This window comes from Pseudomonas sp. UBA6276 (assembly GCF_002438365.1).
In the GTDB taxonomy this organism is placed as follows: Bacteria; Pseudomonadota; Gammaproteobacteria; order Pseudomonadales; family Pseudomonadaceae; genus Aquipseudomonas; species Aquipseudomonas coleopterorum.
In genome coordinates, this window is sequence record NZ_DJUS01000035.1 from 1 (window position 1) to 43,838 (window position 43,838).

The 43,838-nt window shown below is 58.2% G+C and carries 28 protein-coding genes, 1 tRNA gene and 3 pseudogenes; 17 read left to right on the plus strand and 15 right to left on the minus strand.

Annotation, left to right across the window (positions count from 1 at the left end):
- Nucleotides 1-1,631 (minus strand): annotated as a pseudogene (locus B2V21_RS04050) (retention module-containing protein); the annotation flags it as partial.
- An 876-nt stretch (nucleotides 1,632-2,507) separates the two neighbouring features.
- On the opposite strand from B2V21_RS04050, the gene B2V21_RS04055 reads away from it, so the two are divergent.
- From B2V21_RS04055 to B2V21_RS04085, 7 genes are all read left to right on the plus strand, one after another.
- Entirely contained in the window at nucleotides 2,508-4,661 is a 2,154-nt protein-coding gene (locus B2V21_RS04055; RefSeq protein WP_090361848.1) for a type I secretion system permease/ATPase, read from the plus strand.
- Nucleotides 4,651-6,027 carry an HlyD family type I secretion periplasmic adaptor subunit gene (locus B2V21_RS04060; RefSeq protein WP_049858989.1) on the plus strand — a complete coding sequence of 459 codons (1,377 nt, stop codon included), beginning with the start codon at nucleotides 4,651-4,653 and terminating at the stop codon, nucleotides 6,025-6,027. The genes B2V21_RS04055 and B2V21_RS04060 overlap by 11 nt, the downstream gene beginning before the upstream one ends.
- Before the next feature lie 212 nt (nucleotides 6,028-6,239).
- The gene (locus tag B2V21_RS04065) at nucleotides 6,240-6,692 is read left to right on the plus strand and encodes a MarR family winged helix-turn-helix transcriptional regulator (protein WP_090362490.1); all 453 of its coding nucleotides are present in this window, start codon (nucleotides 6,240-6,242) and stop codon (nucleotides 6,690-6,692) included.
- Nucleotides 6,689-8,779 carry an FUSC family protein gene (locus B2V21_RS04070; protein ID WP_286916089.1) on the plus strand — a complete coding sequence of 697 codons (2,091 nt, stop codon included), beginning with the start codon at nucleotides 6,689-6,691 and terminating at the stop codon, nucleotides 8,777-8,779. The genes B2V21_RS04065 and B2V21_RS04070 overlap by 4 nt, the downstream gene beginning before the upstream one ends.
- Entirely contained in the window at nucleotides 8,776-8,985 is a 210-nt protein-coding gene (locus tag B2V21_RS04075; protein ID WP_049858991.1) for a DUF1656 domain-containing protein, read from the plus strand. The genes B2V21_RS04070 and B2V21_RS04075 overlap by 4 nt, the downstream gene beginning before the upstream one ends.
- Nucleotides 8,982-9,872, plus strand: coding sequence for an HlyD family secretion protein (locus B2V21_RS04080; RefSeq protein WP_122743817.1), 891 nt, complete (start codon nucleotides 8,982-8,984; stop codon nucleotides 9,870-9,872). Before B2V21_RS04075 ends, B2V21_RS04080 begins: the two co-directional genes overlap by 4 nt.
- A complete protein-coding gene (locus B2V21_RS04085) occupies nucleotides 9,869-11,308 on the plus strand; it encodes an efflux transporter outer membrane subunit (protein ID WP_286916090.1) in 1,440 nt (479 codons plus the stop codon). Before B2V21_RS04080 ends, B2V21_RS04085 begins: the two co-directional genes overlap by 4 nt.
- Nucleotides 11,309-11,311: 3 nt before the next feature.
- Here B2V21_RS04085 and B2V21_RS04090 read toward each other — a convergent pair whose 3' ends face one another.
- The 3 genes from B2V21_RS04090 to B2V21_RS04100 form a co-directional block, all read right to left on the minus strand.
- The gene (locus B2V21_RS04090; protein ID WP_049858994.1) at nucleotides 11,312-12,307 is read right to left on the minus strand and encodes a zinc-binding alcohol dehydrogenase family protein; all 996 of its coding nucleotides are present in this window, start codon (nucleotides 12,305-12,307) and stop codon (nucleotides 11,312-11,314) included.
- Between the two features lie 80 nt (nucleotides 12,308-12,387).
- Complete coding sequence (locus B2V21_RS04095; protein ID WP_049858995.1) at nucleotides 12,388-13,275, minus strand: bestrophin family protein; 888 nt, start codon at nucleotides 13,273-13,275, stop codon at nucleotides 12,388-12,390.
- Between the two features lie 111 nt (nucleotides 13,276-13,386).
- Nucleotides 13,387-14,016 (minus strand): LysE family translocator, encoded by a 630-nt coding sequence (locus B2V21_RS04100; RefSeq protein WP_286916091.1) that lies wholly within the window; start codon nucleotides 14,014-14,016, stop codon nucleotides 13,387-13,389.
- A gap of 450 nt (nucleotides 14,017-14,466) precedes the next feature.
- Here B2V21_RS04100 and B2V21_RS04105 point away from each other — a divergent pair, with 450 nt between their 5' ends.
- From B2V21_RS04105 to B2V21_RS04115, 3 genes are read left to right on the plus strand one after another with little or no spacing between them, the layout of a single operon-like run.
- Nucleotides 14,467-16,176, plus strand: coding sequence for a ShlB/FhaC/HecB family hemolysin secretion/activation protein (locus B2V21_RS04105; RefSeq protein WP_286916092.1), 1,710 nt, complete (start codon nucleotides 14,467-14,469; stop codon nucleotides 16,174-16,176).
- A gap of 25 nt (nucleotides 16,177-16,201) precedes the next feature.
- Nucleotides 16,202-26,062, plus strand: coding sequence for a DUF637 domain-containing protein (locus tag B2V21_RS04110; RefSeq protein WP_286916093.1), 9,861 nt, complete (start codon nucleotides 16,202-16,204; stop codon nucleotides 26,060-26,062).
- The gene (locus B2V21_RS04115; protein WP_286916094.1) at nucleotides 26,059-26,505 is read left to right on the plus strand and encodes a hypothetical protein; all 447 of its coding nucleotides are present in this window, start codon (nucleotides 26,059-26,061) and stop codon (nucleotides 26,503-26,505) included. Before B2V21_RS04110 ends, B2V21_RS04115 begins: the two co-directional genes overlap by 4 nt.
- Here B2V21_RS04115 and B2V21_RS04120 read toward each other — a convergent pair.
- The gene (locus B2V21_RS04120) at nucleotides 26,454-27,053 is read right to left on the minus strand and encodes an RNA 2'-phosphotransferase (protein ID WP_090361867.1); all 600 of its coding nucleotides are present in this window, start codon (nucleotides 27,051-27,053) and stop codon (nucleotides 26,454-26,456) included. The genes B2V21_RS04115 and B2V21_RS04120 overlap by 52 nt on opposite strands.
- A 48-nt stretch (nucleotides 27,054-27,101) precedes the next feature.
- A complete protein-coding gene (locus B2V21_RS04125) occupies nucleotides 27,102-27,503 on the minus strand; it encodes a helix-turn-helix domain-containing protein (RefSeq protein ID WP_208598873.1) in 402 nt (133 codons plus the stop codon).
- Between the two features lie 230 nt (nucleotides 27,504-27,733).
- Between B2V21_RS04125 and B2V21_RS04130 the strand changes: the two genes are divergently transcribed.
- On the plus strand, nucleotides 27,734-28,222 hold the full coding sequence (locus B2V21_RS04130) for a CHC2 zinc finger domain-containing protein (RefSeq protein ID WP_279626333.1): 489 nt from the start codon (nucleotides 27,734-27,736) through the stop codon (nucleotides 28,220-28,222).
- A gap of 397 nt (nucleotides 28,223-28,619) precedes the next feature.
- Here B2V21_RS04130 and B2V21_RS21545 read toward each other — a convergent pair whose 3' ends face one another.
- The 6 genes and pseudogenes from B2V21_RS21545 to B2V21_RS04155 form a co-directional block, all read right to left on the minus strand.
- The gene (locus B2V21_RS21545) at nucleotides 28,620-29,492 is read right to left on the minus strand and encodes a methyl-accepting chemotaxis protein (protein ID WP_414708351.1); all 873 of its coding nucleotides are present in this window, start codon (nucleotides 29,490-29,492) and stop codon (nucleotides 28,620-28,622) included.
- Nucleotides 29,475-30,593, minus strand: a pseudogene (locus tag B2V21_RS21550) (methyl-accepting chemotaxis protein); the annotation flags it as partial. The gene B2V21_RS21545 and the pseudogene B2V21_RS21550, both read right to left, overlap by 18 nt.
- A 654-nt stretch (nucleotides 30,594-31,247) precedes the next feature.
- Complete coding sequence (locus B2V21_RS04140; RefSeq protein ID WP_286916095.1) at nucleotides 31,248-31,877, minus strand: hypothetical protein; 630 nt, start codon at nucleotides 31,875-31,877, stop codon at nucleotides 31,248-31,250.
- On the minus strand, nucleotides 31,877-33,901 hold the full coding sequence (locus B2V21_RS04145) for a DEAD/DEAH box helicase (RefSeq protein ID WP_286916096.1): 2,025 nt from the start codon (nucleotides 33,899-33,901) through the stop codon (nucleotides 31,877-31,879). Before B2V21_RS04145 ends, B2V21_RS04140 begins: the two co-directional genes overlap by 1 nt.
- A 283-nt stretch (nucleotides 33,902-34,184) precedes the next feature.
- Entirely contained in the window at nucleotides 34,185-34,364 is a 180-nt protein-coding gene (locus B2V21_RS04150) for a hypothetical protein (protein ID WP_286916097.1), read from the minus strand.
- Nucleotides 34,361-34,660 (minus strand): helix-turn-helix transcriptional regulator, encoded by a 300-nt coding sequence (locus B2V21_RS04155; protein WP_122688000.1) that lies wholly within the window; start codon nucleotides 34,658-34,660, stop codon nucleotides 34,361-34,363. Before B2V21_RS04155 ends, B2V21_RS04150 begins: the two co-directional genes overlap by 4 nt.
- A 109-nt stretch (nucleotides 34,661-34,769) precedes the next feature.
- Between B2V21_RS04155 and B2V21_RS04160 the strand changes: the two genes are divergently transcribed.
- From B2V21_RS04160 to B2V21_RS04170, 3 genes are all read left to right on the plus strand, one after another.
- Nucleotides 34,770-35,342 carry a hypothetical protein gene (locus B2V21_RS04160; protein WP_286916098.1) on the plus strand — a complete coding sequence of 191 codons (573 nt, stop codon included), beginning with the start codon at nucleotides 34,770-34,772 and terminating at the stop codon, nucleotides 35,340-35,342.
- A gap of 339 nt (nucleotides 35,343-35,681) precedes the next feature.
- Nucleotides 35,682-36,620, plus strand: a complete 939-nt coding sequence (locus tag B2V21_RS04165) for a hypothetical protein (protein WP_286916100.1) — start codon at nucleotides 35,682-35,684, stop codon at nucleotides 36,618-36,620.
- A gap of 132 nt (nucleotides 36,621-36,752) precedes the next feature.
- Nucleotides 36,753-37,715 carry a hypothetical protein gene (locus B2V21_RS04170; RefSeq protein ID WP_286916101.1) on the plus strand — a complete coding sequence of 321 codons (963 nt, stop codon included), beginning with the start codon at nucleotides 36,753-36,755 and terminating at the stop codon, nucleotides 37,713-37,715.
- 239 nt (nucleotides 37,716-37,954) lie between these two features.
- Here B2V21_RS04170 and B2V21_RS04175 read toward each other — a convergent pair whose 3' ends face one another.
- The 3 genes from B2V21_RS04175 to B2V21_RS04185 form a co-directional block, all read right to left on the minus strand.
- The gene (locus B2V21_RS04175) at nucleotides 37,955-38,773 is read right to left on the minus strand and encodes a RusA family crossover junction endodeoxyribonuclease (protein ID WP_286916102.1); all 819 of its coding nucleotides are present in this window, start codon (nucleotides 38,771-38,773) and stop codon (nucleotides 37,955-37,957) included.
- Between the two features lie 288 nt (nucleotides 38,774-39,061).
- Entirely contained in the window at nucleotides 39,062-40,144 is a 1,083-nt protein-coding gene (locus B2V21_RS04180; protein WP_286916103.1) for a site-specific integrase, read from the minus strand.
- Between the two features lie 104 nt (nucleotides 40,145-40,248).
- Nucleotides 40,249-40,325, minus strand: a tRNA-Arg gene (locus B2V21_RS04185).
- 309 nt (nucleotides 40,326-40,634) lie between these two features.
- Here B2V21_RS04185 and B2V21_RS04190 point away from each other — a divergent pair.
- The 3 genes and pseudogenes from B2V21_RS04190 to B2V21_RS04200 form a co-directional block, all read left to right on the plus strand.
- Entirely contained in the window at nucleotides 40,635-42,101 is a 1,467-nt protein-coding gene (locus B2V21_RS04190) for an aldehyde dehydrogenase family protein (RefSeq protein WP_286916104.1), read from the plus strand.
- A gap of 13 nt (nucleotides 42,102-42,114) precedes the next feature.
- Nucleotides 42,115-43,242 (plus strand): NAD(P)-dependent alcohol dehydrogenase, encoded by a 1,128-nt coding sequence (locus tag B2V21_RS04195; RefSeq protein WP_088433793.1) that lies wholly within the window; start codon nucleotides 42,115-42,117, stop codon nucleotides 43,240-43,242.
- A gap of 106 nt (nucleotides 43,243-43,348) precedes the next feature.
- Nucleotides 43,349-43,838: pseudogene (locus B2V21_RS04200) on the plus strand (sigma-54-dependent Fis family transcriptional regulator); the annotation flags it as partial.

Sequence of the window (43,838 nt, forward strand, 5' to 3'; positions counted from 1 at the left end):
AGTGGGCAGGGTGTAGGAAACGGTACCGCTGGTTTCCCCGACCGCGATGGTGATGGTTTGGTTGTTCGACAAAGTCACGACAACCGGGGAACCGGTGACAGGCGCGCCTACCGTAGCGGTGTAAACGATAGTGCCATTCTCGACAGCGCCGCCCGCTGGAACGGTAGCGGTCAGTACGACGTTGGTGACATCAACGCTATCGCCAACCGGCGTCACAACCGGTGTGGTGTTCGGCGTCAGCTGCTCGTAGTTGCCGCNNCGGTGATCGCGGTGCTGACGGTGGCGGCGCCGTTGTAGACGTCATTGCCCAGAGGGAAGGAAACCGAGCCGCTGGTTTCGCCTACACCGATGGTGATGGTTTGGTTGTTCGACAGGGTCACAACCACTGGCGAACCCGTGACAGGTGCGCCAATGGTAGCGGTGTAGACGATGGTGCCGTTTTCGACGGCGCCGCCGGCCGGCGTGGTCGCGGTGAGCACGACGGTCGTCGTGTCGATCGAGTCGACGATGTTGACCACCGCAGGCGTTGTGCTTGGCACCAGGCTTTCGAAATTGCCACCGGTAGCGCCGGTGATGGTGGTGTTGAGGGTAGTCGGGTTGTTGTAGACGTCGTTGGCCGGTGCGGCCACGTCGATCGACCCCGACGACTGACCAGCCGCGATGGTAATGGTGGAGCCGTTTGACAGGGTCACGGTTACCGGCGTCTGCGCCGGATTGGTGAGCACGGCGGTGTAAGTGATCGTCGTGCCTTCGGTGACGGGGTTGTTGCCCACGGTCAGGGTCACGGTGGTGACGTCGATTGTGTCGTCGACACGGGTGACGGCCGGGGTCGGATCGGTGGTGACCGCCAGGTCGCCACCGCCGGTGGTGCCGGTGACGGTTACGGAGATCTGCGACGGATCGATGTAAGGCGTGTTGGTGTCCGGCACGGTGACGTTGACGGCGCCTGTGGTCTGGCCGGCGGGAATGAGCACCGATTGGCCATTGGACAGGTTGACGGTCAGGTCGGCAGAAGGTGCCTGGGTCACGGTGGCGGTGTAGGTGATCACGCCGCCGGCTTCGGTGATGGCGGTCGTTGCCGTCACGGTCAGTGTGGCCGTGCGCTGGACGGCCGGGTCGTTACCGGTGTCGGCGTTGATCGGGTTGGTATCGCCTTCGATCTCGCGCGTATTTTGCGCTGCACCCGCGTTCGGACCTTCGGTGGGGTAGCCCACGGTGGGATCGACTTCGCCTGCGGTTTCGCTGAGCAGTACGAAGCTGTGGCTACCGCCGCCTTCACCGCCTGTGTCGTTCGCGCCCGGGCCTGCGGCCGTGGCTTCCAGATCCTGGGTAGGGTCGGCGCCGGCCGCGATGGCCTGCTGCAACTCTTCTACCGAAGGGGCCGCCTGAGCCGTGGCAGCGCTCAGATCGGCGATTGAGTCGGGCGTGTTGGCACTCCATTGAGTGTCGCGTCCCAGGTCGATGGTGCGGCCATCGGCCAGCGCCAACGTGACCGCACCGGCTTCACCCGTAACGACCTGCTCCCCGGCGAACAGCCGATCCCCTTCGATAAGCACTCGGCGAATCCCCTCGGGGGACACTGCGAATACTTGGCCAACAATGCTTTTGACGATGGCAACAACACTGCTCATGTGGGTGACTCTCCGGGGTGACGATTCGTTTGGTACGGTGCCTGAACATCGTCAGTGAAGGCGACGGGCATTCGGTACGTATTGTATGTTGTAATATTGACGTCAAACTATTGTCTTAAATCCGCTAAAATGAACTTTATGACAATGTATTGACCTATTTGGCGCCATCCTAAACAATCCATTGTGTAATGTCACATTGATATTTCTTAGGTATGCAAAACGCTTCAACAGCGTGAGTTCATTGACGTCAAGACGACAACGACTGACATTTTTCGCCGGTTGATGTGACAAAAAAAGTCGCTTCTGGAATATCCAGGAGATGTCGTCAGGAAGGCTCGCCATGGATGCGTCGCAAGAAAGCCGGATGTAGCACAAAGCCTGCCAGGCGCGGGCTGCACAGTACGTGGAGCGTGGATGAACGGTAAATGGCCTGGGGCTTGGCGTGCGAGTCGCCGGTGCGAAAATGGCGAGTTCAGGCTTACCGTTATATGTCAGTCACACAACATGGGTGGATGGACAAACATCACAACGGAAAGTTCGAAATTGTTGGTGTGCAAGTTATAAAGGCTAACTCCTTGTGTTGATTGAAGAAATTTTTTCACCGGGGCACGGGTGCCAAATCGCCACTGACTGTTGATTGGCGAAACGATTGCTCACCCCGGTCGGATTGAATCAGCGATGAAACACCCCCCATGGCTATCGAGGTTGCCCGACTCGCCGTGCATCCGTTTGCCAAACGAGCTCATGCGAAGCCAGCGACCAGCGTGTACGCTGGCATCCCTTGTGCAAATGCAACCCAAACCGCTGCCAGACCAGGCGGGATGAACTGATCCTGATAGGGTCGAGGTGTTCAATGAGCGATAAGAGAGTGTCAGCGTGGATTCGGAATTAAGTTCGGTACTACTCAGCCAGGACCCACGCAGCCAGCACGATGATCCGTTGCTCGACGGCCTGCTGACCCTGTGCTCGCTGCATCACAAGCCCGCCAGCCGGGCCATGCTGACCACCGGCCTGCCGTTGCCCTCGCAGCGTCTGACCGCTGACCTGCTGCCGCGCGCCGCTGCACGCGCCGGGCTGCAAGGCCGTGTGCTGCAACGCAAGCTGGACCAGATTCCGTCCATAGCGCTGCCGGCCATGCTGATGCTCAAGGACGCGCGCTGCGCCGTGCTGTTGGGCTGGGAAGGCGATACCGCGCGGTTGCTGCTCAGCGAAAGCGATGGCGGTGAAGTGCGCGTGGCGCGCGAAACGCTGGTCCAGGATTTCACCGGCCGGGTGTTTTTCGCCCAGCCGCAGCACAAGTTCGACGTCACCAATGGCTCGCTGATCCCGCGTGCCCATTCCTGGTTCCGCGACACCCTCAAGCGCTCGCGCTGGCTGTATGCCGACGCCATCGCCGCCAGCCTGGTGATCAATATCATCGCCCTGGCCGCGCCCCTGTTCGTGATGAACGTCTATGACCGCGTCGTGCCCAACCAGGCCACCGCGACCCTGTGGGTGCTGGCGGTGGGCATCTGCGGTGCCTACCTGTTCGACCTGCTGCTCAAGGGGCTGCGCAGCCTGTGCCTGGACCTGGCCGGCAAGAAGACCGACCTGATCATCTCGGCCACGCTGTTCGAGCGCATCGTCGGCATGTCGATGAAAAACCGTCCGGCGCGCGTGGGCAGCTACGCCCAGAACATCCATGAATTCCAGGGCATGCGCGACTTCCTCACGTCGCTGACCCTGACCAGCCTGATCGACCTGCCGTTCACCATCCTCATCCTGCTGGTCATCGCCTTGCTGGGTGGGCATCTGGTCTGGATTCCGATCATCGCGTTCCCGCTGGCGCTGGGCATCGGGCATTTTCTGCAAAAGCCCCTGACCAAGACCCTGGAGCGCACCATGGCGCTGGCCGCCGAGCGCCAGTCGAGCTTGATCGAGACCCTGGGTGGCCTCGATGCGGTCAAGGTCAACAACGCCGAAAGCGAGCGCCAGTACCAGTGGGAACAAACCATTGGTACGCTCAGCCGCCTGGAATTGCGGGTCAAGACCCTGTCCAGCCTGGCCATGAACATCACCTTGCTGATTCAGCAACTGGCCGGTGTGGCGATCATCATCTTCGGTGTCTACCAGATCATCGAAGGCAACCTGAGCATGGGCGGCCTGGTGGCCTGCTACATGTTGAGTGGCCGCGCGCTGGCGCCGCTGGCGCAACTGTCCGGTCTGCTGACCCGTTACCAGCAGGCCAAGGTCACCATGGTGTCGGTCGATCAGATGATGGAGCTGCCTCAGGAGCGCAACTTCGACGAGCGCCCGATGAGCCGTCAGGTGCTGCAGGGGGCCATGGAGTTTCGCAACGTCGACTTCACCTACCCGAACCAGCAGAACCAGGCGCTGCACGGCATCAACCTGACCGTGCGCCCCGGCGAGAAGATCGGCATCATTGGCCGCAGTGGCTCGGGCAAGAGCTCGCTGGCCAAGCTGCTGGTAGGGCTGTACCAGCCTGACGCCGGCTCGCTGCTGGTCGATGGCGTGGACATTCGCCAGATCGATGTCAGCGAGCTGCGCCATAACATCGGCTACGTACCGCAGGACATCCAGCTGCTGGCCGGTACCTTGCGTGACAACCTGGTGTCGGGCGCCCGCTACGTCGATGACGAAATGGTCCTGCAGGCCGCCGAACTGGCCGGTGTGCACGAGTTCGCCCGCCTGCATCCGCAGGGCTATGAACTACAGGTCGGCGAGCGCGGGCAGAATCTCTCCGGCGGTCAGCGGCAGAACGTGGCGCTGGCGCGGGCGCTGCTGCTCAACCCGCCGATTCTCTTGCTGGACGAACCCACCAGCGCCATGGACAACACTGGCGAGGAGCGCCTGAAAGCGCGCCTGCAAGCCGTCATCGAGAACAAGACCGTGATTCTGGTTACCCACCGTGCGTCGTTGCTGAGCCTGGTCGACCGCCTGCTGGTGATCGACCGCGGGCAGATTCTGGCGGATGGGCCGAAGGCTGCCGTCATGGAAGCGTTGAAGAAGGGGCAGATCAGTGTTGCTTAAATCCTCCTCCGGCGGCTTCAAGAACTCCCTGGTGCGCTACTTCAAGGGCTCCGATTCGCTGGATGGCCAGCCCTTGCCCGAGGTCGAAAAGGCGCTGATCGACGATGCGCCGCGCATCGTGCGCCTGACCATCTGGGGCGTGATCGCGTTCTTCGTGTTTCTGCTCGCCTGGGCGCACTTTGCGGTGATCGACGAGGTGACCAAGGGCGACGGCAAGGCGATTCCTTCTTCACGCATCCAGAAAATCCAGAACCTGGAGGGCGGTATCGTCGCCCAGATCTACGTCAAGGAAGGGCAGATCGTCGAGGCGGGCGCCCCGCTGATTCGCCTGGACGACACGCGCTTCGCTTCCAACGTCGGCGAAACCGAAGCCGACCGTGTGGCCATGGAGCTGCGCGTGGAGCGTCTGAGTGCCGAGGTGGAAAACCGGCCGCTGAACATCACTGCCCAGGCGCGCAAGTCAGTGCCCAGCCAGGCGGCCAACGAAGAGTCGCTGTACATGAGCCGTCGCCAGCAGTTGGCCGATGAAGTCGGCGGCCTGCAGCAGCAGTTGGTGCAGCGTCAGCAGGAGCTGCGTGAGTTCACCTCCAAGGCCGAGCAGTACCGCAACAGCCTGAACCTGCTGCGCCAGGAGATCAGCATGTCGGAACCGCTGGTGGCCAGGGGCGCAATATCGCCCGTCGAAGTGCTGCGTCTGCGCCGTTCGGAAGTGGAAACCCGCGGCATGCTCGACGGCACCACGCTGGCGGTGCCGCGTGCGCAGGCGGCGATTGGCGAGGTACAGCGCAAGATCGACGAGACCCGCGGCAAGTTCCGCAGTGAAGCGCTGACCCAGTTGAACGAGGCGCGCACCGATCTGGCCAAGACCCAGGCCACGGCCAAGGGACTGGAAGATCGGGTGAGCCGTACCATGGTGACCTCGCCAGTGCGCGGGATCGTCAAGCAGGTGCTGGTCAACACGGTCGGTGGGGTGATCCAGCCGGGTAGCGACATGGCCGAGATCGTGCCTTTGGATGACAGCCTGCTGGTGGAGGCGCGGATTCGTCCGCAGGACATCGCGTTCCTGCATCCGGGGCAGAAGGCGATGATCAAGTTCACGGCCTATGACTACACCATCTACGGCGGTCTGGAAGGCACCCTGGAACAGATCGGCGCCGACACGGTGCAGGATGAAGAGAAGAAGAACACCTTCTATCTGATCAAGCTGCGGACCAACAAGAGTCATCTGGGCTCCGATGAAAAACCGTTGCTGATCATTCCCGGGATGGTGGCTTCGGTGGACATCATCACCGGCAAGAAGAGCGTGCTGAGCTACCTGCTCAAGCCGATCATCAAGTCCCGTGCCGAGGCATTGCACGAGCGGTAAGGATTCACTCGTTAGCGGCCGCTCACGTTCCACTGTAGGAGCGGTCTGCGGCCGCGAAGGGTTTGTGGGGTGTGTCTGACACCCTGCGGCGTGTTCTTCGCGGCCGATGACCGCTCCTACCAAGGATTACATTCGGTCGGGCATTCTTGACGAAATGTTTCCGTTCCGCGAATATAGATAGTTAGCAAACTATGAATATTCGCACCTTCCCGATGAATATCGACAAGCTCCAGCTGAACATCAGCAGCGGCATGGTGGTTGCCTCGCGCCACTGGCGGCGAATCTGTCAGGCCACCCTGGCTAACTATGGTGTGTCCGAAGCCTGCGCCGTGCCTTTGTTACTGATCGTGCGCCTGGGCGACGGTGTCCGCCAAGTCACGGTGGCGCAGGCCGCTGGCCTGGAAAGCCCCTCACTGGTTCGCCTGCTCGACCAACTGTGCACGGCCGGCTACGTGGTTCGCACCGAAGACCCCACCGACCGCCGCGCCAAGGCCTTGAGCCTGACGCCCAGTGGCCGCGACCTGGCCGAGTCCATCGAAGGCGAGTTGGTGCGCTTGCGCCGTGAAGTGCTCAAGGACATCGCCCCAGCGGACCTGGAAGCGGCACTGCGCGTGGTGCGTGCCTTCGAGGAAGCGGGACAGGGCACGCCCGGTGGTTATCCATGAAAGGTTTCTTCAGCGATGTGCCACCGGCCCGGGATTGGTTCTACGGCGTGCGAACCTTCGCCGCCTCGATGATTGCCCTGTACATCGCCATGATCCTGCAGATGCCGCGCCCGTATTGGGCGATGGCGACCGTCTACATCGTTTCCAGCCCTTTCGTCGGGCCCACCAGTTCCAAAGCGGTGTACCGTGCGGTGGGGACGTTCACCGGCGCTGCGGCGGCGGTGCTGTTCGTGCCGCTGTTCGTGCAGACGCCGTTTCTGCTGGCCACGGTGATTGCCCTGTGGACCGGCACGCTGTTGTACCTGTCGTTGCACCTGCGCACTGCCAACAGCTACGCCTTCATGCTGTCGGGTTACACCTTGCCGTTGATCGCCCTGCCGGTGGTGGACAATCCCACGGCGGTGTTCGACATCGCCAGCTCGCGCTTTCAGGAGATCTGCCTGGGCATCGTCTGCGCCGCCGTGGTGGGCGCGATGTTCTGGCCGCGCCGGCTCACGCCAGTGTTCGTCGGTGCCGCTGGCAAGTGGTTCGACGATGCCGCCGGCTACAGCGATCACTTCTTGGCGCGGGACGTCAAAGGCGAGGACGTCGGCCCATTGCGCTCGGCTATGGTCGGTACGTTCAACTCGCTGGAAATGATGATCGGCCAGCTTCCCCACGAAGGGGCGCGGCCGCAGCTGGTGCGCAATGCCAGGGAGCTGCGCGGGCGCATGATCCATCTGCTGCCGGTTATCGATGCGCTGGATGACGCGCTGTTCGCCATCGAGCGCCGTACCCCCGAATTGGTAGAGCGCCTGGCGCCGGTCATGGCATCGGCCCGGCAATGGCTCAAGGACAGCGTGGACGACCCCGATCAGGCCCGCTGGCAGGCCCTGCGCGACGAGCTGCACGCCCTGCGGCCAACCCCTGAGCAATTGGATGACCGCCGCGAGCTGATGTTTTCCAATGCGGTGTACCGGTTGGGCGAATGGATCGACCTGTGGCAGGACCTGCGCAGCCTGGAACTGGCGATCAAGACCGACAGCCGCCTGCCGTGGCGAGCAGTCTACCGGCACTGGCGGCTGGGACGACTCAAGCCGTTTCTGGACCGCGGGCTGATGCTGTATTCGGTGTTCTCCACGGTCACCGCGATCATCGTCGCATCGGTGTTGTGGATTCTGCTGGGCTGGACCGACGGCGCCAGTGCAGTGATCCTGGCCGCCGTGGCTTGCAGTTTCTTCGCCGCCATGGACGACCCCGCACCGCAGATCTACCGGTTCTTCTTCTGGACCGTGATGTCCGTGGTGTTCGCCAGCCTCTACCTGTTCCTGGTGCTGCCCAACCTGCATGACTTTCCGATGCTGGTGCTGGCCTTCTCGGTGCCCTTCATCGTCGTCGGTACCTTGACCGTGCAGCCGCGGTTTTTCCTTGGCACCCTGCTGACCATCGTCAACACCTCGTCCTTCATCAGCATTCAGGGCGCCTACGACGCGGACTTCATGAATTTCGCCAACAGCAACCTGGCCGGTCCAGTGGGGCTGTTGTTCGCCTTCGTCTGGACCCTGGTGGTGCGGCCCTTCGGCGTGGAGCTGGCGGCCAAGCGCCTGACCCGGTTCAGCTGGCGTGATGTGGTGCACATCACCCGTCCGGCAAGCCTGGCCGAACAGCGCGCGATGGGCGTGCAGATGCTCGACCGGCTGATGCAGCACCTGCCGCGCCTGACCATGACCGGCCAGGACACCAGCGCGGCACTGCGCGATGTCCGCGTGGCGCTGAACCTGCTCGACATGCAGGCCTACAGCCCGCGTGTGCCGGCTGCCGTACAGCCGTTGTTGCATCAGGTGATCGAAGAGGTGGGCGGGTATTTCCAGGCCTGTCGCAAAGCCGGTGAACGCCTGCCCGCCCCGATGGGTCTGCTCATGACCATGGACCGCGCGCGCCGTGGCTTGACGGTGCAGGCCATGGGCGAGACCGAAGAGGCGCGCGAGCATCTGCTGCATGCCTTGAGCGGCCTGCGCCTGGCATTGCTGCCGGGTGCCGAAGTGGTCACCGAGGCAGGCGAGGCCGCCGAACAACTGCCGCATGGCATCGATGGAGCACCGCTGTGATTGGTGAACTGGATATCAGCGGGATCTTCCTGCCCACCGTGCTGGTGATGATGGTGTTCACCTACGGCCTGTTTCTGTTGCTGCATGGCGTGCTCAACCGCCTGCATTTCTACCGCCTGGTCTGGCACCGGGCTCTTTTCAACGTCGCTCTCTACGCTGTGCTGCTCGGCGCGGTGGACGCTCTCTGTCGAAGCCTGATGCTATGAAAAAACCGATCCTTACCTTTGGCCGCCTGGTCTTGACCCTGCTGTTCGTGTGCCTGGCGGCGTTCATCGTCTGGCGCATGGTCATGTACTACATGTATGCGCCCTGGACCCGTGACGGTCATGTGCGCGCCGACATCATCCAGATCGCGCCGGATGTGTCCGGCCTGATCGAACACGTCAACGTGCACGACAACCAGCCGATCAAGGCCGGGGACGTGCTGTTCACCATCGATCAGGATCGCTTCCGCCTGGCCCTGCGTCAGGCCCAGGCGAGCATGGCCGAGCGCAAGGAAACCCTGGCCCAGGCCGAGCGTGAACTGCGGCGCAACCGTGGCCTGGGCAACCTGGTCGCCCGCGAGCAGCTCGAAGAGAGCCAGTCGCGGCAATTGCGTGCCCTAGCTGCGTTGTCCGAAGCCCAGGTCGCCGTGGATGCCGCGCAACTGAACCTCGATCGCTCGGTGATCCGCAGCCCGGTGGACGGCTTCATCAACGACCGCGCGCCACGCCCGCGCGAGTTCGTCACCGCAGGCCGCGCCGTGCTGGCCGTGGTGGATGGCACCTCGTTTCATATCGATGGCTATTTCGAGGAAACCAAACTGGGCGTGATTCACGTCGGCCAGGCCGTGGACATTCGCATGATGGGCGACAACACCCGTCTGCAGGGCCGGGTGCAGAGCATCTCGGCCGGCATCGAAGACCGCGATCGCAGCAGTGGCAGCAACCTGCTGCCCAACGTCAACCCGGCCTTCAGCTGGGTGCGCCTGGCGCAGCGCATTCCCGTGCGCATCGCGTTTGAAAACCTGCCCGAGGGCTATCGCCTGATCGCCGGCCGCACGGCCACGGTGTCGATCATCGAAGACGGTGTGGTGGCGGGAGCGGCGCAATGAGCCAGGTCCTGCGTCTTTCCGCCCTCGCGGCGGCGCTGCTGTTGTCGGCCTGCCAGATGGTCGGACCCGACTACCATACCCCTAAGGCGGCGGCGCTCAACCGAGCCGATTTACAGGGCTCGCTGGCCGAAGGCGACAGCAATGTGGTGTCGGCGCCGGTCCCGCAGGACTGGTGGAAGCTGTACCACGACCCTCGCCTGGATGCGCTGGTGCGCCAAGCCATGGCGTCCAACACCGACCTGCGCGTGGCGGCGGCGAACATTGCCCGCTCCCGTGCGCAGATCGAGCAGGCCCAGGCCGAAGGCGGCTTCGACTTCAATGCCAAGGCCGAGGCGCAGCGTGTGCAAGAGTCGGGCGAAGCGTTCCTGCTGACCGAAAAGCTGCCGGTGGATAACCTGGGCAGCGCGTCCATCAATCTGTCCTATCAGTTCGACCTGTGGGGGACGCTCAAGCGCGGCATCGAGGCGGCACGCGCCAACGCCGACGCCACCCAGGCCGCGGCGGATACGGCGCGCATTACCGTGGTAGCCGATGTGGTACGCGCCTATACCCAGGTCTGCGCGGCCAACGAAGAATACGAGATCGCCCGGCATTCGCTCGAATTGCAGCAGGAAGGCGTGCAACTGACCCAGCGTCTGCGCGATGCCGGCCGTGGCGACGAAACCCAGGTCACGCGCTCCGAAACCCAATACAAGTCCCTGGGCGCGGAGCTGCCGCGCTATCAGGCATCGCGTCAGGCGGGCCTGTACAAATTATCGATGCTGCTGGCTACACCCGTCGCACAGCTGCCTGCCGACGTGGCCAGCTGCGCCGAGCTGCCGCGTATCAATCAGCTGATGCCGGTGGGCGATGGCGCCGCGCTGCTCAAGCGTCGTCCCGACATCCGCCAGGCCGAACGCCGCTTGGCGGCGGCCACCGCCAACATTGGCGTGGCCACCGGTCAGCTGTACCCGGACATCAGCATCGGCGCCACGGTGGGCACGGTGGGTATTCTCGATGACCTCGGGCATCCGGCAACCAATCGCTGGGGCATCGGCCCGCTGATCAACTGGAACGTGCCCACCAACGGCGCGCGGGCGCGGATTCGCGAGACCGAAGCTTCGACCCAGGCTGCGCTGGCCAATTTCGATGGGGTGGTGCTCAACGCCATTCGCGAGACCCAGACGGGCCTGGCGCAATACGCCGCCTTGCTGCAGCGCCGTGATGCCCTGGCCGACGCCGAGCGATCGGCGCAGCAGGCGGCGGATCAGACCCATCAGTTTTTCCGGGCCGGCCGCGCGTCGTTCCTGGCGGACTTGCAGGCAACGCGCACCTACACCGATGTGCGTGGCCAACTGGCGGCGGCGAACACTCAGGTGGCCATGGAACAGATCAACCTGTTCCTGGCCTTGGGCGGCGGTTGGGAAAGCGCCCGGCAGGTGCCGGGCGCACGTTGAGGCTTAGAAGCCTTCCAGAACGATCTTGCCCTTGGCCGTGCCGCTTTCGATCAGCTCGTGGGCGCGGATCAGATTGGCGGCGTTGATCACCCCATAGTGCTCGCCCAGGGTGGTGCGCAACACGCCGCTGTCGATCAGTTCGGCCACGCGCTCGAGCAGCTCGTGCTGCTTGATCATGTCCGGAGTCTGGAACAGCGAGCGCGTGAACATCAGCTCCCAGTGCAGCGACAGCGCCTTGCGCTTCATCGGCATCACGTCGAGGGTCTTCGGGTCGTCGATCAAGGCCAGCTGGCCCTGAGGGCGTAAGGCTTCGATCAGTTGCTCGAAGTGCTTGTCGGTGTGGGTCAGGCTGGCCACGTGGTCGACCTGGCCAACCCCGATGGCTTCCAGCTGCGCCACCAGCGGCTGGCTGTGATCGATCACATGGTGAGCGCCCAGGTCGGTCACCCATTGACGTGTTTCATCCCGCGACGCCGTGCCGATCACGGTCAGCTTGGTCAGCTTGCGCGCCAATTGCGTGAGGATCGAGCCAACGCCACCTGCCGCACCGATGATCAGCAGGCTCTGGCCTTCGCCACCGCCCTCGGGCACGCCCAGACGGTCGAACAGCAATTCCCAGGCAGTGATCGAGGTCAGCGGCAGGGCGGCGGCGTGGGCGTTGTCCAGGCTTTGCGGCTTGTGCCCGACGATCCGCTCATCCACCAGGTGCAGTTCGCTGTTGCTGCCCGGACGGTCGATGGCCCCGGCGTAGAACACGCTGTCACCGACCTTGAACAGGCTGACCTGATCGCCCACCTGCTGGACGATGCCGACCGCATCCCAACCCAGCACGCGCGGTTCGGTCACGGCAGCGCCGCTGCGCACCTTGGTGTCGACCGGGTTGACCGAAATGGCCTGGACCTGCACCAGCAGATCACGTGGGCCCGGTGTGGGCGCGGGCAGTTGCAGGTCGGTGAGCACGGAGGCTGCGCCGTTCTGGGTATAAGCGATGGCTTTCATCAGGGGATTTCCAGGTGAGGTCTGTAGGATCGATACGCCCTTGGCAAAGGGCGCTCGGTGGTCACGAAGATAGCGGAAGGTCAGGCGGAACGCATTTCCTGCGTGTCACGCTGCATCGACTGCAGGTTGCGCTCGATGTTCTCGCACAGCGAATCCATCTGGATCTGGTGTTCGCTGACCTTGAACGGGCTCTGCAAGTCGGTGCCGATGCGCTCGATGGCCAGCAGCATGAAACCGACCACGGTAGACGCCAGCGGTGTGAACCATTCCAGCGACTCTACCAGGCCGATCGGTACGATCAGGCAGAACACGGTGATGAACAGGCGAGGAAAGTAGACGTAGGGAAAAGGCAGTGGCGTGTTGGCGATGCGCTCCATGCCGCCCTGGCAGTTGGAGATGTCCACCAGCGTCGATTCCAGGCGCGCCAGGCGGATGCTGTCCAGGCGTCCGGCCTTGTATTCACGCGCCAGCAGGGCAGCGGAGCCGGTGATGAGGTCGTTGGAAAAGTTGTTGGTGCTGTTGCGCCGTTCGAATTCCTCGGCGCTGATGAACGCTGCCACTTCCGGTGGGCAGGGTATGTGCCGTACGTGCGCCGCCAGGCAGTTCACGTAGGCCACGTGGCGCCGCAACAGGGTGGCCTTGACCGGGTTCACGTCATCACCGACGTCGTCGATCAGGGTGAGCACCTGACGCGCGTAGCTGCGCGATGCGTTGACCAGCAGGCCCCACAATGTCCGAGCTTCCCACCAACGGTTGTACGCACTGCTGTTGCGGAAGCTGATCAATACGATCAGCGCCGAGCCCAGCAGGGTCAACGGCATGATCGGCAGGCTCAGCTTGGTGTTGAGGAACAGCATGAAGTCGACGGTGACCGCGATATCCCACAGCAGCAGCCAGAACAGAGACCAGCCGACATAGCCCATGGTCTTGATGATCAGACGGTATTTCTTGGCGATGGCTTCTTTCATAAGCGGACCTCAGGCGATGGGCGTGCCTAGGTCGGACGTCGACTTCGCAACAAGGTTCGTTGCAGCCAAACGAATGCCCGTTACCAGTTGCTACCGGCCGATACTGGCACTTCAGGCATGCCCGCGGCGGGCGAACAGCAGGCCAACGCCTGCCAGCCCCAGCAAGCCACCGCAGGCGCGATTGAAGCGACGTTTGGCCTGCGCTGTGTTCAGCCAGCGCTTGAGGTTCACGCCCAGGTACGCATACAGACCCACCGCGATCCACTCCAGTACCAGAAACAGCGCACCGAGTACGGCGAACTGGGCACCCACCGGTTGCTGCGGGTCGACGAACTGCGGCAGGAACGCGGTAAAGATGAGGATCGCCTTGGGATTGCCCGCCGCGATCAGGAACTCGCGGCGCAGCATCAACCACAGGCTCGAACGGCTGGCCGTGGCGTCATCTGCCATGTCGGCGGGCTCACCGGTCCACAGGCTCCACGCCAGCCAGAGCAGGTACAGCGCCCCCACCGTCTTGATGACCAGGAACAACCACTCGGAAGCGAACGAGACCGCGGCCAGGCCCATGGCTGCCAGCGCGATCATCCCACTGAAGGCCACCAGACGTCCGAAGCCTGCCAGGCAGGCGGCCTTGTAGCCGTGGTGGGCGGCATTGTTGATGGACAACAGGTTGTTGGGGCCTGGGGCCATGTTCAAGGCGAAGCAGGCGGGGATGAAGAGCAGGAGGGTGGTGAGGTCCATGGTGCTGTGTCTCTTGCGCAAAAAGGGCCGGGGTACTCGAACGTTGCTTTCGGAATGTAGAGAAACGCGGTGCCCACGGCAACGCCGATCTGCGCGAAGTGCTTTCACCGCCTTGAGGATTGGCCGGGTAATGATTCATGCCGCGATACATCAGCATCATTGGAGTTCTTATTGTCATGCGATCGGACTTTCTGTATGGACTGCGCTGTAATTTTAATGGTTCGCTTCCATAATAAGAGTGTGCAGTCCATGAGTGTTAGCGGATTGTTTGGTAGGAAAAATCTTAAGTAATTTTAGTTGGGATAAGTCGAGCTCGAAGAGCATATGAAACTGTAATTTATCAAGTAAATCATAGGCTTATGTATTCAAGCTTGACGTTAATATACGGCATCCCTATCATCGCGCCCCTTTCGAGTTGATACAAAGCCATTTTGGCATCAGGGATTGAATATGTGGTCAAGGGCAGGACGCCGTGCAAGTCCGTATTTCGCGGTGTTGCTTTGTTGTGCAACTAAGGTCTTCGCGGCGCCCACTACACCGGGCGAGCAGGACTTCATTCGTGACCGTCAGGACCGCCTGCTGCAAGAGCAGCGGCAGCGCTTGGAGGACCTCAAGAACCTGCCTGGTGAACAACTCAGCGCTCCTGCGCCTCCAGCCGTGGAGGACACTCGCTGCTTCGCCATCCAGCGTATCGACATCCAGGGCGCCGATGCCCTGGGTCCTGCCCAAAAGGCCGAACTCGTGCAGCCATACCTGGGCCAGTGCCTGGGTGTTGCGCAACTCAACGAGTTGCTCGGGGTCGTCACCGATCGCTATCTGCAACTGGGCCTGGTCACCAGTCGTGCCTACCTGCCGCAACAGGACCTGTCGACCGGCATCCTCACGCTTCAAGTGGTTGAAGGCCGCCTGGAAGGCATTCGACCTGCTGATGACAGCGGGTTATCGCCACGGGAAGTGAACATGGCTTTTCCGGGCCATGTAGGCGAGCTGCTCGATTTGCGCGAAGTCGAGCAACTGGTCGACCAGCTCAATCGCCTGCCGTCCAACGGTGCGCAAATGGAGCTGGCGCCTGGCGAGGCGGTGGGGGGCAGTACCGTGCTGGTCAGGAACGCTGCACAAAAGCCTTGGCGTGCTTCGCTGTCGCGCAACAACGATGGCCAGCGCAGCACCGGTCAGCAGCAGTGGGGGGCGGGTCTGGATTGGGACAGCCCCTTGGGGCTCGCCGACCAGTTGGTGCTGCGCGGCAGCCACGATGCGGTCAGCGACCACCATCGCAGCTCCAAAAGCACCACGGCGTACTACAGCGTGCCGTGGGGCTGGTGGAACTTCAATTATTCCTACAGCCAGAGCGAATACGGCTCGCAGGCTTATGGCAACGGCTTCGCCTTCAAGCAAAACGGTGACAGCCAGAATCATCAGTTTCGCGCAGAGCGCGTGATACATCGCGACTCGGTCAGCAAAACATCGATCAACGGCGGCCTGGCCTATCTGCGCAGCAACAACTACTTGAACGGCAACCGCCTGGAAGTCAGCAGCAACCGCATCAGCGAGGCCCAGTTCGGCATCAACCACGGCCGCCGTATCGGCAATGCGTTCGTCAACCTCGATCTGGGCATGCAGCAAGGCATAGGCGCTTTCGATGCGCAAAGTCGCCAGGTCGAACAGCACGGCGACCCCAACGACCGCTATCGCAAATACACCGCCACCGTGAGCTACCTGCAGGGCTTCAACCTGTGGGGCGAAACGTTCAGCTTCACCAGCCTGGCCACCGGTCAGCGCAGTGAAGATGTGCTGTTCAGCCCCCAACGCATGAGCTTGAGCGGACAGTCGTCGATGCGCGGCATCAAGGACCAGAACCTGTCCGGCGACAGCGGCGGCTATTGGCGCAATGACCTGCGCTGGACGCGTCCGGTCAACCTCGCCTGGTTGCGACCGGTCCTTTATGAATACGGCATCGGCCTGGGCTATGACCAGGGCGTGATCAGGGGCGATCGCTACAACGGCGACCAGCATGGTCGTGTGTCCAGCAATTCGGTCGAGTTGTTCGCCCGAGGCCAGCATTTCGCGACGTCGGTGACTTTCGCCCATTCGCTGGAACGCCCCGACGCGCTGAACGATCGCGAAACCCCGATCTACTTTCGCCTCGACCTCTTTCTCTGATTTCACGTTTCAGTAGGTAATCGACATGGACGTTCGCCAGTTCGCTTTTCTGGCCCGACAAACTTCGGCCCGGATTCAGCCCCGTGAGCAATTCTGCGGCTTGCCCAAGCGCGCGCTGGCGTTGCTGCTGGCCAACGTCATGTTCTGGCAACCGCTGTGGGCGCAAGCCGAAGGCATCGTGGTCAGTGGTTCGGGGACCAACCTGCAACAGGCCGGCAACGGTGTGCCGATCGTCAACATTGCGACACCCAATGCGACCGGTCTGTCCCATAACCAGTACAAGGATTACAACGTCGGCAGCCAGGGCGTGATCCTCAACAACGCCACCGGCCGCACCCAGAACACTCAACTGGGCGGCATCATCGTTGGCAATCCGAACCTGGCAGGCTCCGCCGCCAACGTCATTCTCAACGAAGTCACCGGCGGCAATCCCAGCCAGCTGCGTGGCTATACCGAAGTCGCCGGACAATCGGCCAAGGTCATAGTCGCCAACCCCTATGGCATGACCTGCAACGGCTGCGGTTTCATCAACACCCCGCAGGTGACCTTGACTACCGGCAAGCCGATCGTCGAGAACGGCCGGGTGCAGCGCTATCAGGTCGATGGCGGCGCGATCTCCATCGACGGCCAGGGCCTGAACGCCAGCAATGTCGATGGTTTCGAAATCATCACCCGCTCGGCCCAGATCAATGCACAGATCAACGCGCGCAATCTCGCCATCGTGGCGGGTCGCAACGATGTCGACGCCGCAACTCTGCAGGCCACCGCCCGTGCCGACGACGGCTCGGCCAAGCCGCAACTGGCCATCGACAGTTCCGCGCTGGGCGGCATGTACGCCGGTGCGATCAAGCTGGTGGGCACCGAAGCCGGCGTCGGGGTGAAGCTGGCCGGTCATCTGGCGGCCAGCGCCGGCGACATCCAGCTCGACGCCAACGGTCACCTGAGCCTGGCCCAAGCGGCGGCCAGCGGTGCCGTAAACGTCACGGCGCAAAGCCTGGACGCCCAAGGCCCCGTCTACGCAGGCAGCCAGTTGCGGGCGCAGACCCGTGGCAACCTGACCATAAGCAACAACCTGGCCGCCCGCGACAGCATCACCCTGAGCAGCGGCGGGCAGTTGACCAACAGCGGCATCATCGAAGCCGGGGTCAATGCGGACAACAGCCGCAATGCCCACGGTGACGTACACCTCGAGGCGCAAGCGTTCAGCAACCGCAACAGCGTGATCGCCAGCCGTAACCTGAAAGTCGTCAACGCAGGTGCCATCGATAACCGCAACGGCTCCCTGAGCGGCGCCAACCTTGAGGCCCGCGCGGACCATCTGGACAACCGCAGCGGCCAGATCAGGGTGACAGAGAGCGCCACTGTCACCGCCAAAGATCTCGACAACCGTCAGGGCCGCATCACCAGCCAGAACCAGCTGAGCGTCAACGCCGTGACCGGCGACAACCGCACCGGCATCCTGCAAGGCGACCGCAGCCTGCAACTGGTCGTCGACCACCTGGACAACCAGCAAGGCCTGCTCAGCGGCCGTGGCACGGTTGATATCACCTCCAGCGGCCTGTTCGACAACCGCGCCGGAACCGTGATCGGCGACTCCCTGCTGCGGGTGCAGGCAGGTGCTATCGACAACCGCGAGGGTGAGATCGTCGGCCAGCAAGACGTCGAGGTCCGCACTGAGGGGTTGGATAACCAGAATGGCAAGCTGATCGCCCAGGGTGCGCTGCTGCTCACAGGCGCGCACCTGGACAACCGCCAGAACGGGTTGGTGGCGGCCACCCAGGCGTTGAACGTGCACGTCGACACCCTGGACAACCGTGGCGGCGAATTGTCTTCAGAGGCGGACATCGAGCTGTCCGGTGGCCAACTTGACAACGACGATGCCGGCCAAGTGTTGGCCCGAGGCAGCCTGATCCTCGCCTACGCCAACGTCCTCAACCGCGCCAAAGGCCTGCTGTCCGGCAAAGCCGGTATCGACCTGCGAGCAGACAGCCTGGACAACAGCGGTGGGCGCCTGCTCAGCCAGCGCAACATCGATCTCCTGCTCACCGGTGCCGCCCTCAACCAGAAAGGTCTGATCAGCAGCGAGGGGGCGTTGCACCTGAACGTCGGCAGCCTCGACAACACGGGTGGCAAGCTGTCCAGTGCAGGCCTGCTAACCCTGGACAGCCGCGGCCTGATCTTGAACCGCGGTGGCGAACTGGTCACCGATCAAGGCCTGACCCTTTCCAGCGCCAGCCTGGACAACAGCCAGGGCGGCCGCATCAGCGGCAAGGGTGCGGTGAAGCTGACGACCGGTGCGTTCAACAACGATGGCGGGGAGGTCAGCAGTGCCAACACCCTCGATCTGAGCGCGCAGCAGGTCAGCAACCTCGGCGGCCGCATCGGCAGCCAGTTCGCCCTGACGGCCACTCTGCAAGGGCTGGCCACGCAGGCGGGGCAGTTTTTCAGCAACAGCGCCCTGACGCTGGACCTCAACGGCGGTGACCTGGACAACCGTGAAGGCCTGCTCAACGCACCGGAGCTGACCTTGCGCAACGTCGGCGCGGTGTACAACCAGGGCGGTGAAATCTCCAGCAGCCAGGCCTTCACCCTCAAAGCCCGCAGCCTGGACAACAGCGCGGGCAAGCTGCTCAGCAACCAGACCCTGACCCTGCACATCGAGCGGGCCCTGGCCAACCTCAAAGGCCAGATTGCCGCCGCCGCGCTCAGCGTACAGGCCGGTAGCCTGGACAACAGCGAAGGCGTGCTCACCAGCCGCAGCGATCTGAACCTGACCAGCCAGGGCAGCCTGCTCAACCGCAACAATGGCCTGATCAACGCGGCAGTCATGCTGGACATCCACAGCGCCGACCTCGACAACCAGGGCGGCCAGTTGCTCGGCAACCGCGCTGTGCGTCTGGATCTCAACGGCGGCACGCTGAACAACAGCGCTGGCTTGATCAACGGCGAAGGCCCTTTGACCTTCAACCGCATCGGCGCCGTCGACAATCGCAACGGCGAAATTTCCAGCAACCAGAGCTACACCCTGACCAGTGCTCAGCTGGACAACCGTGCTGGCAAGATCATCAGCAGCGGCCAGCTGTCCGTCATCAGCGGCGCCATCATCAACCGCAATGGCCTGCTGTCCGGCTGGCAAGGTGTGAACCTGCAGGGCAGCAGCCTCGACAACCGCGACAACGGCACCGTTTCCAGCCGCGACGGCAACCTGGCAGTCAACCTGAGCGGGGCGCTGCTCAACAGCAACGCCGGTGCGCTGGCCAGTGCCGGACGTCTGGACATCGACAGTGCCCGCCTGGACAACAGCCAAGGCGGCATTCTGAGCAGCGGCGCCGGGCAAAGCCTGACCGTGCAAGACACGCTCGACAACAGCGAGGGCGGTCTGATCGACAGCGGCGCAGAACTGACCGTTCGAGCCACGCATCTGAGCAACCGCGCCGGGACCGTCAACAGCCAGCAGGACCTGAGCTTTACCGGTACGCAACTGGACAATACCAGTGGTCAATGGGCCAGCAACGGCAGCATCACGCTCGACTTGCTGGGGACCCTGATCAACGCTCAAGGCAAATTCGCCAGCGGCGGCCCTCTGCGCATTCAGCGCGCTGCACACATCGACAACCAAGGTGGGCAACTGGTCAGCAAAAGTCTGCTGAGCCTGCTCACCGGCAGCCTGGACAACCGCAACCGTGGCACGCTGGCGGCGCTCGATCAACTGACCGTGGACGCCAGCGGTACCGTACAGAACGGCGCCGACGGTTTGATCTACAGCCAGAATGGCGCTGTCAGCCTCAGCGCCGCTGAGCTGGAAAACGGCGGGGGTGCCGTACAGAGCCAGACCGGCCTGACGCTGCACACCCGTGGCGCGATCAACAACGCCAACGGTCGTCTCATCGCCCAGAACGGCGACCTGATACTGAACGCCGGGAGCCTGGACAACCGCGGCGGCATCCTTTCCAGCCTGCGCGGCGCTCTTGAAGCGCGCATGGCCGGTAGCCTGCTCAACGCTCAAGGCACCCTGCAAGGCCAGCGCCTGACCTTGTTGGCCCTGGCCGGCCTCGACAACCAGAATGGCCGCATCGCCGCGCAGAGTGGCGACGCCAGCATCACCACCGCTGACCTTAACAACAGCGCAGGCGGCCTGTATGCAAAAGGTCTGATCGACGTCAACGCCAATACCCTCACCAACGCCGGCCAGATTGCCGGCGGCCGTGTGCGTTTTGCCCTGGGCGGTACGCTGATCAACCGCTCCGGCATCATCGAAAGCGACTCCTTCTTCGACATCACCGCGGCCAACCTCGATAACCAGGGCGGCACCCTGCGCGCACTCGGCACGGACGGCGCCTCGGTGTATCGCGTGGGCGGTGTGCTGGATAACCAGGGTGGCGTGATCGAGATGGCGAACGCCGATCTGACGGTCGACGCAGGCAGCTTCCGCAATACCAACGGCTCTCTGCTGCACGTAGGTCTGGGTGAATTCAATATCTCCAGCGCCAACGTCACCGCCGCTGGAGGCAGCCTGGTCACCCGTGGTGGCCTCACCCTCAATGCCGACAGCTGGACCAACAGCGGCGTGCTGCAAGCCGGGCGCCTGACCATCAAGGTCGGCAACTTTCACCAGACCGCCAGCGGCCAGCTGCTCGCTTCGCAGAGCCTGCGTGGTGAAGGCGTCAACTGGAGCAACGACGGCAAGCTGGCCAGTGACGGTGACCTCTGGCTTGGGCTCAGCGGTACCTATGCGGGCAATGGCCGCGTCACCAGCCTAGGCAACCTGCAGATCGACGCCGCCCAGCTGCAACTCGCGACCCCGGCCAGCATCACCTCCGGCGCTGGCTTGAAGCTGGGCGTTGGCGGCACCTTGCTCAATCGGGGCCGCATCACCTCTGTGGATGACGCCGGGATTACGGCCGGCAACATCGACAACTACGGCACCCTCGGCAGTGCCCGATCCCTCACGCTCAAGACCGGCGCCTTGCTCAACGAGCGGGGACTGCTCTTCAGCGGCGGTGACATGGGCTTGCAGGTCGACACCTTCACCAACCGCTACGCCGACGTCTACAGCCTGGCCAATCTGCGCATCGATCGGGACAACAATGGCGGCCACGCCAGCCTGATTCGCAACAGCTCCTCGACGCTGCAAAGTGACGGCAACATGAGCCTGGCTGCCAGCACCATCGAAAACGTGCGCGAAGTGCTTACCGTCAATGACGCCGGGATCTACACCGGCAAGATCTACCAGGTGGCCTGTATCGAGGGCGTCAACGCTGGCGACTGTTCGGGCAAACGCAATTTCGTCTTCGAAGTCCTGGAACGCCAAAAGCTGGAAGTCACCCAAGCGAGCCAGGCATCGAGCATCACCGCAGGCGGCAACCTGAGTTTCAACGGCGGCGACCTGCTCAACCAGAGCAGCACCATTGCCACGGGCGGCAACCTGAACGCCTCGGTCACCAACCTGTTCAACCGCGGCATCGAAACGGGCGACACCGAATACGTGCGCACCTTCCGCACCAACCGCCAGCGGGGCGGACGCGGGCTGATCAGGGCAGCCAATGCTTTCAACGAACAGTACTGGCTTGAAGGCGCTCGTTACGACGCCAACAACCTGAGCGGTCTGGAAGCGGGTATCAGCAACTTCCTGGCCTACACGGAGACCGAGCTTCCCCAGTACGCCCGTGTGACGCAACTGGCAACCAGTGATCAACGCTACGCGGCTGTCATTCAGGCGGTTGGTGACGTCAACATCACTACTCAGAACAACTTCGACAACAGCGTGGTACGCAACGACTACCACTACGTCAGCAGCGGCGCCCGCACCGACACCGGTGCGTCAGGCAGCGATTTCAGTACCCGAGTCAGTCTCGACGCACAGCTGCCTCCCGATCTCGCCCAGCAACAGATCAACCCGCTGTCTCTGCCGGGCTTCAGCTTGCCCAGTGGAGAACATGGCCTGTTCCGTCTCAGTGACCTAGCCGCCACGGACACCGCCGCCAAACAGGCCGATGCCGCCCCGCATAGCTGGACCATTGGCAGCGCGAGCATCGATGCAGCCCAGCGCACCCAGACCGCCGACACCAGCGAGGGCCGTACCGTTCAGGTGGAGGGTCAAGTCGCTTCTCATCAGGCAATGGACGGTCACGTACCCGGCTCTATCAACCGCGTCCAAGGCCTGCCCGGAACCCAGAGCACCTCACCGGCGCACAAATACCTGATTGAAACCAATCCGGCACTCACCGACCTCAAGCAATTCTTAAGCTCGGACTACCTGCTGGCAGGCCTGGGCTACAACCCGGACGAAAGCGCCAAGCGCCTGGGCGACGGCTTCTACGAACAGAAGCTGATCCAGCAGGCGTTGGTTGCCCGTACCGGCCAACGCTTCATCGACGGCCAGCACTCCGACGAAGCACTGTTCAAGTACCTGATGAACAACGCCATCGCCAGCAAGCAGCAACTGGGCCTGTCGGTCGGTACCACGTTGACCTCGGCGCAAGTCGCAGCACTGACCCACGACATCGTCTGGCTGGAAGAGTACAAGGTCAACGGCGAGAACGTGCTGGTGCCCGTGCTGTACCTGGCCCAGGCCAACAACCGCCTCGGCCCCGACGGCGCGTTGATCGCCGGTCGCGACGTCAACTTGGTTTCCGGTAACGACCTCACCAACGCAGGCACCCTGAAAGCCAGCAACAACCTCAGCGCCAGCGCTGGCAACAACCTGGTCAACAGCGGCCTGGTACAGGCCGGCGGCCGACTTGACCTGCTGACGGGCAACACCCTCGTCAACAAGGCCGGTGGCGTGATCACCGGTCGCGACGTCAGCCTGACCGCCGTCAACGGCGACGTGATCAACGAGCGCACGGTGACCAGCCATCAAAGCAGTAGCGGCCACCGCAGCGAACGCAGGGACTTCGCGGACACGGCCGCTCGGATCGAGGCGGCGAATGATCTGAGCGTGTGGGCGGGGCGGGATGTCAATGATGTGGGTGGGGTGTTGCAAGCTGGCAACGACCTGACACTGGCCGCCGGTCGAGATATCAACTTCGCTTCAGCCGAGCAGATTGAAAGCAATGACCGCGGCCGCAAAGCCAACAGCAGTTCCATTACCCAGCACGGCTCCAGCCTTGCCGCAGGCCGGGACGTCATCGCCACCGCCGGTCGTGACCTGACGGCCATTGCCAGCGACATCGACGCCAAACGCAACATCGCCATGGCAGCCGTCGGTGATCTCACGCTGAGTTCCGCGGCAGACGAACAGCACACCTACTCCAAAACCAAAAAGGTCACCGCACAGGAAGATCACGTCAGCCAGATCGGCACTTCGCTCGATGCAGGCGGCGACATCGCCCTGACGGCGGGCAAGGACATGGCCCTGGTCTCTAGCCGTATCACGGCAGGCGACGAAGCCTACCTGTACGCCGGTGAAAACCTGGAGCTGCTGGCCGCTCAAGACAGTGATTATTCTCTTTACGACAAAAAGAAAAAGGGCAGCCTGGGCAGCAAACAGACCCAGCGCGACGAGACGACCACCGTTACCAACGTGGGCACCGAAATCAAGACCGGTGGCAACCTCACCCTGGAAAGCGGCGGCGATCAAAAGTATCAGGTCGCCAAACTGGAAAGCGGCAAGGACCTGACCCTGGACAGCGGCGGCGCCGTTGATTTCGAAGGTGTGAAGGATCTCAAGCAGGAGAGCCACGAGAAGAGCAGCAGTGATCTTGCCTGGATGTCCATGGGGGGCAAGGGCAGGACAGATGAGACGGTGCGGCAGAGTGAGTTGGTTGCGCAAGGTGCGTTGGTTATCAACGCCGCCAACTCCATCAGCATCGATGTCAAGAAAGTCGACAAGCAAACGGTGGCCCAGACCGTAGACGCCATGGTGGCCGCCGATCCAAAACTGGCATGGCTCAAACAGGCGCAAGCTCAAGGCAATATCGACTGGCGGCAGGTGGAGGAAATCCACCAAAGCTTCAAGTATGAACATTCCGGTTTGGGCGCAGGTGCTCAGCTGGCACTGGCAATTCTGCTGGCTGCAGTAACGGGCGGCGCTGGCGCTGCATTGGTGGGTGCCACAGCTGGAACCACGACTGCCGCAATTGCCAATGCTGCGTTGGTCAGCCTCGAAGTAACGGCAGCCAACAGTGCAATCAGCAACAAAGGCAATTTGAAAGCCGTCACCAAAGATACCTTCGGCGCCAAAGGCCTGAAAAATGCTGCTGTGGCAGGCGCAACGGCTGGTGTCACCCAAGGCGTTATCGATCCAGCCCTGGGAGGCAAGACAAGCAACTGGAACAACGTCACCAAAGGGTTCGACCTGAACACCCTGGACGGTGTTGCAGGTTTCGCGCTGCACGCGGGTGCCCAGGGTGTGGCGGCAGGGGCAATCAACACCACCATAAACGGTGGCAGTCTGGGCGACAACCTCGGTCAGGGGCTGGTCGGCCAGGCGACCAATGTCGTAGCGGCCACTGCGTTCAACTTCGTTGGCTCCTACGCACAGAGCCATTGGCAAGCCGCCAAGGATGCCAACGATCCGGCAACCATGGCGCTGTGGGCTGAGGGAGGCGCTGGCCGAGTCGCAATGCACGCGCTGATGGGGGGCGCGATTTCCAGCGCCATGGGCGGAGACTTCTCGACCGGCGCAGTCGCGGCCGGTGCGAGCCAGGCCATGGCACAGGTGCTGAACAATACGTTCGACAGCAACCCTGAACTGCGCGCCGCATTCTCACAGATCGTCGGACTGACGGCAGCAGGCCTCAGTGAGGGCGATGTCGGGAAAGCGGCCTACGTTGCGCAAATGGCGGACAACTACAACCGCCAACTGCACTACAAGGAAACCCTCAAATTAGAGGAGTTGCAGAAAGCAGACCCTCAAAATGCCGCCCGACTTGCAGCCGCTGCCTGTGCCATGACTCATTGCAGCGCCTCCGTGCCGGATGACGATCCCAATCGCCAGCGTTTTGTGGAGCTGGAAAAAACCGGCGCGCAGTACAGTGCTGAACTGGCAACGCTGCGGGCGTCCGGCGCTTTCGAAGAGTACTCGAGGTGGGACGCCGCGAACGACACTCTGCTGCGCGAAGACCCGATACTCAGCAAGGGCAACTCGGTGGGCCGCGCAGTGGCCGGCGCAGCAGGAGCGGCAAGCGGATTTGGCCTGGCCGTCGTCTCGACGCCTGCATGCATAACGGGAGTCGGCTGTGCGCTGCCGGTGTTGGCGGGTGTGGGTGGTGCTGCCTCATTCCTGGATGGCGTACAGGCTACGCGGGACTACTTCGCACCTTATGAATACACCCAAGGGCAAAGGGTCGCGGACTCGTTTTCATCGCAAACCTATCCAGGCGATGTAAACCCGATAAAGGACTACGGAACCACAGCGGCGAAGTATGCGTTGCAGGTTGCGTTGATCAAGGGAGCGGGTAAGCTGGCGGCAGGGCCAGGAAGTTCGGTGCTGGTGGAGGGGGTGCCGGGTGGGGGGGCGAAAGGCGCAGGTATCCTTGCGAATGCGGAGAGAGGGACGTTAACAGAAGCAAATTTTGCTCAAAATAAAATCAAGTCTGATCGATCCTTTAGTGAGGATGGGCAAAAGGTATACTCAGAGATGGCCGGCACACCGATCAAGACAGTTGAAGACTTAGCAAGCGCTTTGAGGGCTGGGACAATTAAGCCGAATCAGCTTCCCGTTGATTATGTAGATATGAATGGGACTCGCCTTATTTTGAATACGCGAACTTCTACCGCGCTTGAGCAGGCAGCTATCCCTCGAAGTGAGTGGTTCGGGCGCAATCAGACAGGTGTTGAGGCTTATCAAGGTAAGACATTCAATGATTTGGCAGCAGATCAGTTAAAAAATAACAAATTGCCGCCGACAGGCGCAGAGCAATTAAAGTCGGTGCGTCCATGAAGATAGGTCAGCCAAAATTAATACTAGATCCATATGAGTGGCTGCCAGGATATGGTGAGTCAAGAGTATCATTCCACTCCGTTGGCTCGGATGTGCTACTTGATATTGAGTATGAGAAGGAAGTTGTAGTTGATAGCGAAGAGGTTGTACTGGCTTTAAGGCGGGAGATTGCGTTCAAGTCTGTGCGATGCTTTATTCGGGAGCCATTCCCTGGAGGTGCTATTTTTGAGTTTGAGGGTGATTCAGGTGAGTTTCGGCTTGGTAAGTTGACCGAGTTTATAGACTCCGAATGGGTAAGGAATAACTTGAAAGCATGGCGTTCCGTGTCGAGTCACGAACCGCCGAAGTTGAGGCATTTCAGTATTCAGTTTTTGTCAGAGAATCTTGCTTTTCATGTGCTGGCTGCAGATGTATTTTTATCCAATGAACTGTCGGGCAGTTGATTTTGTTTTGAAATAAAATTAACGGGAACCGCTTCAGTTAACCAAACACTATTTTCAGCCTGAAAAAATTTAAATCCCTGTTGGTACATCCGCAGGGATTCAATCTTCAGAACCACTGGTTTACCGTAGCGCTGTCCGACAGCGATAGCCGTCAGAGTCTCTTGCGATAGATGCACATGGTAGCGTGAACCTGCAATCAATCCTTGCTGAAGAATAGATTCAAGAAAGCGTGTTGCAGTGCCATGGTAGAGGAATTCTGGCGGTTCTTTCTCTATGTGTTGGAGGTTTACGTCTGGTGCTGAATGTCCCTGCGCGGCTCGAATACGCCGGCCATCGTCGGAGAGGGTAAAGCGTTTCTTATCACTGCTATTTACTACTGTCTGAATTATTGCGTGGTTAAGTACGCGGCCTTCTTTCGCTGCGCCGGTAATCAAAGAGTTTATGTCTGCCCAGCCTCCTGAGTCGAGTTGCAATCCGATAGTGTGAGGCTCATGGCGCAAAATATAGCTTAGAAACTTGCTTGTTTCGTTCAGTTGCTTGTTATTCATGATTGTCCTGCATGCATTTTCGATTTTCAGGATTTAGTCGCAGTCTTTTTACTTACTGGAAATTTCCCTTCCTTCACTACTCGCCTTGGTCGTGGCCCGAGCGATCAGGGCATCGAGCATCTGCGCAACAAATTTCTTCTTGCTCTTAGGTAGCTGGTCGATGACTTCCAGTTGCTGTTGCCATTTCGGAGCCGGACCACGCTTACGCACAGTGGATTCCTGCTTCTGACCAAACAGATCTTCGAGTGTGGTCGAAAGCAGCCGGGCCAGCTCTGGCAACGCAGCTACCTGGATACGCCGCTTGCCGGACTCATAGGCTTGGATAGTCTGTTGAGACACGCCCAGCCGTTCAGCCAGTTGGGTTTGGGTGATGCCGTGTTCTTTGCGCAGGCGGGCAATGCGTTCGCCCAGGGCAATGAAAAATTCACGTTCTTCGCTGGTGATGCTCATGGCTGTCGTCGACGAGAACTGTAACAGGACAGCCATAAACATATTCCAGCGTTTACTACTGTTTGTTGTAAATACTACTATTGGTGGTAGATTGTCGTCACGTTGTTTTTGCTTTTCCCGCTTGACAGCTTTTTGGAGAAAACCTGATGGCCCGCATCCCCGAAGCCGAACTGGAACGCCTCAAACGTGAGGTGTCACTGGTTCGGCTGATCCAGTAGCAGGGCCATGAGCTGAAAAAACGCGGCAAGGATTGGGTGATGTGCTGCGTGTTTCATGACGAAAGCACGCCCAGCCTGTCGGTCTCCGAGGAGAAAAATCTCTATCACTGCTTTGGCTGCGGGGCCGCAGGTTCGGTGATCGATTGGGTGATGAAAACTCAAGGCGTGTCGTTGCCGCACGCGGTCCAACTGCTGCGCAACGATGCGCCGCTGGAGAACACGGAAAAAGTCGGTGTGACACGCAGCCATGCTCGACACCTCCCTTCTTTAGCTGCGGGCTCTTCTGGTCTTGAAGCCGCGGCGCTGCTGCGTTCGGTGGCAGAGTTCTATCACGCCAATTTCAAACAATCCCCCGAAGCAGTGGCCTATTTGGCGTCTCGCGGCCTGAACCATCCCGAGTTGATCGAGCATTTTCAACTTGGTTATGCCAATAAAACCCTGACTTACCGCTTGCCCGCCGGGCATACTCAGGCCGGTCGGCAGGTGGGACAGCACCTGTAAGATTTAGGTGTTTTGCGCTCTACCGGGCACGAACATTTAAACGGCTGTCTGGTCGTGCCGGCACTGGGTCTGGAAGACGGCGCCCAGCCAGAGCAGCCCGGGCGGGTGATGCAGCTTTACGGGCGGCGTATGCAGCCGAACAACAAACTGCACAATCAGCCCCGGCATTTGTACTTCGCCACGCCGTTGCGCGGGGTCTGGAACGAAGCCGCGCTGTTGGCCAGACTAGAAATTATTCTCTGTGAATCGCTGATCGACGCCATGACGTTTTGGTACTTCAAGCGAGCGATTGACCGAGAGATAAAACTAACGTCGCGCATTACTCAGGTAACTGCCCAAACAAGCCCCAAGCGCTCACTTGGGGCTTCACACAATTGCGGTTCTTCCAAACCCTACATCACAGCACAAACCTACTCATCAGCCCCTGCAAATGCACACCCAGTCGTGCCAGCTCAACGCTGGACGATGCCGTTTCCTCACTCGCCGAAGCCGTCTGCTCGGAGATGTCCCGAACGTTGATCACACTGCGATTGATTTCCTCGGCCACCGCGCTCTGCTCTTCGGCAGAGGCGGCTATCTGCTGGTTCATCGATTCGATGGTCGTGATGGATCGGCTGATGTTACCTATGGAGGTGCCTGCATCGCGGGTTAAGGCAACGCTGTCATCGGTCAGCAGGCGGCTGTTTTCCAGGGTGGTCGCTACTTGTGCGGTTCGGCTGTGCAAACCGTCGATCAAGATCGCAATTTCTTCGGTCGAAGTCTGAGTGCGCTGGGCAAGACTGCGGACTTCATCGGCGACCACGGCGAAGCCGCGTCCGGCCTCACCGGCGCGTGCGGCTTCGATGGCGGCATTGAGGGCCAGCAGGTTGGTCTGTTCGGCCACTGCCTTGATCACGTCGAGCACGCCACCGATCTTGTTGCTTTCCTGTTTCAGCTCGTCCATTGCAACTTTGGAGCGCCCGACCTCGGTGGCAAGTGTTTCGATCTGAATGACGGCCTTGGAAACGACGGCATCGCCTTCGCGCACTTCTCGGGAGGCACTGACGGCGGCATTCGAAGCTTGCTCGGCATTGCGGGCAACTTCCTGCACGGTGGCAGCCATCTGGTTCATGGCCGTGGCGACCTGGTCGGTTTCAGTGCGCTGGCTGTTCACTCCGGCGCTGGTCTGCTCGGTCACGGCGGAAAGCTGCTCGGCAGCGCTCGCGATCTGGGTGACGCCATCGCGCAGGCCGCCGATCAGCTGGCGCAGGTTCAAGGTCATGCGGTGCATGCTTGTTTGCAGCAGGCCAAGTTCATCCTTGCGTGTTGGGGCTTCATTGTGGGTCAGGTCGCCATTGGCGACGCGGTCAGCCAGCTGCAGTGTTTCACGCAGTGGAATGACGATCATTCGGGTGATGATCCAGGCCGCCAGGACGCTGGCGATAAGCGCGGCGACGAGCCAGAGAATCAACATGCGGTTGGCTTGATCGACGTCTGCAAGGCGCAAGGCTACCTGGTTCTGTGCCAGTAGATTGGCCGAACCGAGCAGGACTTCGATGTTCTTCGAGATCCCCGCCTGGCCTTGGTTGATGGTGGCTTGTGAAGACGAGAATCCGTTGATGGCGGATCCATAGGCGTTCATCGAGTCCACCAGGCTGGCGACAGCGGAGGCGTCGATGCCGGAACTTGTCAGGCTTTTCATGTAATCGGAGGCTGCGGTAATCGAGGCGGCGGCCAGCTGTTGTGCCTCGGGTTTGAGGGTGTAGGTGTACCCACGCACATCGAAGCGCATCTTTTGAAACAGCATGAGAGCCCGTTGCACCGCTTCGCGTTGCGCGGCGTCGCCATCCATGGAATTGGCTCGCCCATTCAACTGCCGCAACTTGGCGTCTGCGGTATCGGCTGCAGTGCCGAAGACATCCCTGCTGGCTTCCCGCGCGCGGGTGGCAGCGATGATGCTGTTGTAATGATCCTTGTATTCCTTCATGGCCGCCATGGCCGCTTTCACATGAGGGATATTTAGCTCGGAGTTCAATACGCTGTTGAGGTAGGCGAGGTGGTTATCGAGATTTTCGTAGGCCTTCAGCCAGGTCGCGGCGTTGGCGTCGTCAGAGTTCTGGCCATAGACCAGTCGGGCGATGCGCATGTCTCGGGTCAGGGTGCTGAGCTTGGCAATGTCGGTGATGCGCTCGCTGCGCTCACTCATGGAGGCGATGCCTCGCCAGCCCGTCAGGGCGATCAGGATCGTCAGTACGATCACGAGCGTGAACCCCAGTGCCAACTTTGATCTGACTGATAAGTTGGTCAACGCATTGTTAAACATGTAAGCCTCTCGAATAGATGTTTTAGTTTTCCAGTCGGCTCCTCCATGCCATTGATGCGTCAATGCCATCGGCTGGGAGCAGAAAATCTTTAACAACTATTTTTAAAAGAGGTATTTATTCTTGATGTTGCGAAGTATTGAAAAAGTTCACTGACTTTCAGGATATTTATCTAAGTAAGTATTTCAAGATGATTTTGAATAATGCGAACCCCCCAATCCCAGACAGGTATCCCCAAGCTCATGCACAGCGGGCAGCGAAAGGTCGAGTCGGCAAAGCGGGCTGGTGTCGGGAGGCAGGCATGCTGCAGCGACCATGATGGATGATCGATGGGACGAAGGTCGTGGGGAGACGGGCTTCGGACGACGAAGCGCAGCGCGGTACTGCAGAAGGGAAAAGATGGTGCACTAGGCGGGATCGAACCCACGACCCCTGCCTTCGGAGTCCTAAAAGTCGACGTTTAGAATCAACACGTTAGCGGGGATTAGCTGGGAAATCAATGGGCTGTGTTAGCTGGGGTTAGCGGGTTTTCGCCTTGGTTAGCGGGGCGAGTGTGGCAAATTTGTGGCACGTACAGAGACTGGATTAAGTCTTCGGAGTTCTCCTATATCTCATTCATAGCTTCGAATTCATCTCTACTCGCATCAAGATCGGGCTATCACGTTGTTGAATGGGGCGAATAACGAAATTCATTATAAATTTGCCCACTCAAATTTTCACTTTACCTACTTCGGATTTAAATAATGGCAAGGAGTCTGTGAGTCAAGAGCATCGTGCAAATGGGCCCGGTCGATTTTTTTTGCTAAGCCTATTTTAAATGTCTGTCTAGCGCCATAGAAAACATCTAAGTGGTGTAAAGGATGTATGTCTCCCCTAGCGTGAACTGGGTCATGATCATATCTAATGTATCCATCTTCGGTCATTAGAAGATCTCTTAATACAGCCCATCCTCCTCTGTTGTGAAGGAAGTAGTCTGACACAGGCGCTGCGAAGTCGATAATGTCGTCATAGAAAAATATCTCTTCGCTGGACATAACACCTAGTATGTCAGATGTCATTTGGCTATCAATTATTACGCCTGCCAGAGATTTAAATACAAGCTGATCATTTTCTAGTGTGGCATTGAATGGAAAGCCGATTGAAAAGTGTTTGTCTTCAGAGTAGAAAAATAACCTGCTAGTTTGAGAAATCACAAGTTCAAAGTATTCTTCACCAGGCTGCCCTGTCAATGCTGGCCCGACATCCATTAACTTTATAACCTTCATAAGCAAAGTAATAACATCTTTTCTTGCTCTGATAGGGTTGAATACTAGCTCGGAATTCCAAGGCGCGATAGTAAATGCAAATCGCTTCATTATCGTCCCGCCATTTTTCGATAATTGAATTCTACGACTTCTACGACTTCGTCTCGGTCAAAGCTATCGCCTAACGTATATCGTACAGTTTCAGTCAAGTCGCCACGAAATATTGGTAGTACATTAAGCTCATTAAATATTTCATTTAAAAATTCGTAGTATGAAACTGTGCGGCTCGTGAAATTAATTTTTGTTCTGATTTTTTCTATTTCTACAGCTGATGGTGCAACAACTTCAATAGCATCAGAGCTGTTTATTCCTTCGAGTCCTGCGGTTAGCTGCTGGTAGATTATTTGGTTTGGTTCTTTAGGTATTAGTAGATAAGTCTTTATAAATGAGCGAGTAAGCATCATATACAAAGCATTGCGTAGGCTGTGGCTTCTAGAGATTGTTTCTGCAACGCATATGACAAATGGAAACTCTAGGCCTTTAACGTGATTCCGATTACTGACGAATAGGGTATCTTTGATTTTGCGCTTAGATTCGTAAGCCTTGTTAACCTTCCACGATAGAATTCCGGGAATTGATTGCTCTAAAATATCCGCTAGTCGAAAACTACGTTTATTAGCATTAAGGAAAATTACCCCAATATCTTCCACTGTTGCTGTTGGGTTGGCTTTTTTGATCTCGGAGATTATATTTATGATTGTGCAGGCCGTGTCGGAGCCGTCTTTTGCGTCATCGCCTCCTGTCAGTAAGACCTCGGTACTGGTAAATTCATTGCTATCCACATCCTCGAATCGCCTGAGTGGTTCTCTCGATAGTCTATACAGTGTATTGGTTCGGTCTTTTTCAACAATATATCCACAAGACTGCCATTCTTCATCTGCTAGCCACTGTAGCTTCTCTTTTTCAAAAAGACCCATGCCTAATGAGTGTGCGAACATTAGTGTGCGCGGATCAGTTCTGTAACATTTGCTTAGCAGGAAGTCAGGCTTTATATCGCCTGCTACCTCTGAGAAAATATTCTGAAAAATATCACCAGCGATGTAGACAGTGTTGTTAGTGACCTTTTGGCATAGTTCAAAGAACGACTCAGGGAAGTCTTGGCTCTCATCGATTAGCATGTAGTCCAGTGCAGCTTTAGTTTGTTCTCCTTGGGCAGCCAGCTCTTCTAGCGCCTTCTTGCATGCACTATCAAATGACATTGAAGGACTGTAGCGATGAAATGTCAGTCCGTAAAAATGACAAATATATCGGTATGCCCCTGAGTTGTAATCTCCACCAGAGCCCCAAGCATTGTCACACCATAGTCGCTCAGACCATTCAATCTGTTGTTCGACCTTCATGAAGTTGAAAAAGTCGGGAATTCGTTTTTTTAGGCTGTCAGCAAGTATTTTATTGTGGCATGTAAAAAATATTCTTGTGCTTTCTGATGCAGTGTATATTTCTTTTAGTTTGTGAAGTAAAAGCTCGGTTTTTCCTGTGCCAGATAAACCTTGAATTCTGACTACCGGCTTAATATTTTTCTGGTACACAAAACGTGTTTGTTCACCGTCAAATAATAATATTTTTTGCTTGACTTTATCAAGTAGGTTGTCTGGAACCTTTTCCTTGACTCTGTCAATGTCGTTGATGCTGCCGGTAATCAAAGATATTAAAAGTTCACACTTTTTCTGTCTATCATCACTTGGAATAATATTATTGTCTAATATTTCAGATAGGTTAAAGTTTTCAAGATCAACAGTTACGTTACTGTATAGATCGCTCCAGGTTCGCGGGCGTCCAATAATGCTTTTATAACGATATTTATCTGCTACAGCACTTAAGTCCTCGAGGAAGTCCTCTTGAAACTCTTCAAATGCTTCTTCGTCTGCTCCAAAACTAATAAAGAGCATTTTGTGTTTTGGGACCAGCAAGACGAAGCCGGCACTAAACTCATATGAGTATTTGTTGTCGCCTAATGGTTTGTTTACTATATACACTTGCTCAAGTTTTTCTTCGGCATATCTTCTAGCAGACTCAACAATTGCGTGATTGTTGTCGTCCTCCTCAATGCTCATGTAAAAGAAGCTGCTCGACATTAGAATATTCCTGCTCAGTCCATGGATGCTAGAAAAATCTTTTAGCACTTGGCGGGACTTTCGTCAACAGAATGTGATGAGATAATGTTGCGTTACATTGCTATTTGACTATTATGTTGAGTTTCTTATATGTGGTGAGCTCTTAAAGCTTGTAGCGATTTTTAATATGGGATTTTTTGCTATTTTTGTTGCTGTTGATAATGAAAGTGCGAATATTCCAATTTAATAGTTGAAAGTGCTATTTCGATTACTGGAGATTTATTACGCCAAGTTGTGAGCTCAGCTATTTTTCGAATTTGGACTCCCTATTGAGAGCTTGTTCATAGGCCTTGATGGAGATGACAAGATTTGTCTGTAGGGCAGGGCAAAGGTCACGCAGTTGAACCGTATAGGTGTTGGATTTCAATTGATCCTGTGGTTCCTGCCCGGTGGCGGCATCAACCGATAATTCCAGCTCACTCATTTCCGAGCCTCCACCTGAGACTTCTTGGTAGGGCGCCCGACTTTATGTGGGCCTTCGGTCGAGGCTTGCTTGAGGAGAGGAGCCGATGTGATTGCTCCGGTACGCATCCACTGTCTGAGATCACCTAGCCGCCATCGCAAGCGTGACAGGCCGGGAACGGGCTCAAGCCCCGGCAATTTGCGCTGACGCACGGTCAGAGCGCTGAAGCCTGTCAATGCAGCTACCTCGGCAACGCCGATCAGTACGTCATCTGCTAGCTTCTGAATTTTTTGAATAGTTTCGTAATCGATGCTCATCGTGACTATCGCTCGGCTGCTATGGAATGCCTCCAGCTTTCGCCATGCGACTGCGGACTCACTAGGACACCTTTTTGACAGATGCGCGATTTAGCCAAAGAATGGCTCCATGCAGCCACACATTCCCGATGCAGATGTCGACCCGGATGAAGCCTTCCAGCTTGTTTTTCGTGAACTGAAACATCATGAGGAAACGGGCCGGAGAAACTTTGTTGTCCGCGTCCCCGTGGGTCTGCTTGAGTATCTGTTCTCAGCCATTTTGCGCAAGTCAGGGATGTCGCGGGTTGCCCTTGAGCGGTTGCTGACAGAGCTAGGGATTTACGGATTCAAAGACGCGGACGGCCGGATTCTCCGACGGTATTTGAGCGGTCAAATACGTATGGCTTGGTCGACCTATCAGCGCTTGATGCTATGGGCTTTATCAAGCGGCTGGATCAGCATATGGGCTTTTCGCGATCTGGCTTTCCGGTCGTATGAGCGAGAAGCTGCTCAGCTTTGCGCACGGAAAATAGTGAACACCCTCAAGCGTCGGACGACGCTCCCTGATTTGACCAAGGAGCAGATTGTCACGAGCTTCTATGAGGTTTATCAGCTCAGGCAGCACGAGCGCGATCAGGCTGCGGCTACTCGATTGCGAACCGACTCAGATACTAGAGAGCTTGCCCTGTCTCTTGATGCGTAATTGCGCGGATGTGAACGTCCATTCGTATTCGACTTGACCAGAATAATGAATGTCATTGACCGACTGAGTTCGACCCAAAGCTGCCGGTCAGCAACTGCACGATTCGGCCAGAGGTGGATAGTGATGGCACATAGCTATGCTTATGGGTATGATTATCAACTTTTGACATCTAAATTGACGGGCTCCCGCCGAAAATAAGGTAAAACATAAAAATGCTAGGCTTACAGAAAAAATTGATTATGGTTCTATCAGAACAACAAGCTCAATGGAATATGTCTATCGATTTCATTGACCCCGCCTCATACTAAATAAAAAACAAATTTTACAAGGAAGTTCTGATTGACTACCAATACAGGCAGTATAAAATCAATATACTTGGACTGGAACATTTTCCAAGACATCATTCAAGACAGAAAAAGCTCCCGTCTTGTAGAAAATTTGAGCGCAGGGAGGAATAAGGGTTACTTGACGCCATATTCTCATGCTCACATTAGTGATTTGTTGAGGTGTTCTAATGCAAGCTACATCAAGAAAGACCTTGAGCAATTGGCAATAATTACGGAGGGCTGGTGTATAGGGCCGCATAAAAACGGCTCAGGATTTTGCGTGGATAAAATACCTCCCGGCTTAGTATATGAGGCAATGTCAGCGGATCAAAAAAACACACCAGAACTGAAAAATTTAAAATTCGATTTTCTGTCCTATGAAGTTGATATGGCCAAACTTTCCGGTGGAAATGTTCTGGTTCCTTTCTTAGACCGGTTCCACGGAGTAATGTCTCCCGAATTACTGGAAAGCTTCGTACATCACCTTCAGGATAATGGCCTCGCAGATCACAAGCTCCAAAGAGATTTTAGAAGCTCGCTCATAGAAATCGTCAGATTGAACCAGCCGGCGGCTGAAGAAATAAGAGAATGGCCTATATATAGTTACTTGCTTTCGCCTCCAGAGGAGATTGAACGGAATTTTATCTCTATCTTTCAATCTTTTCTTAATGTTGACGGTCGTTCAATAGATACGATCAGTGAAGAGGATAAATTCACAATCGCCTATGGGATTCTTGATTTTTTCCCCGTTTTTAAAGAGAAAATTGAAAAGAAAAACAATCTGAACAACATGCTTACTGATGCGCTGCATGTCTATATAGCGTCAAAGTGCTCATATTTTATTTGCGGGGACAAAAAATCAGTTGCGAAAGCCAAGATTATCTACCGTGCCTTCCAAGTAAGAACTAAAATTTATTATGTGGACAATTTTATAAACAATGTAGAGCTTTAGAGTCATGTGGGTGATTCTCGGATCTTTATTGCGCTGTGCTGCATTAATGCATCTTCTGCGCGGCTTTTAAGATTGTCAGACAATTTCTCAAAAATAGATCAGCTAACGTCCGCTCTCCAGAGGCATAATAGAATGAGTCGTAATTTTAAAGCGTTAAAGCCTGAGATTTTAGAAAAATTCAAGCATCAGTGTGCTTATTGCGGAGTCAAACTTTACGATCCGTTAATGGCGGATATCGAACACTTCTATCCCAAATCCACCTACCCGCACCTGGCTCTTGATAAAGGCAATATGCTTATTGCGTGTCGAGCATGCAATATGATTAAAGGCGCGAGTTTTCCTGTTGCCGATGACGGACGACCTTTACTACTAAATCCGTTGCATGATGATTTTTCTAAGCACATAAAGCAAAATGAAAACGGATACTTGGAAGGCGTAACGGAACAAGGAGAGGTAACGATATCGGTATTGCAATTAAACCGACCTTCGCTCATAGAGCAACGCATACTAGAAGTTATTGGAGACAGGTTCTCTGGTGGTAAAGTATTGTCAGAGCATGATGTCTATATGACATTTACAAGCAGTATGCAAAATGTCATTGAGCTCAATGGCATCAAGCTGGATGATGGTAAAAGTCTGCAAAAGCAAATGGCGTACATGCTTTATGCAAATGTGATTACATCTTTGGAGACATATCTGTGCGATCGGTTTATATCGCTTGTTCAAGGTAATAAGGGGAATCTACGGGCCTTCGTTGAAAACTTCAATGAATACGGCCAAGAAAAATTCTTTATTGCAGAGTTGTTCAAGGTGCATGAAGGGATAGAGGCAAAAGCAATTGAGTCAATGAAAAGCGTCCTGTACCACAACTTGCCAAAAGTAAGCGGTATGTACCGGGATACATTTGGGGTTGATTTTCCTGTTTTCACAGAAGTTTTTAAAAGTGTATTAATTCGGCACGATCTGGTTCATCGAGCTGGTAAAACGAAAGCTGGTGACTTTCATGATCTAACAGTTGAGTCGGTCGAGACAGTTGTTAGCGAGTGCTTAAAGTTCGTAGAGCAGTTGGAAAAGGAATTGAGGTCCGATACTTGAATGTTTACTGTTCGGTCCAGCGAGAAGCTTGTGCAACAATTGAATGAGTTAGCGGTCGAATGCGGGCTTCTGCGAAAGTCCGCTAGCGACCCTAATCAGCCGGTCGTGTCGCAGGGTTGAATGATCGCAATGGAGTGGAGTAGATCCTCAGCGATGAGTCTTCCCCCTAGCGACTGCTTTTCTGAAAAATCACTTTTATTTCCACTGCGGGACGGATGTCAGGACATCTGCCCTTCAGGCTATTCATCTGTAGGAATACGCCTCACATTGCGGTGCGCCGGCGCTCGTAGAGATGGAAGGCGTCCGAGTGCCTGCCGTAATTTGCGAAGAGCGCCCCAGTCCAATCCGGCGTTTAGCGCCCTCTGGTTAAACTGCGCCATAGACAGAACGCATTCCCTAGGAAAGCCACCGATACGTGTCCGATGGAATTCCCATGTCGACTGGATTAGGAATCGGTCGGCGTTAGCGCCAGTTTCTCGGAACCAGCTCGCCATGCTGCGGTACATCTTGCGTGCTCGAACCACGAAGAGCGCACCAAAAATGGACTTTTGGTCTGCGAAGTCAACATTCAGAGCGACACACATCGCGTTCCAATATTGGATGAAAACGAGGTTGTGTTTGTCTAGGCAATCGTCATTAGAGAACTGAATACTTAGCCTCAGGACGCTGTAGGAAAGCTGTTCGTTGCGAGACATCCAGAAAGTGTGCACCGACCCGATTTGAGAATCGTCTATGAGTATCCCATCTGGTCCAGTCAGTGCGTCAAGAATTGGCTTTGTGATGTTGTCAATATCACCCACCTTGTCCGTCTCTTGGCGTTGGATGCTGTGGAGGTACCAAGCAAACTCGATCTGCACGCTACCGGAGATTAGCCACTTGAACTGCGAGAGTTCACGCTGAATCGCTAGAGTGAGTTCTTGCTTTCGTTCCGAGCGAGATTGAGTGCTCACAATTTCATCAAAGTGAAGCTCCAAGCTGACCGAAGCCGTTGCCATTTCTTCGATGAGGTATTGATTGTTTTGGTCGCAATTAGATGTTTTGACGGAGATGTGAAGCATGGCGCATATATTCCATTGGGGCTGTGCTGTGGAAATGGTCTTCTAGCGTTCCCTTGCACAAAGTGGAGATGCATTCGAGCAGAGAAGAGTGTGTCACTAAGCTAGCTTTCACCCATGTTATCCACTGGGTTCCGATATCTGCAATGGACTCACAAACTGGAGGGGTGGAGTTCCGCTTTTTGCCGACTTCTGCCAGTCAAAAACACCTGGTGTGCTGACCTCGACTGACCCAGTGGTGCGCAATGATGCTCCGTCTGTGCGATTACCGCACGGACTGGTGTGGGTCGATCAAGCTAGCTTCGCGGCCAGCTCGTCCGCAGTAATGTTGTAGTACCGCTTAAGCATGTTTACCTCCCGATGCCCCGTCACGCTCGCAAGCTCGATCAAATTCGGCAGTTTGGTCGCAAGCCGACATGTCGCTTCATGCCGCAGGTCGTGAAAGCGCAGCTTGATCAGGAAGTCTTCCTGCGGCCTGATCTGCGCTACGTCGCAATCTCCCAAGTATTTCAGCCTCGCACGCTCCAGACCTCTCACAAATGCCTTCTTGTGGGCATCTGCAGTGGTGGGGAAGACTCGCCCGCACAGCGAGCGCGGCAAGTCCTTCAACAGCTGGTTGGCCTTAGGCGAAAGCGGAACAGTTCTGGGCAGGCCGTTCTTGGTTGCGGGCAGGTGCGCGGTTCTACGATCCAGGTTCACATGCTTCCAGCGCAGCTCGAAAATCTCGCCACGGCGCATGGCGGTCTCAATCGCCAACTGGACGATGGGCCGTATCCAGGGATTGTGTGATGCATCGGCGTAGGTCCCATCAGCACGGCGCTCACGTAGTTCTAGGGCACCGAGCATGTATTGCTCTTCAATTGGGTCAAGCCGTCGCGAGCGCTCGTCGTTGTAGCTGGGACGGCTGACCATCCTGACTGGATTTTCCGCAAGGTGAATTCCCCATTCGCGGCGAGCGACCTCGATCACGCACTGAAACAAAGCCAGCTCACGTTTCACCGTAACCCCTTTCCGGATCTTCAGGCGCTCGTCACGGTAGCGGGCAAAATCTGAAGAGGTGAGGGTGGCAACGATGCGTGTCGCCAGCGGATGACGCTTGAGCGCTTCCAGGCGTTTGATTTCCGAGTACGCGCCTTTGTGCTTCGGCGCGATCTCGGAGATATAGCGATCAATGAGTTGATGAAAGGCGGTGCGTTCAGCCTCAACCCGAGAGACGAAGATGCCCCGGTCGATTTCGCTTTCGATCATGCGTGCCCAGGCTTGGGCATCGGATTTGGTTTCGAAGGTTTTTCGCTGGGCTGGATAGCCCTTACGACGAATTTGCGCTTCCCACTGATACTCGCTGCGATTCCTGATTGTTGCCATTTCGACCATTCCCGCCACACTTGAGTGTGGCAAATTTGTGGCAAAACGACCTTCAGGACTAGGACAGGGTTCTGACAGTGGAGCTAACCCCTTGAAATACAAGGGATAGAAGATGGTGCACCAGGCGGGATTCGAACCCACGACCCCTGCCTTCGGAGGGCAGTACTCTATCCAGCTGAGCTACTGGTGCAACGCGGGCGCCATGATACCCATGTCGGGGGTGGTCGTCCATTGCGATAACCGGCCCATCGTTTGTAATCTGCTACGGTGACAGGTGCACAGGCTGGGCAAGCCCTTGTTTACGGGGCCTGTCGTTCTTTTTTTCGAACGGCTATTGTCCTTTCACCCCATAGATCCTAGGATTCGTTTGAGATTTCAAACGCTCTTGTCTGGTCGCTGAAACGCATGAGTCCATCCATGCGCTATTTCCACCTCAGCCCGGGCGACTTCTCATCCCTCCATTCGTGCCGTCACGTACGGCGCCGTTAAGGAAGCCGACATGCAGCTCAAAGACACCTCGTTGTTCCGCCAGCAAGCCTATATAGATGGTGCGTGGCTGGGCGCCGACAGTGGGCAGGCCATCAAGGTCAGCAACCCTGCTACCAACGAAATCCTCGGCACCGTGCCGAAAATGGGCGCCGCTGAAACGCGCCGCGCCATCGAGGCTGCCGACAAGGCACTGCCGGCCTGGCGTGCATTGACCGCCAAGGAGCGCTCGAACAAGCTGCGCCGCTGGTTCGAACTGATGATCGAAAACCAGGATGACCTCGCGCGTCTCATGACCCTGGAGCAGGGCAAGCCATTGGCCGAGGCCAAGGGTGAGATCACCTACGCCGCGTCTTTCATCGAGTGGTTTGCCGAAGAGGCCAAGCGCGTCTACGGCGACACCATTCCCGGTCACCAGCCAGACAAGCGCCTGATCGTGATCAAGCAGCCGATCGGCGTGACTGCGGCCATCACACCGTGGAACTTCCCCGCCGCGATGATTACCCGCAAGGCGGGTCCCGCGCTGGCTGCCGGTTGCACCATGGTGCTCAAGCCTGCCTCGCAGACGCCGTTCTCGGCGCTGGCGCTGGCTGAACTGGCCGAGCGCGCGGGTATTCCTAAGGGTGTGTTCAGTGTCGTGACCGGCAGCGCCGGCGACATTGGCAGCGAGCTGACCAGCAACCCGATCGTGCGCAAGCTGAGCTTTACCGGCTCCACCGAAATCGGTCGCCAGTTGATGGCCGAATGCGCCAAGGACATCAAGAAGGTGTCGCTGGAACTGGGCGGGAAGAACTCGCTGATCGTGCTCGATGATGCCGACATGGATCTGGCCATCGCCAACACGGCCTGGGGCGTCTACCTGCACCAGGGCCAGATCTGCATGGCCACCGGCCGCGTGCTGGTCCAGCGCAGCATCCATGCGCGCTTCCTTGAAAAACTGGTGGCCAAGGCCAGGTCGCTCAAGGTCGGCAATCCGGCCGATGGCGAGGTGGCGATCGGGCCACTGATCAATGCCCAGCAGCGCGACCACGCCGCGCGCATCGTTGCCGAGGCGCAGGCCGCCGGGGCCACGCTCGCGACCGGTGGCGGCTACAAGGACCTGTTCTTCGAACCGACCGTGCTCAGTGACGTGAGCCGTGACAACCCGGCCTTCCATGAAGAGATCTTCGCGCCGGTCGCGGTGGTCGTACCGTTCGATACCGATGATGAAGCGGTGGAACTGGCCAACGACAGCGAGTACGGCCTGTCGATGGCGATCGTGTCGAGCAATGTCGGCCGCGCGCTGAAGCTCGGCGAGCGCCTGCGCACCGGCCTGCTGCACATCAACGACCAGACGGTGAACGATGAGGTGATCAATCCGTTCGGTGGCGTGGGCGCGTCGGGCAACGGCACCAGCATCGGTGGCCCGTCCAACATCGACGAGTTCACCCAGTGGCAGTGGATGACCGTCAAGGGCGAAGCGCCCGCTTACCCGATCTGATCAGGAGACCCTCATGACCGCAACAGCAGAACTGCGCGACATCACCGTGGCCGTGGTGCGCGAAAAAGAACAGCCCTTCACGATCGAGAAGGCGCGCATCCGTGGGCCGCAGGACGATGAAGTGCTGGTCCGCGTGGTCGCCACCGGCCTGTGCCATACCGACCTGATCGTGCGTGACCAGTACTATCCCGTGCCGCTGCCGGCGGTGCTCGGCCACGAAGGCGCGGGCATCGTCGAAGCGCTCGGCCCGGGCGTGAAAGACCTCAAGGTCGGTGACCATGTCGTGCTGACCTACGGCGCCTGCGGCCACTGCAATCCCTGCAGCGGCGGCCACGGCGCGTACTGCAAGGACTTCTTCGGCCTGAACTTCGGCGGCGGTGCGCTGGACGGCTCCACCGCGATCCAGGATCCGGACGGCAACCCGCTGCACGATCACTTCTTCGCCCAGTCTTCGTTCGCCACCTACGCACTGAGCCGCGAAAACAACGCGATCAAGGTGCCTGACGATGCGCCGATCGAACTGCTTGGCCCGCTTGGCTGCGGCATCCAGACCGGCGCCGGTGCGGTGATCAATTCGCTCAAGGTCACCGCCGGCAGCAGCTTCGCCAGCTTCGGTGCCGGCGCGGTCGGCCTGAGCGCGGTGATGGCCGCCCGCGTGGCCGGTGCGACCACCATCATCGCCATCGATGTGGTGCCCTCGCGCCTGGAACTGGCCAGGGAACTGGGCGCCACCCATGTGATCAACAGCCGCGAGGTCGATGTGGTGGAAGCGGTGCGCGGGATCACCGGCGGCGGTGCCAACTTCGCGCTGGAATCCACCGGTCGTCCGGAGGTGCTGGCGCAGGGCATCGAGGCGCTTGGCGGGCGGGGCGTGATCGGCGTGGTCGGCGCCCCGAAGCTGGGCACCAAGGCCGAGTTCGACGTCAACAACCTGCTGCTCGGCGGCCGCAGCATCCGCGGCATCGTCGAAGGTGACAGCGTGCCCAAGGTGTTCATCCCGCAGCTGGTGCAGCTGTACCAGCAGGGCCGCTTCCCGTTCGACCGACTGGTCAAGTTCTACCCACTGGACCAGATCAACCAGGCCGCCGAGGACAGCACCCGCGGCGTCACGCTCAAGCCGATCCTGACCATCGGCGGGTGAATCGGCGGNNGCGGGTGAAACGGTCCGTCGCAGGCATGCGTGCCTGCGACGACATATCAGTCAGCTTTGCGGGAGTAGGCTGTCGGTCCGAGGTGGAGATCGACCGATGGCCGCGATGGTTCTGGAACAGCAGCAGGTATTGGCCGCCGCCCGTCAGCGCTTCGCCGAGGGCGGCGCGCTGATGGACAGCGTGGTCAGCCCGCCGGTGCAGCGCTCGTGGGAGCGCTCGCGCCAGGCTGGCGTACAGCCGCGGCAGGAGCCGTACTACGCCCCGCTTGCCCCGGCCGCTGCCCGCCTCGACGATCCCGCCGACCGCCGCCTCGCGCGCTGTGTACGCGAGGATATGGACCATCTCTGGGCCGCCTTCGGTGGCCGCCAATGGACCCTGTTCTGCGTCAACGCCGACGGCCTGGTCGTGGCCCAGCGCGAACATGGCCTGGCCGACGTCCCGGTGCTGCGCCCGATCCAGATCGGTCGCCGCCTGCGCGAGATCGACATCGGCACCACCGCCCCGGCCTGCAGCCTGGCTGAAGACGCACCGGCCCTGGTGCGTGGCAACGAACACTACCTGGACCGCTTCGCCTCGGTGTTCTGCC

Coding starts and splice junctions, on each gene's coding strand:
- B2V21_RS04180 (WP_286916103.1), bottom strand. CDS start 40,144: ATGGTCGAAATGGCAACAATCAGGAATCGCAGCGAGTATCAGTGGGAA.
- B2V21_RS04095 (WP_049858995.1), bottom strand. CDS start 13,275: ATGAAAGAAGCCATCGCCAAGAAATACCGTCTGATCATCAAGACCATG.
- B2V21_RS04175 (WP_286916102.1), bottom strand. CDS start 38,773: ATGCTTCACATCTCCGTCAAAACATCTAATTGCGACCAAAACAATCAA.
- B2V21_RS04140 (WP_286916095.1), bottom strand. CDS start 31,877: ATGAAGCGATTTGCATTTACTATCGCGCCTTGGAATTCCGAGCTAGTA.
- B2V21_RS04110 (WP_286916093.1), top strand. CDS start 16,202: ATGGACGTTCGCCAGTTCGCTTTTCTGGCCCGACAAACTTCGGCCCGG.
- B2V21_RS04115 (WP_286916094.1), top strand. CDS start 26,059: ATGAAGATAGGTCAGCCAAAATTAATACTAGATCCATATGAGTGGCTG.
- B2V21_RS04120 (WP_090361867.1), bottom strand. CDS start 27,053: ATGAATAACAAGCAACTGAACGAAACAAGCAAGTTTCTAAGCTATATT.
- B2V21_RS04100 (WP_286916091.1), bottom strand. CDS start 14,016: ATGGACCTCACCACCCTCCTGCTCTTCATCCCCGCCTGCTTCGCCTTG.
- B2V21_RS04190 (WP_286916104.1), top strand. CDS start 40,635: ATGCAGCTCAAAGACACCTCGTTGTTCCGCCAGCAAGCCTATATAGAT.
- B2V21_RS04195 (WP_088433793.1), top strand. CDS start 42,115: ATGACCGCAACAGCAGAACTGCGCGACATCACCGTGGCCGTGGTGCGC.
- B2V21_RS04065 (WP_090362490.1), top strand. CDS start 6,240: ATGAATATCGACAAGCTCCAGCTGAACATCAGCAGCGGCATGGTGGTT.
- B2V21_RS04070 (WP_286916089.1), top strand. CDS start 6,689: ATGAAAGGTTTCTTCAGCGATGTGCCACCGGCCCGGGATTGGTTCTAC.
- B2V21_RS04155 (WP_122688000.1), bottom strand. CDS start 34,660: ATGAGCATCGATTACGAAACTATTCAAAAAATTCAGAAGCTAGCAGAT.
- B2V21_RS04085 (WP_286916090.1), top strand. CDS start 9,869: ATGAGCCAGGTCCTGCGTCTTTCCGCCCTCGCGGCGGCGCTGCTGTTG.
- B2V21_RS04125 (WP_208598873.1), bottom strand. CDS start 27,503: ATGAGCATCACCAGCGAAGAACGTGAATTTTTCATTGCCCTGGGCGAA.
- B2V21_RS04160 (WP_286916098.1), top strand. CDS start 34,770: ATGCAGCCACACATTCCCGATGCAGATGTCGACCCGGATGAAGCCTTC.
- B2V21_RS21545 (WP_414708351.1), bottom strand. CDS start 29,492: ATGCACCGCATGACCTTGAACCTGCGCCAGCTGATCGGCGGCCTGCGC.
- B2V21_RS04145 (WP_286916096.1), bottom strand. CDS start 33,901: ATGTCGAGCAGCTTCTTTTACATGAGCATTGAGGAGGACGACAACAAT.
- B2V21_RS04090 (WP_049858994.1), bottom strand. CDS start 12,307: ATGAAAGCCATCGCTTATACCCAGAACGGCGCAGCCTCCGTGCTCACC.
- B2V21_RS04170 (WP_286916101.1), top strand. CDS start 36,753: ATGAGTCGTAATTTTAAAGCGTTAAAGCCTGAGATTTTAGAAAAATTC.
- B2V21_RS04150 (WP_286916097.1), bottom strand. CDS start 34,364: ATGAGTGAGCTGGAATTATCGGTTGATGCCGCCACCGGGCAGGAACCA.
- B2V21_RS04105 (WP_286916092.1), top strand. CDS start 14,467: ATGTGGTCAAGGGCAGGACGCCGTGCAAGTCCGTATTTCGCGGTGTTG.
- B2V21_RS04080 (WP_122743817.1), top strand. CDS start 8,982: ATGAAAAAACCGATCCTTACCTTTGGCCGCCTGGTCTTGACCCTGCTG.